This is a genomic window from Streptomyces sp. NA02950 (assembly GCF_013364155.1).
Taxonomy (GTDB): Bacteria; Actinomycetota; Actinomycetes; order Streptomycetales; family Streptomycetaceae; genus Streptomyces.
This window is the reverse complement of record NZ_CP054916.1, coordinates 1,766,951-1,824,621: the sequence shown is the minus strand read 5'-3', so window position 1 is coordinate 1,824,621 and position 57,671 is coordinate 1,766,951. Positions and strand designations below refer to the sequence as shown.

Here is a 57,671-nt window from a genome sequence, read left to right as displayed (position 1 = left end):
CGACCCCGAGAAGGCCCTCGGCCGTTCCATCGGACTGCCGCTGCTGGGCGAACTGACCGTGGGCGAACCGGACGACGTCAAGGAGCTGGCCGACGGCGCCGAGCTGAAGCTGGCCGGTCTGGAGCTGACCGTCGCGCACGCACCGGGCCATACCAAGGGGTCGGTGACCTTCAGGCTGCCCGAGCAGGCGGACATCCCGTCCGTCTTCTTCTCGGGCGACCTGCTGTTCGCCGGCTCCATCGGACGCACCGATCTGCCCGGTGGCGACCACGCCGAGATCCTCGAGTCCCTGGCCCGTGTGTGCCTGCCGCTCGACGACTCGACCGTGGTGCTGTCCGGCCACGGCCCCCAGACCAGCATCGGCCGCGAGCGCGCCACCAACCCCTATCTGCGGGAGGTGGCCTCCGGCCTCGGAGGCGGCACCCAGGAGCCGGCTCCGCGACGAGGAATGTGACGAGAGAACTGTCGTGAGCACCTTCAAGGCCCCCCGGGGCACGTACGACCTGATCCCGCCGGTCTCCGCGACCTATCTCGCGGTGCGCGAGGCCATCGCGGCACCGTTGCGGCGGTCCGGCTACGGCTATGTCGAGACCCCCGGTTTCGAGAACGTGGAGCTTTTCGCGCGCGGCGTCGGCGAGTCCACCGACATCGTGACCAAGGAGATGTACACCCTCACCACCAAGGGCGGCGACCAGCTCGCGCTGCGCCCCGAGGGCACCGCCTCGGTGCTGCGCGCCGCGCTGGAGGCCAATCTGCACAAGGCCGGATCCCTGCCGGTCAAGCTCTGGTACTCCGGCTCGTACTACCGCTACGAGCGCCCGCAGAAGGGCCGTTACCGCCACTTCTCCCAGGTCGGCGCGGAGGCGATCGGCGCCGAGGACCCGGCCCTGGACGCCGAGCTGATCCTGCTGGCCCACAACGCCTACCGCTCGCTGGGCCTGCGCGACTTCCGCATCCTGCTGAACTCGCTGGGCGACGCCGAGTGCCGCCCCGTCTACCGGGCCGCCCTCCAGGAGTTCCTGCGCGGCCTGGATCTGGACGAGGACACCCGCCGCCGGATCGAGATCAACCCGCTGCGGGTGCTGGACGACAAGCGCGACGCCGTTCAGAAGCAGCTGACCGGCGCACCGCTGCTGCGCGACTACCTGTGCGACGCGTGCCGCGCCTACCACGCCGAGGTGCGCGAGCTGATCAGCGCGCAGGGCGTGCCCTTCGAGGACGACCCCAAGCTGGTCCGCGGGCTGGACTACTACACCCGCACCACCTTCGAGTTCGTCCACGACGGCCTCGGCTCGCAGTCCGCGGTCGGCGGCGGCGGCCGCTACGACGGCCTCTCCGAGATGATCGGCGGCCCCGCCCTGCCCTCGGTCGGCTGGGCGCTCGGCGTGGACCGCACGGTGCTGGCCCTGGAGGCCGAGGGCATCGTCCTGGACCTGCCCGACGTCACCAGCGTCTTCGCGGTGCCGCTCGGGGAAGAGGCCCGGAAGATCCTCTTCGGTGTGGTGGCCGAGCTCCGCGCGGCGGGCGTCGCCACGGACTTCGCCTACGGCGGCAAGGGCCTCAAGGCCGCGATGAAGGCCGCCAACCGCAGCGGCGCCCGCTATGCGATCGTCGCCGGTGAGCGCGACTTCGCCGAGGGTGTGGTCCAGCTCAAGGACATGGCGTCCGGCGAGCAGACCCCGGTCCCGCTCGACAAGGTCGTGCCCACCCTCCGCACCAAGATCAACTGACCCCTGAACGTGCCCCGTTGTACCGCCGTGGGCGGTGCGACGGGGCACGGTGGTCACAGCAGCCCCAGCCGCATCGCGCTGGTGACCGCGGCCGTACGGTCGTCCACGCCCAGCTTGGTGAAGGCCCGCAGCAGATGCGTCTTCACCGTGGACTCACCGATGTACAGCCGACGGCCGATCTCCGCGTTGGTACAGCCCTCCGCGACCAGTCGCAGCACGGCCGTCTCGCGCTCCGACAGCCGGGGCCGCTCGGGCCGGTCCCGGAGCCGGTCCACCAGCCGGGCCGCGACGGACGGAGTCAGCACCGTCTCCCCGCGGGCGGCCGACCGGACCGCCTCGGCCAGGTCGGCGCGGGCCGTGTCCTTGAGGAGATAGCCCGCCGCCCCGGCCTCCACCGCGCGCAGGATGTCGCCGTCCGTCTCGTACGTGGTCAGGACGATCACCCGGCAGGGCAGTCCGGCTGCGGTCATCCGGGCGATCGAGTCCACCCCGTCGCCGTCCGGCATCCGCAGGTCCATCAGCACCACATCGGGCAGCAGCGAGGCGCTCAGCGCCTCCGCACGCGGTCCGTTGGCCGCCTCGCCGACGACCTCAAGACCGGGCTCGGCGCCGAGCATGCCGCGCAGCCCCTCGCGCACCACCGGGTGGTCGTCCGCGATCAGTATCCGGATCACCGTGTGCTTTCCTTCCCTACCGGCGCCGGTACGGGCGCCCGCACCGGCAGTTCCACCGCCACCGTCGTGCCCTCGCCCGGCACTCCCCGCACCTCGGCCGTGCCGCCCGCCTCCCGGGCGCGGGCGCGCAGCCCGGCGAGGCCGTATCCGCCGTGCGGGACCGCCGGGTCGAAGCCGCGCCCGGTGTCCCGGATCCGCACCCGCAGCGCGTTCTCGCCGTAGTCCAGCTCCAGCGCGACCGCGGCGCGGGGACCGGCGTGCCGACGGACGTTGGCCAGCGCCTCCTGGCATGTGCGCAAGCCCACCACCTCCACCGCGGCGGGCAGTGGACGGACCGCCCCGGACACCTCGACGCGGGCCGGGGCTCCCGACTGGTCCTCATGGCGTACCGCCAGCCGCCGCACCGCGTCGGGCAGCGAACCTCCGTCCAGATCGGCCGGGCCCGCCCCGGCGACCAGGGCCCGCGCCTCGGCCAGGTTCTCACGCGCCGTACGGGCCATCAGATCCAGATGGCGGCGGGCCAGCGGCATGTCGTGCTCGACCTCCGACTCGACCGCCTGAACGAGCATCAGCAGACTGGTGAAGCCCTGGGCGAGGGTGTCATGGATCTCCCGGGACAGCCGCTCCCGTTCGGCGAGGGCGCCGTGCGCGGCGGACAGCCGTGCCACCTCCTCGCGGCTCGCCTCCAGTTCGGCGATGAGCGCCGCTCGTTCCCTGCTCTGGTCGATGACCATGATGATCCAGCTTCCGAGGACCGCCGAGAACGCCAGGGTGACCACGGCGAACAGCGAGTTGAGGAACAGATCGTGCGGATCCGGCCGCCTCACCAGCGCCCAGGCCACCACCGGCAGGAGGTTGAGGGAGGCCATGGCGGTCAGCGCCCAGCGCAGCCGCAGCAGGATGAAGCACTGCGGCGCCAGCGCGAACAGGGCGATCCGGGTCTCCCCGACGAACGCCGAGGGCAGCAGGAAGAACACGGTGAGCCCCGCGAGATAGAGCAGCCCGCGGCGCCGGTCCTCCTCCCCGGCCAGCAGGACCCGCCGGCCGACCAGCACATACCAGGGCGCGGCCGCGGCGAAGAGCGCCGCCGCGACCGCGCGGGGGCCGGGACCCGGATCGGACCCGGACACGATGAACAGCAGGGTCGCCACGAACACGATCGCGTAGTAGGCGTCCCAGCGACGGTAGACATGGAAGTACACGTCGGGGGCGAGCGGGCCGGTCAGCCGTCGCGACGGCTCTTCCAACGGAACGTCAGCAGGCACAGCACCAATCCTCCGACGCACCAGCCGCCCAGCACCAGCGCGATCCGCCCGTACTCCCAGGCGCCCGTCTGCTCCAGCACCGCCGCCGACTCGGGCAGGAAGACCCCGCGGAACCCCTGGCACATCCACTTCAGGGGGAAGAGGGCGCCCACATCGAGCATCCAGTCCGGCAGGGTGTCGATGGAGATGTAGACGCCGGAGATGAACTGGAGCACCAGGAACGGCAGGACGACCACCGAGGTGGCGCTCTTGCCCGAGCGCGGCACACTGCTGATGGCGATGCCCAGCAGCGCGCAGCCGGTGAGTCCGAGGGCGAAGACCCAGCCGAACGTCAGCCATGTGTCCGCGCCCGTGGGCAGGTCCAGGTCGAACAGGGTCGCCCCGATGAGCAGCAGCAGGACGGTCTCGACGATCCCGGTGACCAGTACCAGCCACAGTTTGCCGAGGAAGTACGCGGCCGGGGGCATCGGGGTGCCGCGCAGCCGCCGCAGCACCTTCTCGTCGCGCTCGACCGCGATGGAGACGCCCAGCGACTGGAAGCTCGTCGACATCACCCCCGCGGCGATCATGGCCGCCACATAGAGCTGTGAGGCGGTGACGCCCGCGCCCTTCACATCGTCGCTGAAGATCGAGGCGAACAGGGCCAGGAAGACGATGGGGAAGGCGAAGGTGAAGACCACCTGTTCGCGCTGGCGGAAGAACTGCCGCAGCTCGATGGCACCGCGGTGCAGTCCGACGCGCCAGGCGCCGGGCAGCGGGCGGGAGGCGGCGGTACCGCGGGCACGGGTCGTTGTCATCGCGCGCTCTCCTCGTCCGCCGCCGGGCCGCCGAACTGGCCGCTGAGCCGCAGATAGACGTCCTCCAGGGTGGGCCGGGCGATCCGCAGCCCCGGTATCTCGCCGTCGAACCGGCGCATCAGCGCCGCGACGGTACGGGTCGGGGTGGCGGTCTCCTCACTGCGTGGCCCGGTCCCGGGATCGGTCCAGTGGACCGTCGCCAAGGAGCCGTACCGATCGCGCAGTTCGGCAGGGGTGCCCTCGGCGGCGACCCGTCCGGCGGCGAACACCGCGAGCCGGTCGGCCAGTGCCTCGACCTCGTCCAGATAGTGCGTGGTGAGCACGATCGTGGTGCCCTCGCTGGCCAACCTCCGGATCAGCTCCCAGAACTGACGCCGCGCCGCCGGGTCGAAGCCGGTCGTCGGCTCGTCCAGGAGCAGCAGCTCCGGATCGCCGATCACACCGAGGGCCACATCCAGCCGCCGTCGCTGACCGCCCGACAGCGCCTTGACCCGGCTGGCCGCCCTGGCCGCCAGCCCGACCAGCCCGATGACCTCCTCGGGGTCGCGCGGCCGAGGGTAGTAGCGGGCGAAATGGCGCACGGTCTCCTTCACCGTCAACTCGGCGGGGGCCGATTCATCCTGCCAAACGATGCCGATCCGGGAACGCCAGTCCCGCCCGGCCGACGCGGGGTCCCGGCCCAGCACGGTGACCTCTCCCGCGTCGCGGCTCCGATGGCCCTGGAGGATCTCCACCGCCGTGCTCTTGCCCGCCCCGTTGGGCCCCAGGATCCCGAATACCTCGCCCTGCCGGATGCCCAGGTCAACGCCGTCCAGCGCGGTGTTCGCGCCGTATCTCTTGCGGAGTCCGCGTACCCGTACCGCTTGATGTGTCATGGTCACGAGGCTGGCGCGGTGGCCGGATTCCGGGGACCACCGGGCGGTCGGCCTTATGTCCGCCGAACGGGGGACACGGAATGATGGCCGTGCCGTGGTAACGGGGCCGTACGGCGATGCCCGGTGCGGCACAATGGCCGTGCCCGACGGGGCTGGACACGTGGGAGAGCGACGGACGGCGATATGGCGACGACAGTGGTGGACGACGTGGAGTCCGGCGAGGTGCGGGAGAGCGCGCGGGCCGGGACGGGAGGCGGTCGCGCCTTCGCCCTGCTGCTCGTGATCACCGGAGCGCTGGGGCTGCTCGCCGCCTGGGTCATCACGATCGACAAGAACAAGATCCTCGAGGCCAAGGCGGAGGGCAAGACCTTCACCCCCGGGTGCAGCCTCAATCCGATCGTCTCCTGCGGCAACATCATGGAGAGCGACCAGGCCCAGGCGTTCGGCTTCCCGAACCCGATGCTGGGGCTCGTCGCCTACGGGATCGTCATCTGCGTGGGTGTGTCCCTGCTGACCGGGGCCCGCTTCCCGCGCTGGTACTGGCTCACCTTCAACGCGGGCACGCTCTTCGGCGTCGCGTTCGTCACCTGGCTCCAGTACCAGTCGCTGTACGTCATCGGCTCGCTGTGCCTGTGGTGCTGCCTGGCCTGGGTCGCCACCATCGTGATGTTCTGCTACGTCACCGGCTACAACATCAAGCACGGCTACCTCCCGGCGCCCGACGGGCTCCGGCGCGGACTGCTGGAGTTCCACTGGGTGGTGCCGGTGCTGTGGGTCGGCATCATCGGCATGATGATCCTGACTCGCTGGTGGGACTTCTGGACCGGAGCCCAGGGCTGACGTTCCCGCCGCCGGGCGTCACCGGAAACCCTCCTGTCGGTGAGGTGTCATAGGCTTCGCGGGTGGAGCCAGACCTGTTCACCGCCGCCGCCGAGGAACGCCAGGAGAAGGACCCCGCCAGCAGTCCGCTGGCGGTGCGCATGCGCCCGCGCACGCTGGACGAGGTGGTGGGCCAGCAGCATCTGCTGCGGCCCGGATCCCCGTTGCGCCGACTGGTCGGTGAGGGCAATGGGGGACCGGCCGGGCCGTCGTCGGTGATCCTGTGGGGGCCGCCGGGGATCGGCAAGACCACCCTGGCGTATGTGGTCAGCCAGGCCACCCAGAAGCGCTTTGTGGAGCTGTCGGCGATCACCGCGGGCGTCAAGGAGGTGCGGGCCGTCATCGACGGGGCGCGCCGGTCCTCCGGGGCGTACGGCCGGGAGACGGTGCTCTTCCTCGACGAGATCCACCGCTTCAGCAAGGCCCAGCAGGACTCCCTGCTGCCCGCCGTCGAGAACCGCTGGGTGACGCTGATCGCCGCCACCACCGAGAATCCGTACTTTTCGGTGATCTCCCCGCTGCTGTCCCGTTCGCTGCTGCTCACCCTCGAGCCGCTGACCGACGAGGATCTGCGCGGGCTGCTGAGCCGGGCGCTGGCCGACGAGCGCGGGCTCGGGGGCGCGGTCGCCCTGCCCCGGGAGGCCGAGGCGCATCTGCTGCGGATCGCGGGCGGTGACGCCCGGCGCGCGCTGACCGCGCTGGAGGCGGGGGCGGGTTCGGCGATAGCCAAGGGCGAGGCCGAGATCACGCTGACCACGCTGGAGGAGGCGGTCGACCGCGCCGCGGTGAAGTACGACCGCGCGGGCGATCAGCACTACGACGTGGCGAGCGCCCTCATCAAGTCCATCCGCGGTTCGGACGTGGACGCGGCGCTGCACTACCTGGCGCGGATGATCGAGGCGGGGGAGGACCCGCGGTTCATCGCCCGGCGGCTGATGATCTCGGCGAGCGAGGACATCGGCCTTGCCGATCCCACCGCGCTGCCCACCGCCGTGGCGGCGGCGCAGGCGGTCGCGCTGATCGGCTTCCCCGAGGCCGCGCTCACCCTCAGCCACGCCACCATCGCGCTGGCCCTCGCGCCCAAGTCCAACGCCGCCACCACGGCGATCGGCGCGGCGCTGGCGGACGTACGGGCGGGGCTCGCCGGGCCGGTGCCGCCGCATCTGCGCGACGGCCACTACAAGGGCGCGGAGAAGCTGGGCCACGCCCAGGGCTATCTGTATCCGCACGACCTCCCGGGCGGGATCGCCGCGCAGCAGTACGCCCCGGACAAGATCCACGGCAAGCGCTACTACGAGCCGACGCGCTACGGGGCGGAGGCGCGTTACGCCGATGTGGTCGAGCGGGTGCGCGCCCGGCTGCGCGGCGACGCGCCCCCCGCACCGGATGCGTCGTAGCGCCCTCCCCTCATGCGGTCGGTCGGCTCATCCGGCCGCCGCGTCGAACAGCAGGTGCATCGCCCGCCGCAGTTCGGACACATTGCGCACCGGCTCGGGGAAGTCGAAGCGCGCGTCGAAGGGCCGGCCGGAGTCGTCGGTGAAGCGGACCCGCAGCCCGAAGCGGTCCAGGGCCACCGGGATCGCCTCGCCCCGGGCGCAGGCCGGCGACGAGCGCTCGCCGAGCAGCTTGCACAGGCCGCGCACCTGGTCGCTGTGGGCGGCGTGCAGATGCTGGAGCAGATCGGCCTCGTGCTGCGCCAGCGGATCGGGCGCGGCCACGGCGAGCTCCTCCGGCTCGACGTCGTCGGCGCCCCACAGGTCGTCCACACACGCCTCGGCGACCTCCAGCCGCAGCAGCGTCCACGAGGTCCGGGGAGAGGAGCCGTTGCCGGAGCCGGGCAGCAGCGCCTCCCGCAGCCCGAGCAGCTCCCCGACCGGGTGCCGCTCGGCCATCAGGGCCGCCCCGGCCGCCCGCTCGCCGTTGCGCACCGGGGTGAGCCAGCCGGAGATCCAGGCCCGGCCGCGGATCCGGTGGGGCATGGCGACGGGGGCGACGTCCGTGATCTCCATCACGCAGGCCAGGTCGTCGTGCTGGGCGTACGCGGCGGCGCGGGCCGCCGGGGAGCCGCCGGGGACCAGCAGCAGGACGTCCCCCTCGGGGGTCATGGTGCGGGCCGCCGGCTCATGGGCTCCGAGGTCGTCCGGGGCCTCGATTCCGGGAATCGTCAAAGACGCCGTAGCCTTGGCATCCACGAGAGTACGTATGCGCTCCGCCGCCGTCGGGCGCAGAGTGTCTGCCATGGGACGCGGCTGACCCTTCTCGGCGCTCTGACCAGTGCTGGGCAGGGGGATCCCAGGTCGAAACATGCGTTCTCCTCGGCTAAGGTAAGGCTAACCTAACGTACATGGAGGTTCGTTCCACGTGAACCAGTCGCGTCCCAAGGTCAAGAAGTCGCGAGCGCTCGGCATCGCGCTGACCCCGAAGGCCGTCAAGTACTTCGAAGCCCGCCCGTACCCGCCGGGTGAGCACGGCCGTGGCCGCAAGCAGACCAGTGACTACAAGGTCCGTCTGCTGGAGAAGCAGCGTCTGCGCGCTCAGTACGACATCAGTGAGCGCCAGATGGCCCGTGCCTACGACCGCGCTCGGAAGGTCGAAGGCAAGACGGGCGAAGCCCTGATCGTCGAGCTTGAGCGCCGTCTGGACGCGCTCGTCCTGCGGAGCGGTATCGCCCGCACGATCTACCAGGCCCGCCAGATGGTGGTCCACGGTCACATCGACGTCAACGGCCGCAAGGTCGACAAGCCCTCCTTCCGCGTCCGCCCGGACGACGTGGTGATGGTCCGCGAGCGCAGCCGCGACAAGCACCCCTTCCAGGTGGCCCGTGAGGGCGGCTACGCCCCCGACGGCGAGACCCCGCGCTACCTTCAGGTCAACCTGAAGGCGCTCGCCTTCCGTCTGGACCGGGACCCCAACCGCAAGGAGATCCCGGTGATCTGCGACGAGCAGCTCGTCGTCGAGTACTACGCCCGCTGATCCGGCGGACACCGCGTACTCACCCGGCCCGCGGGTTCCCTCGACACCGGTCGGCGGGGGCCCGCGGGCCGTTTCGTCCCGCCTGCCCGGTCCGGTCCCCGGCGGCCGCGAGCACGGGACACCAATGCGTTTCAGGTGGGCCCGCGCGGCGCGATAAGGTCGATACCTGCCGCCCGCGCCCGGATGACCGCCCGAGAGCGGCGGGCGACGGACGACTCATACGACAACGAGCGGCAGCAGGGGAGCGGTGCAACGTGTCCGGTGGAGAGGTGGCCGGGATCCTCGTGGCCGTCTTCTGGGCGATCCTCGTGTCCTTCCTCGCCTTCGCGCTGGTGAGGCTCGCGCAGACGCTCAAGGCGACCACCAAGCTGGTGGCCGAGGTCACCGAGCAGGCCGTGCCGCTGCTCGGTGAGGCGTCCGCGACCGTCCGCTCGGCCAACACCCAGCTCGCCCGGGTGGACTCGATCGCCGCCGACGTCCAGGAGGTCACCTCCAACGCCTCCGCGCTCTCCTCGACCGTCTCCACCGCCTTCGGCGGACCGCTGGTCAAGGTGGCCGCGTTCGGCTACGGCGTACGCCGCGCGATCGGCCGCAAGGGGCGCCCGGACGAGCGGCCCGCGCGCACCGTCGTCGTCGGCAAGACCCTGCCGTCCGCCCGCTGGGGCGGCCGCCGCAACCGTGGATCGAAGGGCTGACAGACCGGATGTTCCGCCGCACGTTCTGGTTCACCACCGGCGTCGCCGCCGGCGTGTGGGCCACCACCAAGGTCAACCGCAAGCTCAACCAGCTCACCCCGGAGAGCCTGGCGGCGCAGGCCGCCGACCGGGCGGTGCTCGCGGGCCGGCGGATCAAGGTCTTCGCACTCGATGTGCGGGACGGCATGGCCGACCGCGAGGCGGCGCTCAAGGACGCCCTGGGGCTCACCGCGGCGCCCGCCAACGACGTCCGGCAGCTGCCCGCCCAGCGCGGCCGCGCCCAGCTCATCCACCCCCACCACACCGCCGGAAATGAGGACCACTGATGGAGTCGGCTGAAATCCGCCGCCGCTGGCTGCGCTTCTTCGAAGAGCGCGGGCACACCGTCGTGCCGTCGGCGTCGCTCATCGCGGACGACCCGACGCTGCTCCTGGTCCCCGCGGGCATGGTGCCCTTCAAGCCGTACTTCCTCGGCGAGGTCAAGCCGCCCTACGACCGGGCCGTCAGCGTGCAGAAGTGCGTCCGCACCCCGGACATCGAAGAGGTCGGCAAGACCACCCGGCACGGCACCTTCTTCCAGATGTGCGGCAACTTCTCCTTCGGCGACTACTTCAAAGAAGGCGCCATCCGCTACGCCTGGGAGCTGCTGACCGGCTCCGTCGAGGACGGCGGCTACGGTCTGGACCCCGAGCGGCTGTGGATCACCGTCTACGAGCAGGACGACGAGGCCGAGCGCATCTGGCGCGATGTCATCGGCGTCCCCGCGACACGCATCCAGCGCCTGGGCATGGGCCCCAACTACTGGTCCATGGGCGTCCCCGGCCCCTGCGGCCCCTGCTCCGAGATCAACTACGACCGGGGTCCGGAGTTCGGCGAGGAGGGCGGCCCGGCCGTCAACGACGAGCGCTACGTGGAGATCTGGAACCTGGTCTTCATGCAGTACGAGCGCGGTCCGGGCGAGGGCAAGGAAAACTTCCCGATCCTCGGCGAGCTCCCCTCCAAGAACATCGACACCGGTCTCGGCCTCGAGCGCCTCGCCATGATCCTCCAGGGCGTGCGCAACATGTACGAGACCGACACCCTGCGCGTGGTCATGGACAAGGCCACCGAGCTGACCGGGGTCGCCTACGGCGCCGCCCATGACAGCGACGTCTCGCTGCGCGTGGTCGCCGACCACATGCGCACCTCCGTCATGCTCATCGGCGACGGCGTCACCCCCGGCAACGAGGGCCGCGGCTATGTGCTGCGCCGCATCATGCGCCGCGCCATCCGCAACATGCGCATCCTCGGCGCCACCGGCCCGGTCGTCGGCGAACTGGTCGACGTCGTCCTGAAGACGATGGGCCAGCAGTACCCGGAGCTGCTCACCGACCGCAAGCGCATCGAGACCGTCGCCCTCGCCGAGGAGTCGGCCTTCCTCAAGACGCTGAAGGCCGGTACCAACATCCTCGACACCGCCGTCACCGACACCAAGGCCTCCGGTGGCAGCGTCCTCCCCGGCGACAAGGCGTTCCTGCTCCACGACACCTGGGGCTTCCCGATCGACCTCACCCTCGAGATGGCCGCCGAACAGGGCCTGAGCGTGGACGAGGAGGGCTTCCGCCGCCTGATGAAGGAGCAGCGGGAGCGCGCCAAGGCCGACGCCAAAGCCAAGAAGACCGGCCACGCCGACCTGTCCGCCTACCGTGAGGTGGCCGACAGCTCCGGCGCCACCGTCTTCACCGGCTACACCGACACCCAGGGCGAGTCCACCGTCGTCGGGCTGCTGGTCGACGGGGTGTCCTCACCCGCCGCTGTCGAGGGCGACGATGTCGAGGTCGTCCTGGACCGCACCCCCTTCTACGCCGAGGGCGGCGGGCAGCTCGCCGACACCGGCAAGATCAAGCTGGACTCCGGCGCCGTTGTCGAGGTGCGGGACGTCCAGCAGCCGGTGCCCGGCGTCAGCGTGCACAAGGGCGTCGTCCAGGTCGGCGAGGTGACGGTCGGCTCCGGCGCCCACGCCCAGATCGACGTCACGCGCCGCCGTGCCATCGCCCGCGCCCACAGCGCCACCCACCTCACCCACCAGGCGCTGCGCGACGCCCTCGGTCCGACCGCCGCCCAGGCCGGTTCGGAGAACTCGCCGGGCCGCTTCCGCTTCGACTTCGGCTCGCCGACCGCCGTGCCCGGCGCGGTGCTCACCGACGTCGAGCAGAAGATCAACGAGGTCCTCTCCCGTGAACTCGACGTCACCGCCGAGGTGATGAGCATGGACGAGGCCAAGAAGCAGGGGGCCATCGCCGAGTTCGGCGAGAAGTACGGCGACCGGGTGCGCGTGGTGACCATCGGCGACTTCTCCAAGGAGCTGTGCGGTGGTACGCATGTGCACAACACCGCCCAGCTGGGTCTGGTGAAGCTGCTCGGCGAGTCCTCCATCGGCTCCGGCGTACGCCGGGTCGAGGCCCTGGTGGGCGTGGACGCCTACAACTTCCTCGCCCGTGAGCACACCGTCGTCTCCCGGCTGACCGAGCTGGTCAAGGGGCGTCCGGAGGAGCTTCCGGAGAAGATCTCCGGCATGCTCACCAAGCTCAAGGAGGCCGAGAAGGAGATCGAGCGGTTCCGCGCCGAGAAGGTGCTCCAGGCCGCCGCCGGTCTCGCCGCGGGCGCCACGGACGTCCGGGGCGTGGCCCTGGTCGCCGCCCGGGTGCCGGACGGCACCTCCGCCGACGATCTCCGCAAGCTGGTGCTGGACGTGCGCGGGCGCGTCCCGGGCGACCGCCCCACCGTCACCGCCCTGTTCACGGTCGCCAACGGCCGTCCGCTGACCGTCATCGCCACCAATGAGGCCGCCCGTGAGCGCGGTCTGAAGGCCGGTGACCTGGTCCGCACCGCCGCCAAGACGCTCGGCGGCGGAGGCGGCGGCAAGCCGGACGTCGCCCAGGGCGGCGGCCAGAACCCGGACGCCGTCGCCGAGGCCATCGAGGCCGTCGAGCGGCTCGTCGCGGAATCGGCCTGACCGTCGTGCGGCGCGGCAGAAGGATCGCCATCGACGTCGGGGACGCCCGGATCGGGGTCGCCTCGTGCGACCCCGACGGGATCCTCGCCACCCCCGTGGAGACCGTGCCCGGGCGTGACGTCCCGGCGGCACACAAGCGGCTGGCGGCGATCGTCGAGGAGTACGAACCCATCGAGGTGGTGGTCGGCCTGCCGCGTTCGCTCAGCGGACGTGAGGGGCCGGCCGCGGCCAAGGTCCGTACCTTCGCGCGGGAGTTGGCGCGGCGGGTGCAGCCGGTGCCGGTGCGGCTGGTCGACGAGCGTATGACCACCGTCACAGCGTCCCAGGGGCTGCGCGCTTCCGGCGTGACGTCCAAGAAGGGCCGTTCGGTGGTTGACCAGGCAGCCGCCGTGGTCATCCTGCAGAGCTCGCTGGAGGCGGAGCGTACCTCGGGACGGCCACCGGGAGAGGCCGTCGAAGTGGTCATCTGATCGCGATACGGTAACGTTCCGCGCGACATGGCAGCCGCAACCCGTGCCCCCAGCACCACCCGCGGCCGCCACCACCGTCGCTAGGGGTTCGATGACTGAGTACGGCCGGGGTTCCGGCTCCCAACCGTGGCATCCCGAGGACCCGCTGTACGGGGACCAGGGGTGGGGACACCAGGCGGTCACCGGTCAGGACCCCCACTCCCAGGCCCCCTACGGGCAGGACTCCTACGCCCAGGACCCGTACGGGCAGGGCGGCCACGGTCAGGGCGGCTATGGCCAGGACCCTTACGGCCAGGACTCCTACGGGCAGGATTCCTACGCCCAGGGCCCCTACGGCCAGGACCCGTACGGGCACCAGCGCGATCCCCACGGTTATCCCCAGGACCCCCAGCAGTTCCAGCAGTTCCAGCACCCCCAGCAGTCCCAGTGGGACGGCCAAAACGGCGGCTACCCGCAGCAGCAGCCGCGGAACTACGCGGGCGGCGGCTGGGAGGGCACCTACGGCGACGGCCTCGACCCGCACGACCCGTACGCCCGGCCCGCCGACCCGTACGGCGGCGGCCAGGGCGCCCCGGCTCCCGGCGACTACTACGCCCAGGACGGCTATCAGCAGCAGGTACCGCAGGCGGCGCCACAGACGCAGGCGATGCCGCGGATACGGCCGGAGGCCCCGCGGACGCAGCAGATGCGGCGGGTGCCCCAGGAGCCCGCCGCGGAGGAACCGGCCGCGGACGAGCCCGCCGGGCGCGAGGAGGACCACCCCTTCTTCCAGGACGGCAAGGGCAGTCGTGGCCGGATCCCGTCGGACGACATGGACGCCATGGATGACGGGGACGACGACGCCGACGGCGATGAGCGCCGAGGCAAGAAGGGCGGATCGGGTAAACCCGCCAAGCGCCGCAGTGGTGTTGCCTGTCTGTTCGTCACCGTCGCCCTGGTGGGTGTGGTCGGCGGGGGCGGCTACTTCGCCTACGACTTCTGGCAGAGCCGCTTCGGCCCGGCGCCGGACTACTCAGGCGCGGGCGCCGGTTCGGTCTCCGTCGAGATCCCCGAGGGCTCGGGCGGCGCCACGATCGGCGACATCCTCACCAACAAGGGCGTGGTCAAGAGCAGCCGCGCCTTTGTGAAGGCGGTGGAGGACAGCGGCAAGGTCATCCAGCCCGGCAGCTACACCCTGCACAAGGAGATGTCCGGCGCGGCCGCGGTCAAGATGATGACCGACCCGACGAGCAGCAACGCGCTGATCGTCACCGAGGGCATGCGCAACGCCACGGTCTACGCGGCCATGGACAAGAAGATCGGCCTCAAGTCCGGTACCACCGCGGGTATCGCCAAGAAGGAGGCCAAGAACCTCGGCCTGCCCTCCTGGGCCGATGGCAACGCCAAGATCAAGGATCCGCTGGAAGGATTCCTCTACCCGTCCCGCTACAGCGTGGGCGAGGGCGCCAAGCCCAAGGACATCCTGCGCAAGATGGTCGCTCTGGCCCGGCAGAACTACGCCAAGCAGGACCTGGAGGGCAAGGCGAAGGAGCTGGGCCTGAAGTCGCCGCTCCAACTGATCACCGTCGCCAGCCTGGTGCAGGCGGAGGGCGTCACCCACAGCGACTTCCGCAAGATGTCCGAAGTGGTCTACAACCGGCTCAAGCCGGGCAACACCGAGACCAACGGCAAGCTGGAGTTCGACTCCACCTACAACTACATCAAGAACCAGAGCAAGATCGATATCCCGATCAACGAGATCAAGAAGTACAACAACCCGTACAACACGTACTTCTACGCCGGTCTGCCGCCCGGCCCGATCGGCAACCCGGGCGAGGACGCGCTCAAGGCGGCGATGAACCCGACCGACGACGGCTGGTACTACTTCATCTCGCTCGACGGCAAGACGAGCCAGTTCTCCAAGACCTACGCCGAACACCAGAAGTGGGTCGACAAGTTCAACAGGCAGCGCAAGAACGACGGCTGAGGAAAGATGTCGGAAAACCGCAGGGCCGCGGTGCTCGGTTCGCCCATCGCCCATTCCCTGTCACCGGTGCTGCACCGGGCCGCCTACCGCGAACTGGGCCTGGACGGCTGGATCTACGACCGGTTCGAGGTGGACGAGGCCGCGCTGCCGGGCTTCTTCGAGCGGCTCGGCGAGGGCGAGGGGCCCGCGTGGGCCGGGCTCTCCCTGACCATGCCGCTCAAGCGCGCCGTCATTCCGCTGCTGGACCGGATCAGCGACACCGCGGCGTCGGTGGAGGCCGTCAACACGGTGGTCTTCACCGACGACGGCGAGCGCACCGGTGACAACACGGATATCCCGGGCATGCTGGCCGCCCTCCGGGAGCGCGGGGTGGCGCGGGTGGAGCGCGCCGCGGTGCTCGGCGCCGGGGCCACCGCCTCGTCGGCGCTGGCCGCGCTCGCCCGGATCTGCGACGGCGAGGTCACCGCGTACGTCCGCAGCGCGGCACGGGCGGCCGAGATGCGGCAGTGGGGCGAACGGCTCGGTGTCACGGTGCGTACGGCGGACTGGGCCGACGCGGCCTCGGCGTTCGACGCCCCGCTGGTGATCGCCACCACCCCGGCGGGCACCACCGACACACTCGCCGGATCCGTCCCGGACCGCCCCGGCGCGCTCTTCGACGTCCTGTACGACCCCTGGCCGACCCCGCTGGCCGCGGCCTGGTCGGCACGCGGCGGCGCGGTCGTCGGGGGCCTCGACCTGCTGGTGCACCAGGCGGTTCTCCAGGTCGAGCAGATGACCGGCCGGGCCCCGGCGCCCCTGGCCGCGATGCGCGCGGCGGGCGAGGCCGCACTGGCGGAGCGCTCCCGCTGACCCCGCTGCCATCCGGGACCGTACGGTCCGCCTGCTGGACCGGAGCCCCGGGTGCCCCCGCGAACGTGGGAGGATCGGAGGTGGCGGGCCGGGACCGGGTGCCCCCAGCCACCGCTGGGAGGTGACCCCAGGCCGCGCCGCACGACGTCGAGGCGCGAAGCATGAGGGAGCACCGTTGAGCAGGTTGCGTTGGCTGACCGCGGGGGAGTCGCACGGCCCCGCACTCGTGGCGACGCTGGAGGGGCTGCCCGCCGGTGTGCCGATCACCACCGACATGGTGGCGGACGCCCTGGCCCGGCGGCGGCTCGGCTACGGCCGCGGAGCCCGGATGAAGTTCGAGCGCGACGAGGTCACCTTCCTCGGCGGCGTCCGGCACGGTCTGACCCTCGGCTCCCCGGTCGCGATCATGGTCGGCAACACGGAGTGGCCGAAGTGGGAGCAGGTCATGGCCGCCGACCCGGTGGACGACGAGATCCTGGCGGGGCTGGCCCGTAACGCGCCGCTCACCCGCCCCCGCCCCGGCCACGCCGACCTGGCCGGAATGCAGAAGTACGGCTTCGACGAGGCCCGGCCGATCCTGGAGCGCGCCAGCGCCCGGGAGACCGCCGCCCGGGTCGCGCTCGGCACCGTCGCCCGCTCCTACCTCAAGGAGACGGCCGGGATCGAGATCGTCTCCCATGTGGTGGAGCTGGCCGCGGCCAAGGCCCCCTACGGGGTCCACCCCAAGCCGTCCGACGTCGAGAGGCTGGACGCCGACCCGGTGCGCTGCCTGGACGCCGACGCGAGCAAGGCGATGGTGGCCGAGATCGACCAGGCCCACAAGGACGGCGACACCCTCGGCGGTGTGGTCGAGGTGCTGGCCTACGGCGTACCCGTGGGCCTCGGCTCGCATGTGCACTGGGACCGGCGGCTGGACGCCCGGCTTGCGGCCGCCCTCATGGGCATCCAGGCCATCAAGGGTGTCGAGGTCGGCGACGGTTTCGACCTCGCCCGGGTGCCCGGCTCCAAGGCACACGACGAGATCCTGCCGACCGACGACGGCATCAGGCGCTCCTCCGGCCGCTCCGGCGGTACCGAGGGCGGTCTGACCACCGGCGAGCTGCTGCGCGTCCGGGCCGCCATGAAGCCGATCGCGACCGTGCCGCGCGCTCTGGCCACGATCGATGTGACCACCGGGGAGCCGACCAGGGCCCACCACCAGCGTTCCGACGTCTGTGCCGTCCCGGCGGCCGGGATCGTGGCCGAGGCGATGGTCGCGCTGGTGCTCGCGGACGCGGTCGCGGAGAAGTTCGGCGGTGACTCGGTCACCGAGACCCGCCGCAATGTGCGGAGCTTCCTCGAGAACCTGGCCATCCGGTGAGCGCCGTGAGCGGGCCGGACGGGCCTGCGGTGGTCCTGGTCGGCCCCATGGGCGTCGGGAAGACGACCGTCGGGCGGGTGCTCGCGGAGCGGCTGGGCACCACCTTCCGTGACACCGACGCCGATATCGTCGCGACCTCGGGCAAGGAGATCGCGGAGATCTTCATCGACCAGGGCGAGCCGCACTTCCGTGAGCTGGAGCGACAGGCGGTACGGACCGCGGTCGCCGAGCACAGCGGCGTCCTCGCCCTGGGCGGCGGCGCGGTCATGGACGAGGGCACCCGTGCCCTGCTGGCCGGCCGTCCGGTCGTCTTCCTCGAGATGGGCGTCGCCGAGGCCGTCCGGCGTACCGGCCTGGACGCTCCGCGTCCGCTGCTCGCCGTCAACCCGCGACAGCGCTGGCGCGAGCTGATGGAACAGCGCCGCCCCCTGTACACCGAGGTCGCCCGTGCCGTGGTGGCGACCGAGGACCGTACGCCCGAAGACGTCGCCGATGCCGTCCTGGACGCACTGGAGCTGAAGAAGGCATGACCACCGACACCCCCACGCGCATCCAGATCGCCGGTACGGCCGGGACCGCGCCGTACGAGGTCCTGGTCGGGCGGCAGCTGCTCGGCGAGCTGCCCGGGCTGATCGGTACGGCAGCCCGCCCGTCTCCCACCACCACCCTCAAACGAGGCGCTGCGCGCCACGGCCATGTCCAGCGCATCGCCGTCCTGCACCCCGAGGCGCTGGCCGAGACAGGTGAGGCCATCCGCCAGGACCTGGCCGACCAGGGCTACGAGGCCATCGCGATCCAGCTGCCGAACGCGGAGGAGGCCAAGACCGCCGAGGTCGCCGCGTACTGCTGGAAGGCGCTCGGCCAGACCGGCTTCACCCGCACCGATGTGATCATCGGGGTCGGTGGCGGTGCCACCACCGACATCGCGGGCTTCGTCGCGGCCACCTGGCTGCGTGGAGTGCGCTGGATCGCCGTGCCGACCACCGTGCTGGGCATGGTGGACGCCGCGGTCGGCGGCAAGACCGGTATCAACACCGCCGAGGGCAAGAACCTCGTCGGGGCCTTCCACCCGCCGGCCGGAGTGCTCTGCGACCTGGCCGCGCTGGACTCGCTGCCGGTCAACGACTACGTCAGCGGGCTGGCCGAGATCATCAAGGCCGGTTTCATCGCCGACCCGGAGATCCTGGAGCTCATCGAGCGGGACCCGGCCGCGGCCCGCACCCCCGCCGGTCCGCACACCGCCGAACTGATCGAGCGCTCCATCCGGGTCAAGGCCGAGGTCGTCTCCAGCGACCTCAAGGAATCCGGTCTGCGCGAGATCCTGAACTACGGGCACACGCTCGCGCACGCCATCGAGAAGAACGAGCGTTACAACTGGCGGCACGGCGCCGCGGTCTCCGTCGGCATGGTCTTCGCGGCCGAACTCGGCCGTCTCGCGGGCCGGTTGGACGACGCCACCGCCGACCGGCACCGCACGGTGCTGGAGGCCGTGGGCCTGCCGCTGACCTACCGCGGTGACCAGTGGCCCCGGCTGCTGGAGACCATGAAGGTCGACAAGAAGTCCCGCGGTGACCTGCTGCGCTTCATCGTCCTCGACGGTCTCGGCAAGCCGTCCGTCCTGGAGGGGCCGGACCCGGCGGTGCTGCTCGCGGCGTACGGGGAGATCTCCGCCTGACGGAGGCCGTCGGCCGAGGCCGCTGTTCGGTGACGGCCGACCGGATTCCGTCACAACTCCGTCATCGCGGCCGGAGCCCGTGGCACCGCCGCGGGCTCCGGAAAACCGCCCCGGAAGCTCGCAGCCGCGGCCGTCCGGTGAGGAATTGCCTGGCTGGCGCGGTGTACCGGGCACGCAACAGGTTTGTCCGCCGTTCACACAGCGACCGTCCGGGCAGGTACCGTTCGGTAGAAGCGGCCTCACCGCCGCCTCGCTACGCGACAGTTGCCGGACTTGCCTGTACGAGACGGAGTGCCACCGGATGCAGCACGCAGTGGGAGCTCCGCTGCCACCGCCCCATGGGCCGGGGCAGGGGCCCGGACCGCAGGGCGCAGGCTGGGCCCAGGGCGCAAGCCACCACCCGGGCCCCCACCCGAACCCTCCCGTTCCGCCCGTGCCCCCGGCGCCCGCCCATCCGGCCCCGCCCCCGCACCAGGCCCCGCCCCCGCACCAGGGTCCGCCTCCGCAGGCGCCGCCGCCCGTACCGCAGGCGTCCGTCCCCTCCGTGGCGCCGCCGCCCGCCGAGACGGGGGGCGTCACCGGTCATGTCCAGCTGCCGCCCGGTGGCCCGGTGCCGCTGCCGCACCCGCCGCCGGACCAAGCGGTGCCCGACGCCTCGCAGACCGCGGTGGCGGTGCTGCTGATCGGACCGGCCGGAGCGGGCAAGACGACGGTCGCCCGGCACTGGGCCGACCGCCGACGGGTGCCCACCGCCCACATCAGCCTGGACGACGTCCGGGAATGGGTCAGGTCCGGCTTCGCCAACCCCCAGTCGGGGTGGAACGAGAACTCCGAGGCCCAGTACCGGCTGGCCCGCCGCACCTGTGGCTTCGCCGCCCGCAACTTCCTGGCCAACGGCATCTCCTGCATCCTCGACGACGCGGTCTTCCCGGACCGCCCGGTGGTCGGCCTCGGTGGCTGGAAGCGCCATGTCGGCCCCGGGCTGCTGCCCGTCGTGGTGCTGCCCGGTCTGGAGATCGTGCTCGAGCGGAACGCGGAGCGCAGCGGCAACCGCCGCCTCAGCGACGACGAAGTGGCCCGTATCCACGGCCGGATGGCCGGGTGGTACAGCTCCGGGCTGCCGATCATCGACAACTCCACCCATGACGTGGAGACCACCGCGCGGATGCTGGACGAGGTCGTCGCCCGCTCCATCGCGAGCCCGCCCACCTGGTAGTCCCTCCACTGGCGCGACCGGCGCGACCGGCGTGCGACCGGCCCGGCCGGAGCCCCGGTGGACGCCGCCCATACGGCCCCGCTCGACCGGCCGCGGGGCTCGACCCTGCGTACGCTCGGGGTCATGTCCGAGGTGTACGCCGTTCGCCGTGCCCGCCTGCGCGACCAGTGCGCCACGGCCGGGAGTGGCGCCGCGCTGGTCTCCCGGCCGGCCAATGTGCGCTATCTGTGCGGTGTCGCACCGCCCGGTGCCGTGCTGCTCCTCGGTCCGGCCCAGGACGTCCTGGTGGCGTCCGAGACACCGGCGTCACCGACCTGGGGGCTGGGCTCCCCGTCGCACCCCGAGGATCTGCGGCTGCTGATGCTGCCGGGACCCGACGGCGACCCGGCGGTGGCCGCCGCCGATCTGGCCGCGGCCGACGGCGCCGAGTCACTGGCCGTCGAGGAGCACGATCTGACCGTCGCCCGGCACCGGGCGCTCGGCTGCGCCGCCCCCAAGCTGCTGCTGGCCGATCTGGGCCGGGCGGTGGAACAGCTGCGGCTGATCAAGGACGACGAGGAGATCTCCCGGCTGCGGATCGCCGGGGAGCTGGCCGACCAGGCCCTCGGCGAGCTGCTGGAATCGATCCTGGTGGGCCGGACCGAGCGCCATCTCGCACTGGAGCTGGAGCGCCGTCTGGTGGACCACGGCGCGGACGGACCGGCCTTCCCCACCGTGGTGGGCGCGGGGCCGAACGCCGGGCGGGCGGGACATCTGCCCACCGACCGCCGGGTCGAGGAGGGCGATTTCCTCACCATCTGCCTCGGCGCGGACTACCGCGGCTACCGCTGCCAGGTGGGGCGTACGTTTGTCATCGGCCCCTCGCCGGCGGACTGGCAGGTCGAGCTCTACGACGTGGTCTTCGCCGCTCAGCGAGCCGGACGGGAGGCCCTGACCCCGGGCACCGCGTACCGGGACGTGGACCGGGTGACCCGCCAGGTGCTGGACGCGGCGGGGTTCGCGGACAGGCTGGAGCCCTGTACCGGACACGGTGTGGGCCTGGAAATCGACGAGGACCCTCGGCTCGCACCGTCGGCCATGGGTAAACTGGACGCTTGTGTGCCGGTCACCGTCGAGCCGGGGGTCCACCTCCCGGGACGGGGCGGTGTCCGGATCGACGACACGCTCGTCGTCCGCCCCGAGGCGGACGGCGGACCCGAGCTACTCACCATCACGACCAAAGAGCTGCTCGCGCTCTAGCTTCGGCTTCGGCCGGCACCAGGCGCGCCGCATCTTTCTGGTCTCCACCAGCTGCAGTCCAGGAGATCCCGCAACCGTGGCATCCACGAACGACCTCAAGAACGGCATGGTGCTCAAGCTCGACGGCGGCCAGCTCTGGTCCGTTGTCGAGTTCCAGCACGTCAAGCCCGGCAAGGGCCCTGCTTTCGTGCGCACCAAGCTCAAGAACGTGCTGTCCGGCAAGGTGGTCGACAAGACCTTCAACGCCGGCGTGAAGGTCGAGACGGCCAATGTCGACAAGCGCGGCATGCAGTTCTCGTACAAGGACGGCGAGAGCTTTGTGTTCATGGACATGGACACGTTCGACCAGATCTACATCACCCCCGAGGTCGTCGGCGATAACGCCCGCTACCTGCTCGAGGGGTTCGAGGCGGTCGTCGCGATGTACGAGGGCAACCCGCTCTACGTCGAGCTGCCCGCGGCCGTCGAGCTCGTGATCGAGTACACCGAGCCGGGCGTCCAGGGCGACCGCTCCACCGGTGGCACCAAGCCGGCCAAGCTCGAGACCGGCTATGAGATCGGTGTGCCGCTGTTCATCACCACCGGTGAAAAGATCAAGGTTGACACCCGTTCCGGTGAGTACCTCGGTCGGGTGAACAACTAACCGTGGCTGCCCGCAACAAGGCCCGTAAGCGTGCCTTTCAGATTCTCTTCGAGGCCGATCAGCGTGGCAGCTCCGTGCAGACCGTCCTCGCGGACTGGATACGGCACGCCCGGACCGACGACCGGCAGCCGCCGGTCAGCGAATACACGATGCAGCTGGTCGAGGGATATGCGCAGTACACCGCCCGGATCGACGAGCTGATCGCCACCTATGCGGTGGGCTGGACGCTGGACCGGATGCCGGTCGTCGACCGGAACATCCTGCGGCTCGGCGCGTATGAGCTGGTGTGGGAGGACGCGACCCCGGACGCGGTGGTGATCGACGAGGCGGTGCAGCTCGCCAAGGAATTCTCCACCGATGACTCCCCGGCCTTTGTCAACGGCCTGCTGGGCCGCTTCAAGGAGCTGAAGCCGAGTCTGCGCCGCGACATCGAGCACCCGGCGTGACGCGCCGCCGCTGAGCCGCCGTACCGCGGCGCCCACGGGGCGCCGCACCCGAGACGAAACCGCCGGGGGCGGTGGAGGACCTGAAAGGCTCTCCACCGCCCCCGGCGGTACGTTTCTGCTGGTTGAGGACAGAGGGACGGCCGAAGGCGTCCGGTGGCGTCTGAGGCGGCTCAGACGTCCTCGTGCTGGACGGCGCGGCGGGCGTCGGCGCCCAGCACACCCCAGCTGATCAGCTGCTCGGTCAGCACGGAGGGGGACTGGTCGTAGATGACGGCGAGAGTGCGCAGATCGTCCTGGCGGATCGAGAGCACCTTGCCGTTGTAGTCACCACGCTGGCTCTGGATCGTCGCGGCGTACCGCTGGAGCGGGCCCGCCTTCTCGACCGGCACATGGGCCAGCCGCTCCAGGTCCAGTACCAGCTTCGGCGGCGGCTCGGCGGCGCCGGCCGGGCTCGTGCCCGGAAGCAGCTCCTGAACCGGGACGCCGTAGAAGTCGGCCAGTTCGGCGAGACGCTGTACGGTCACGGCGCGGTCGCCGCGCTCGTACGATCCCACCACCACGGCCTTCCAACGGCCCTGCGACTTCTCCTCGACACCGTGGAGGGAGAGGCCCTGCTGGGTGCGGATGGCGCGGAGCTTGGCCCCGAGCTGTTTGGCGTATTCGCTGGACATAAAGCTCCCCGGACGAAGACTGGTAACTCACTGTGAGGTTACGCAGCGTAATCTCGGTTCGTCAAGCCGAATGGGGCGGAGGGGCTCCCGCCAGGGGTGTTGGCGGGCGGCCCGCCCGGCCCTGCTACTGTGAATGGCGCAATTCCGACGTCCTTTAAGGTCCGTCCCGTGAGGCGGAGAAGGAGGTCCGTTTCGTATGGACGCACACACCTCGAGTGCCGCGCGCTCGGTGCTGGAAGCACCCGACATCGCGCGCGTCCTCACCCGCATCGCCCACGAGATCGTCGAGCGCACCAAGGGCGCCGGCGACGTGGTGCTGCTCGGAATCCCCACCCGCGGTGTCCATCTCGCCCGGCGGCTCGCCGCCCGGCTGGAGGAGATCACCGACCGGGCGCCCGGCGAGGTCCCCGTCGGTTCGCTCGACATCACCATGTACCGCGACGACCTGCGGCTGCGCCCGGCCCGCGCGCTCGCCCGCACCGAGATCCCCGGCCACGGCATCGACGGCCGTCTGGTGGTCCTCGTCGACGACGTGCTCTTCTCGGGCCGCACCATCCGCGCCGCGCTCGACGCCCTGGGTGACATCGGGCGCCCGCGCGCGGTCCAGCTGGCGGTCCTCGTCGACCGCGGCCACCGGGAACTGCCGATCCGCGCCGACTACGTCGGCAAGAACCTCCCCACATCGCTGCGGGAGACGGTCAAGGTCCAGCTCACCGAGGAGGACGGTCGCGACAGCGTCCTCCTCGGCCTGCGCGAGACCACCCCCGCGGACGGGCAGTAGCGCCTGCCCCGGCGGCACGGCACCCGGCGATCCCGGGGACCGGCCGCCGGACGCCCCGGTGCCGCCCTGCCGCCACCGGGCCGCGCCTGCCCGCCCGTACGCCCGCACACCTCCTTCACCCACGGAGCATCCGGATGAAGCGCCACCTCATCTCGGCCACCGACCTCTCGCGCGATGACGCCGTCCTGATCCTCGACACCGCCGAGGAGCTGGCCCGGCTCGCCGACCGGCCGATCAAGAAGCTGCCGACCCTGCGCGGCCGTACCGTCGTCAACCTCTTCTTCGAGGACTCCACCCGCACCCGCATCTCCTTCGAGGCGGCCGCCAAGCGGCTGTCCGCCGACGTCATCAACTTCTCCGCCAAGGGCTCCTCGGTCTCCAAGGGCGAGTCCCTGAAGGACACCGCGCTCACCCTGGAGGCGATGGGCGCCGACGCCGTGGTCATCCGCCACCACGCCTCCGGCGCCCCGCACCGGCTCGCCACCTCCGGCTGGATCGGCGGCTCCGTCGTCAACGCCGGTGACGGCACCCACGAACACCCCACCCAGGCGCTGCTCGACGCCTTCACCATGCGCCGCCATCTGACCTCCGGCACCGGCCAGGACCTCAGCGGCCGCCGGATCACCATCGTCGGCGACATCCTGCACAGCCGGGTGGCCCGCTCCAACGTCCACCTGCTGTCCACCCTCGGCGCCGAGGTCACCCTCGTCGCCCCGCCGACCCTGGTGCCCTTCGGCGTCGAGAGCTGGCCCTGCGAGGTCTCCTACGACCTGGACGCGGTGGTGGGCAAGTCCGACGCCGTGATGATGCTCCGCGTCCAGCGCGAGCGGATGAACGCCGCCTTCTTCCCCACCGAGCGGGAGTACGCGCGCCGCTACGGCCTGGACGGCGACCGGATGGCCCGGATGCCCGAGCACGCCATCGTCATGCACCCCGGCCCCATGAACCGCGGGATGGAGATCACCGCCGAGGTCGCCGACTCCGACCGCTGCACCGCCGTGGAGCAGGTCACCAACGGCGTCTCCATCCGCATGGCCGTCCTGTATCTGCTGCTCGGCGGGAACGAGCCCGCCGTCGCCGCCGCCCGCACCGAGGAGAGCAAGTAACCATGAGCAACACGACCACGACGCTGCTGCGCGGCGCGAAGGTGCTCGGCGGCGAGCCGCGGGATGTGCTGATCGAGGGCGAGCGCATCGCCGCCGTCGGCACCGGCCTGGACGCCCCCGCGGACGCCACCGTGATCGACGCCGCCGGACAGATCCTGCTGCCCGGCCTCGTCGATCTGCACACCCATCTGCGCGAGCCCGGCCGTGAGGACTCCGAGACCGTCCTGACCGGCACCAAGGCCGCCGCCGTCGGCGGTTTCACCGCCGTCCACGCCATGGCCAACACCTTCCCGGTCGCCGACACCGCGGGCGTCGTGGAGCAGGTCTGGCGGCTCGGCAGGGAGTCCGGCTACTGCGACGTGCAGCCCGTCGGCGCCGTCACCGTGGGCCTGGAGGGCAAGAAGCTCGCCGAGCTGGGCGCCATGCACGATTCCGCCGCCGGGGTGCGCGTCTTCTCCGACGACGGCAAATGCGTCGACGACGCCGTGATCATGCGCCGGGCTCTGGAGTACGTGAAGGCGTTCGACGGGGTCATCGCCCAGCACGCCCAGGAGCCCCGGCTCACCGAGGGCGCCCAGATGAACGAGGGCATCGTCTCCGCCGAGCTGGGCCTCGGCGGCTGGCCCGCCGTCGCCGAGGAGTCGATCATCGCCCGCGATGTGCTGCTCGCCGCCCACGTCGGCTCGCGCGTGCACATCTGCCATCTGTCCACCGCCGGCTCGGTCGAGATCGTCCGCTGGGCCAAGTCCAAGGGCTGGCACGTCACCGCCGAGGTCACCCCGCACCACCTGCTCCTCACCGACGAGCTCGTACGGTCCTACAACCCCGTCTACAAGGTGAACCCGCCGCTGCGCACCGAGGCCGACGTCATGGCGCTGCGCGAGGCGCTGGCCGACGGCACCATCGACTGTGTCGCCACCGACCACGCCCCGCATCCGCACGAGGACAAGGACTGCGAGTGGGGCGCGGCGGCCATGGGCATGGTGGGCCTGGAGACCGCGCTGTCGGTGGTCCAGCACACGATGGTCGACACCGGTCTGCTGGACTGGGCGGGCGTGGCCGACCGGATGTCCCACCGCCCCTCGGCCATCGGCCGCCTCACCGGCCACGGCCGTCCCGTCGCCGCCGGGGAGCCCGCCAACCTCACCCTGCTCGACTCCGCTTACCGTGGTGTGGTGAACCCCGCGGGCTTCGCTTCCCGCAGCCGCAACACCCCCTACGAGGGCCGTGAACTGCCGGGCCGCGTGACGCACACCTTCCTGCGGGGCCGGGCGACGGTCGTGGACGGGAAGCTGGCGTGACACCTCTGAGCAATCCGGCGGCGGGCCTCGCGGTCCTGGCCGCCGACCAGAAGTCGCAGGACGTGACGGACTGGGCCGCGCGGATCGGCTGGGTCGTCGGACTGCTGCTGGTCATCGGACTCGTCTACTGGCTGATGCGCGAGGGCTGGAAGTGGCGCGGCACGCTCCAGGGCGATCTGCCCGAGCTGCCCCAGGCCCCCGCCGAGCCCGGCGACCCGCGGCTCACGATGACCGGCCGCTACCACGGCTCCACCACCGCGGGGCAGTGGCTCGACCGGATCGTGGCCCATGGCCTCGGCACCCGCAGCCGGGCCGAGCTGACCCTCACCGACGCGGGCGTGACGGTGGTCCGCCCCGGGGCAAAGGACTTCTTCATCCCGGCGGACAGCCTGCGCGACGCCCGGCTCGACAAGGGCATCGCGGGCAAGGTCCTCGCCGAGGGCGGGCTGCTGATCCTCACCTGGCAGCTCGGCGACCGGCAGATCGACTCCGGTTTCCGCTCCGACCACGCCGCCGAGCACCGGGCCTGGGTCGAGGCCCTGGCCGTCAAGAACACCGAGCACAACCAGGAAGGCGCACGATGACGACCTCCACCCGGGGGGCCAGGACCCCCGCCGTACTCGTTCTGGAGGACGGCCGCAGCTTCCGTGGCCGTGCCTACGGGGCCGTGGGGGAGACCTTCGGCGAGGCCGTGTTCTCCACCGGCATGACCGGCTACCAGGAGACCCTGACCGACCCGTCCTACCACCGCCAGGTCGTCGTCATGACCGCCCCCCACATCGGGAACACCGGCGTCAACGACGAGGACCCCGAGTCCCGGCGCATCTGGGTCTCCGGCTATGTGGTGCGCGACCCCGCCCGTACGCCCTCCAACTGGCGCTCCCGCCGCTCCCTCGACGAGGAGCTGACCGCCCAGGGCGTCGTCGGCATCAGCGGTATCGACACCCGCGCCCTCACCCGCCATCTGCGTGAGCGCGGCGCCATGCGGGTGGGCATCTTCTCCGGCGAAGCCATCGCGGACGAGGCCACGCTGCTGGCCAAGGTGCAGGCCGCCCCGCAGATGAAGGGCGCCGACCTCAGCGGCGAGGTCGCCACCGCCGAGACCTACGTCGTCCCGGCGATCGGCACCAAGCGGTTCACCGTGGCCGCCGTCGACCTCGGCATCAAGGGCATGACCCCGCACCGGATGGCCGAGCGCGGCATCGAGGTGCACGTCCTGCCCGCCACCGCCGCCCTGGAGGACATCTACGCCGTCAACCCGGACGGGGTGTTCTTCTCCAACGGACCGGGGGACCCGGCCACCGCCGACCACCCGGTCGCGCTGATGCGCGGCGTGCTGGAGCGCGGCACCCCGCTGTTCGGCATCTGCTTCGGCAACCAGATCCTCGGCCGGGCCCTGGGCTTCGGCACCTACAAGCTGAAGTACGGCCACCGCGGCATCAACCAGCCGGTGCAGGACCGGACCACCGACAAGGTCGAGGTCACCGCGCACAACCACGGCTTCGCCGTCGACGCCCCGCTCGACGCGCCCTCCGACACCCCCTACGGGCGGGCCGAGGTCTCCCACGTCTGCCTGAACGACAACGTGGTCGAGGGGCTGCGGCTGCTCGACCGCCCCGCCTTCAGCGTCCAGTACCACCCCGAAGCCGCCGCAGGTCCGCACGACGCCGCGTACCTGTTCGACCGCTTCGTCACCCTGATGGAGGGCCAGCGTGCCTAAGCGCACCGACATCCAGTCCGTTCTGGTCATCGGCTCCGGCCCGATCGTCATCGGCCAGGCCGCCGAGTTCGACTACTCCGGCACCCAGGCGTGCCGTGTCCTCAAGGCCGAGGGGCTGCGGGTCATCCTGGTCAACTCCAACCCGGCCACGATCATGACCGACCCGGAGATCGCCGACGCCACGTACGTCGAGCCGATCACCCCGGAGTACGTCGAGAAGATCATCGCCAAGGAGCGCCCCGACGCGCTGCTGCCCACCCTCGGCGGGCAGACCGCGCTCAACACGGCGATCTCCCTCCATGAGGCGGGCACCCTCGCCGAGTACGGCGTCGAGCTGATCGGCGCCAATGTCGAGGCCATCCACAAGGGCGAGGACCGCGACCAGTTCAAGGAGGTCGTCGAGGCGGTCAACGCCAAGATCGGCCACGGCGAGTCCGCCCGCTCGGTCATCTGCCACTCCATGGACGACGTCCTCGCCGGGGTCGAGCGGCTCGGCGGCTACCCCGTCGTCGTCCGCCCCTCCTTCACCATGGGCGGCGCCGGTTCCGGCTTCGCCCACGACGAGGAGGAGCTGCGCCGGATCGCCGGTCAGGGCCTGACCCTCTCGCCGACCACCGAGGTGCTCCTGGAGGAGTCCATCCTCGGCTGGAAGGAGTACGAGCTGGAGCTGATGCGCGACAAGCACGACAACGTCGTGGTCGTCTGCTCCATCGAGAACTTCGACCCCATGGGCGTGCACACCGGTGACTCCATCACCGTCGCCCCGGCGATGACCCTCACCGACCGCGAGTACCAGGTCCTGCGGGACATCGGCATCGCCGTGATCCGCGAGGTCGGGGTGGACACCGGCGGCTGCAACATCCAGTTCGCGGTCAACCCCGAGGACGGCCGGGTCATCGTCATCGAGATGAACCCGCGCGTCTCCCGCTCGTCGGCGCTGGCCTCCAAGGCGACCGGCTTCCCCATCGCCAAGATCGCCGCCCGGCTGGCCGTCGGCTACACGCTCGACGAGATCCCCAACGACATCACCGAGCAGACCCCGGCCTCCTTCGAGCCCACCCTCGACTACGTCGTGGTCAAGGTGCCGCGGTTCGCCTTCGAGAAGTTCCCGGCCGCCGACGCCCGGCTGACCACCACCATGAAGTCGGTCGGCGAGGCCATGGCCATCGGCCGCAACTTCACCGAGGCCCTCCAGAAGGCGCTGCGCTCGCTGGAGAAGAAGGGCAGCCAGTTCGACTTCACCGGCGAGCCCGGCGACAAGCACGAGCTCCTCCAGCGCGCCGACGTCCCCACCGACGGCCGGATCAACACGGTTATGGAGGCCATCCGCGCCGGGGCCACCCCGCAGGAGGTCTTCGACGCCACGAAGATCGACCCGTGGTTCGTGGACCAGCTGTTCCTGATCAAGGAGATCGCGGACGAGCTGGCGGCCGCCGCCAAGCTGGGCCCGGAGCTGCTCACCGAGGCCAAGCGGCACGGCTTCTCCGACGCCCAGATCGCCGGGATCCGCTCGCTGCGCGAGGACGTGGTCCGCGAGGTGCGGCACGCACTCGGCGTCCGGCCCGTCTACAAGACGGTCGACACCTGCGCCGCCGAATTCGCCGCGAGGACCCCGTACTTCTACTCCTCCTACGACGAGGAGTCCGAGGTCGCCCCGCGCGAGACCCCCGCGGTGATCATCCTGGGCTCGGGCCCCAACCGCATCGGCCAGGGCATCGAGTTCGACTACTCCTGCGTCCACGCCTCCTTCGCGCTGCACGACGCGGGCTACGAGACCGTCATGGTCAACTGCAACCCGGAGACCGTCTCCACCGACTACGACACCTCCGACCGGCTCTACTTCGAGCCGCTCACCCTGGAGGACGTGCTGGAGATCGTCCACGCGGAGCAGCAGGCGGGCCCGGTCGCCGGTGTGGTCGTCCAGCTCGGCGGCCAGACCCCGCTGGGCCTGGCCCAGGCGCTGAAGGACAACGGCGTGCCGATCGTCGGCACCTCGCCCGAGGCGATCAACCTCGCCGAGGAGCGCGGCGCCTTCGGCCGGGTGCTCACCGAGGCCGGGCTGCCCGCGCCCAAGTACGGCACCGCCTTCTCCTTCGAGCAGGCCAAGGGCATCGCCGCCGAGATCGGCTACCCGGTCATGGTCCGCCCCTCCTACGTCCTCGGCGGCCGTGGTATGGAGATCGTCTACGACGAGCCGTCGCTCGCCGCGTACCTGGAGCGGCACGCGGGCCTGATCTCCGAACACCCGGTGCTCATCGACCGCTTCCTCGACGACGCCATAGAGATCGACGTGGACGCGCTCTACGACGGCCACGAGCTCTACCTCGGGGGCGTCATGGAGCACATCGAGGAGGCCGGTATCCACTCCGGCGACTCGGCGTGCGCCCTGCCCCCGATCACCCTCGGCGGCTTCGACATCAAGCGGCTGCGGGCCTCCACCGAGGCCATCGCCCGCGGTGTCGGGGTGCGCGGCCTGATCAACATCCAGTTCGCGATGGCCGGGGACATTCTCTACGTCCTGGAGGCGAACCCGCGCGCCTCCCGTACGGTCCCCTTCACCTCCAAGGCCACCGCGGTACCGCTGGCCAAGGCCGCCGCCCGGATCTCGCTGGGCGCCACCATCGCCGAGCTGCGCGCCGAGGGGCTGCTCCCGGCGGCCGGTGACGGCGGCACCCTGCCACTGGACGCGCCGATCTCCGTCAAGGAGGCCGTGATGCCGTGGAGCCGGTTCCGGGACTCCTCCGGGCGCGGTGTGGACACCATCCTCGGCCCGGAGATGCGTTCCACCGGCGAGGTCATGGGCATCGACTCGGTCTTCGGCTCGGCGTACGCCAAGTCGCAGGCCGGGGCGTACGGCGCACTGCCCACCAAGGGGCGCGCGTTTGTCTCGGTGGCCAACCGCGACAAGCGTTCGATGATCTTCCCGGCCCGTGAGCTGGTCGGTCTCGGCTTCGAACTGCTGGCCACCTCGGGCACCGCGGAGGTGCTCAAGCGCAACGGCATCAACGCCACCGTGGTGCGCAAGCAGAGCGAGGGCGAGGGCCCGGACGGCGCGAAGACCATCGTCCAGCTGATCCACGACGGCCAGGTCGACTTGATCGTCAACACCCCGTACGGCACCGGCGGCCGTCTCGACGGCTACGACATCCGTACGGCGGCCGTCGCCCGCGGCGTCCCCTGCCTGACCACGGTCCAGGCGCTGGCCGCCGCCGTACAGGGCATCGAGGCGCTGGGCCGGGGGACGGTCGGCGTCCGGTCGCTCCAGGAACACGCGGAACATCTGACCGCCGCCCGCGAGGAGTGAGGCGAGGGAGGGGGACACCGGCCGGTGTCCCCCTCTTCGCGAGAGAGCCCCTTCGCGAGACAGCCCCATCCCATCCGCGCGCAGAAAGCCGCCATGTACGCACTCCTCTTCAACCTGATCTTCCGGCGTATGGACCCCGAGAAGGCCCACCACCTGGCCTTCGGCTGGATCCGGCGCGCCGCCCGCATCCCCGGCTTCCGCACCTTCGCCGCCGCCGTGCTCGCCCCCCGGCACACGGCGCTGCGCACCGAGGCGCTGGGGCTGCGGATGCACGGCCCGTTCGGGCTCGCCGCCGGGTTCGACAAGAACGCCACCGCCATCGACGGCATGGCCATGCTCGGCTTCGACCATGTCGAGATCGGCACCGTCACCGCCCAGCCGCAGCCCGGCAACCCCAGGAAGCGGCTCTTCCGGCTGGTCGCCGACCGCGCCCTGATCAACCGCATGGGCTTCAACAACGACGGCTCGGCCGCGGTCGCCGCCCGGCTCGCCGCCCGCCGCCCCGTCTTCCGTACGACGCTCGGCGTCAACATCGGCAAGACCAAGGTCGTCCCGGAGGCGGAAGCCGTCGCCGACTATGTGACGTCCACCGAGCGGCTGGCCGGCCACGCCGACTACCTCGTCGTCAACGTCTCCTCGCCCAATACCCCCGGACTGCGGAACCTCCAGGCCGTGGACCATCTGCGGCCGCTGCTGAGCGCCGTCCGCGAGGCCGCCGACCGCACCGTCACCGGCCGCCGGGTGCCGCTGCTGGTCAAGATCGCGCCGGATCTGGCCGACGAGGACGTGGACGCCGTCGCCGACCTCGCCCTCGACCTCGGCCTGGACGGCATCATCGCCACCAACACCACCATCGCCCGCGACGGACTTGGCCTGCGCTCCGGCGCGGAGCTCACCGGCGAGACCGGCGGACTGTCCGGCGCACCGCTGAAGTCCCGCTCCCTTCAGGTGCTGCGGCGGCTGTACGCCCGCGTGGGCGACCGGATCACCCTCGTCGGCGTCGGCGGGATCGAGACCGCGGACGACGCATGGGAGCGCATCCTCGCCGGGGCCACCCTGGTCCAGGGCTACAGCGCGTTCATCTACCGGGGCCCGTTCTGGTGCCGGGAGATCCACCGCGGTCTCGCCGCCCGGCTGGCCGCCTCCCCCTACGCCACCCTCGCCGACGCCGTCGGCGCCGAGGCCCGCAAGGAGACCGCATGACCACCGCCCCCTTCGGCACCCGGCTGCGGGCCGCCATGGACACCCGTGGCCCGCTGTGCGTCGGGATCGACCCGCATGCCTCGCTGCTCGCCGAATGGGGGCTGGGGGACGATGTGGCGGGCCTGGAGCGGTTCACCCGCACCGTCGTGGACGCCCTCGCCGAGCGGGTCGCCGTCCTCAAGCCGCAGTCGGCCTTCTTCGAGCGCTTCGGGTCGCGCGGCATCGCCGTCCTGGAGCGGGCCGTGGCCGACGCCCGCGCAGCCGGGGCGCTGGTCCTCATGGACGCCAAGCGCGGTGACATCGGCTCCACCATGGGCGCGTACGCCGCGGCCTATCTGGACCCCGGCAGCCCGCTGTTCTCCGACGCGGTCACCGTCAGCCCCTACCTCGGCTTCGGCTCGCTGCGCCCGGCGCTGGACGCGGCGCGCGCGAGCGGGGCGGGGGTGTTCGTGCTGGCGCTGACCTCCAACCCGGAGGGCGCCGAGGTGCAGCACGCGGTAGGGGCGGACGGCACCTCCGTCGCCGCCTCGGTGCTGGCGTCCCTGAAGGCCGAGAACGCCGGGGAGGCGGCCCAGGGGCGGCTCGGCTCCTTCGGCGCGGTCGTCGGCGCCACCCTCGGCACCGCGGCATCCCGGGCGGGCGCCGAGCTGTCGATCGGCGGACCGCTGCTCGCCCCCGGTATCGGTGCCCAGGGGGCGACCCCGGCCGACCTCCCCGGGGTCTTCGGCGCGGCGGTCCGCGACGTCCTCCCCAGCGTCAGCCGGGGGGTGCTGCGGTACGGTCCGGACACGGCTTCGCTGGTCGAGGCGGCGGCCCGAATGGCCGATGAGGTGCGTGCTGTGGCCGAATAACCGGGCTATTTTGTCCAGAAATGTACCGGTCGAGCGAGTCTGACCAGGACTTTTCGTCTGTTCTCGCTGACTGGAGCGGGATGGGCCGCTAGTCTCCGACGAGAGCGAACGTGCAAGCGCGTTGCGCGTTGCTCCCCAGGTGAGGGCCGACTAGGTTCCTCACCGGTCCATATCCGACAGTTCGACATCCGAGGTGACGAAGGCGTGGCTCTTCCGCCCCTTACCCCTGAACAGCGCGCAGCCGCGCTCGAAAAGGCCGCCGCGGCTCGCCGGGAGCGCGCCGAGGTCAAGAATCGGCTCAAGCATTCCGGTGCCTCCCTGCACGAGGTCATCAAGCAGGGCCAGGAGAACGATGTCATCGGCAAGATGAAGGTCTCGGCTCTCCTGGAGTCCCTGCCCGGCGTCGGCAAGGTCCGCGCCAAGCAGATCATGGAGCGCCTCGGCATCTCCGAGAGCCGCCGTGTGCGTGGTCTCGGCTCCAACCAGATCGCATCGCTCGAGCGTGAGTTCGGCGGCGCCGCCGGCTGACGTTTCCAGGCACCCCCGGGAACCTGGATAATCGCTGCATGGCAGCACACTCCGCACGTCCGCGACTGACCGTGCTCTCCGGCCCCTCCGGGGTCGGCAAGAGCACGGTCGTCGCCCATATGCGCAAGGAACACCCCGAGGTCTGGCTCTCGGTCTCCGCCACGACCCGCAAGCCCCGCCCCGGCGAGCAGCACGGCGTCCAGTACCTCTTCGTGGACGACGGGGAGTTCGACAAGCTCATCGCCAACGGTGAGCTGCTGGAGTGGGCCGAGTTCGCGGGCAACCGCTACGGCACCCCACGGCAGGCCGTTCTCGACCGCCTCGAAGCGGGCGAGCCGGTGCTGCTGGAGATCGACCTCCAGGGCGCCCGGCAGGTCCGTGAGTCCATGTCCGAGGCGCAGCTCGTCTTCCTCGCCCCGCCCAGCTGGGAGGAGCTGGTGCGCCGGCTCACCGGCCGGGGCACCGAGGCGCCGGAAGTCATCGAGCGGCGGCTGGCGGCCGCCAGGACCGAGCTGGCCGCGGAGTCCGAGTTCGACCGCACCCTGGTCAACACCTCCGTCGAGGACGTGTCGCGCGAGCTGCTAGCCTTGATGAAGGTTCTATAGATCCTTTTCCCCTTTTCGGAAGGTAGAGCGTGTCCTCTTCCATCACCACGCCCGAGGGCATCATCAACCCGCCGATCGACGAGCTGCTCGAGGCCACTGACTCGAAGTACAGCCTCGTGATCTACGCGGCCAAGCGTGCGCGTCAGATCAACGCGTACTACTCCCAGCTCGGCGAGGGCCTGCTCGAGTACGTCGGCCCCCTGGTGGACACCCACGTCCACGAGAAGCCGCTCTCGATCGCGCTCCGCGAGATCAACGCGGGACTGCTGACCTCCGAGGCCATCGAGGGCCCGGCGCAGTAGTTTCAGATCGCTCATCACCGGCCCGGCACGGGGCGCCTCCAGCGGCGGCTGAAGGGCCTCCAGCGCCGGGCTCGTGGTGTGTCATGGGTGGGTACGACGGCGTACACGGCGGGGAGAGGCGAGCGATGACCACGGCGGACGGGCCCAGGGTCGTGCTGGGCGTCAGCGGCGGGATCGCCGCGTACAAGGCCTGTGAGCTGCTGCGGCGCCTCACCGAGTCCGGGCACGAGGTACGCGTCGTGCCGACCGCCTCGGCGCTGCACTTCGTCGGCGAGGCCACCTGGTCGGCACTGTCCGGCCGGCCCGCGAAGACCGAGGTGTGGGAGTCCGTCCACGACGTCCCGCACGTACGCATCGGCCAGTCCGCCGACCTCGTCGTGGTCGCCCCCGCCACCGCCGACCTGCTCGCCAAGGCCGCCCACGGCCTCGCCGACGACCTGCTGACCAACACGCTGCTCACCGCGCGATGTCCGGTCGTCTTCGCCCCCGCCATGCACACCGAGATGTGGGAGCACCCCGCCACCCGGGAGAACGTGGCCACCCTGCGCCGCCGGGGCGCCCTGGTCATCGAACCCGCCGTCGGCCGGCTGACCGGTGTGGACACCGGCAAGGGGCGGCTGCCCGACCCCGAGCAGATCTTCGAGGTCTGCCGCCGGGTGCTGGCCCGCGGTGAGCGCGCGGGTGAGCAGGATCTCGCGGGACACCATGTGGTGATCACCGCGGGCGGCACCCGCGAGCCGCTGGACCCGGTGCGGTTCCTCGGCAATCGCTCCACCGGGCGCCAGGGCTACGCCCTCGCCCGTGCGGCCGTCGCCCGGGGCGCCCGGGTGACCCTGGTGTCGGCCAACAGCGCATTGCCGGACCCCGCCGGTGCCGATGTGGTGCGCGCGGGCACCGCCGCCCAGCTGCGGGAGGCGGTTCTGAAGGCCGCCGCGGACGCCGACGCCGTGGTGATGGCCGCCGCCGTCGCCGACTTCCGGCCCGCCCACTACGCCCAGGGCAAGATCAAGAAGCGGGAGGGCGCCGAGCCCGAGCCGCTCGCCCTGGTGCGAAATCCGGACATTCTCGCGGAGATCTCCGCGGACCGCCCCCGCCCCGGCCAGATCGTCGTGGGCTTCGCCGCCGAGACCGACGACGTGCTGGCCAACGGCCGCGCCAAGCTGGCCCGCAAGGGCTGCGATCTGCTCGTGGTGAACGAGGTGGGGGAGCACAAGACGTTCGGCTCCGAGGCCAATGAGGCCGTTGTGCTCGCGGCCGACGGCACCGAGACCCCCGTTCCGTACGGCCCCAAGGACGCACTGGCCGACACCGTCTGGGACCTTGTGGCCGCCAGGCTGGGCTGACCGGCCCGGCCCGGGGGTGGCAGGCGCCCGATCGGGCCATGACACCTTCCTGTAAAGCTGCCCTGGCTGTTTTTCCGCCCTCGGCGAGGTATGTTCCAGGTCACGGCCTGCCCGTTCTGTGGGACGGGGATGCTCGACCGGCCCGCGTGCCGGATAAACTGGCCGAGGAACCGCACCGGGCGCAGCCCCCGAGCGGTCCCGCCCATGATCAGCCAGCAGCCGCTGCAACCCCAGGGAGCGATGTGTCCCGCCGCCTGTTCACCTCGGAATCCGTGACCGAGGGTCACCCTGACAAGATCGCAGACCAGATCAGCGACACCATCCTCGACGCCCTCCTCAAGGAGGACCCGACCTCCCGGGTCGCCGTCGAGACTCTGATCACCACCGGCCTGGTGCATGTGGCCGGCGAAGTGACGACCAAGGCGTACGCCCCGATCGCGACGCTCGTCCGCAACAAGATCCTCGAGATCGGTTACGACTCGTCGAAGAAGGGCTTCGACGGCGCCTCCTGCGGTGTCTCGGTGTCGATCGGCTCGCAGTCCCCGGACATCGCCCAGGGCGTCGACTCGGCCTATGAGCTCCGGGTCGAGGGTGCCGCCGCAGGTGAAGAAGAGGACGAGCTGGACCAGCAGGGCGCCGGTGACCAGGGCCTGATGTTCGGCTACGCATGCGACGAGACCCCCGAGCTGATGCCGCTGCCGATCAACCTGGCGCACCGGCTCTCCCGCCGGCTGTCCGACGTCCGCAAGAACGGGACCATCCCCTACCTGCGCCCGGACGGCAAGACCCAGGTCACCGTCGAGTACGACGGCAACAAGGCGGTCCGGCTGGACACCGTCGTCGTCTCCTCGCAGCACGCCTCCGACATCGACCTGGACTCGCTGCTCGCCCCCGACATCCGTGAATTCGTCGTCGAGCACGTGCTGAACGAGCTCGTCGAGGACGGCATCAAGCTGGACACCGAGGGCTACCGCCTGCTGGTCAACCCGACCGGCCGCTTCGAGATCGGCGGTCCGATGGGTGACGCCGGTCTCACCGGTCGCAAGATCATCATCGACACCTACGGCGGGATGTCCCGCCACGGTGGCGGCGCCTTCTCCGGCAAGGACCCGTCCAAGGTCGACCGCTCCGCCGCCTACGCGATGCGCTGGGTCGCCAAGAACGTGGTCGCCGCCGGGCTCGCCCAGCGCTGCGAGGTCCAGGTCGCGTACGCCATCGGCAAGGCCGAGCCGGTCGGTCTCTTCGTCGAGACCTTCGGCACCGCCACCATCGACCACGAGAAGATCGAGAAGGCCATCTCCGAGGTCTTCGACCTGCGCCCGGCCGCGATCATCCGCGATCTCGACCTGCTGCGCCCGATCTACGCCCAGACCGCTGCCTACGGCCACTTCGGCCGTGAGCTGTCGGACTTCACCTGGGAGCGCACCGACCGCGTGGACGCGCTCCGCGCCGCCGCGGGGGTGTGAGCCCGCTCGATCCGTCCGAAGGCCCGGCACCCCGGCAGGGGTGACCGGGCCTTCGGACGTCCGGCCCCGATCCGCGGCGGGACCGCGGCCCGGGAAAAACTCCGTGTCCGCGCCGTCTGCTAAGACTTGAGCTGTGAGCAGCGAGAACGAGCGGTCGAAGCGGGACGCCGAGGCGCAGCCGCCCGGCGGGGAGCAGCTCGCGCTCATCCGGGAGACCGTGCGCAAGGCCAAGGTGCCGCGCGCCAAGCCGCGCACCTGGCGGGGGGCGGCGCTGGCCGGGGAGCTGCCGGTGGCCAAGGTCCTCGTCGACAAGGGGCCGGTGCACCTCGACAAGCTGTGGGACTACGCGATTCCGGCCGAGATGGACGCCGAGGCCCGGCCCGGGGTGCGGGTGCGGGTGCGGTTCGGAGCCGGTACGGGCAAGGTGCGCGAAGGCCGCCGGGAGGGCGGCGGACTGCTCGACGGCTACATCATCGAGCGGGTCGCCGAGTCCGACTACCGCGGCCCGCTGGCCGCCGTGGCCCAGGTGGTCTCCCCTGAGCCGGTGCTGAGCCCCGGACTGCTGGCGCTGTGCCGGTCGGTCGCCGACCGCTACGCCGGATCGCTCGCCGATGTGCTCCAGCTCGCCCTGCCCCGGCGCAGCGCGCGCGCCGAGAGCGAGCCGTCCCCGCCGCCGCTGCCGCCGCCTCCGCCGCCCGCGCCCGGCAGCTGGGCGCGCTACCCGGCCGGGCCCGGGTTCCTGGAGGCGCTCGCGCGCGGCGACCGGCCGCGCGCCGTATGGACCGCGCTGCCCGGACCGCACTGGCCCGGCGAATGGGCCTCCGCCGTGGCCGCCACCCTCGCCTCCGGCCGCGGCGCCCTGATCGTGGTGCCGGACGGGAAGACGGCCGCCCGGGTGGACGGGGCGCTCAGCCACGTGCTCGATGGCCCGGGGCGGCATGTGCTGCTCACCGCCGAGCTCGGGCCCGAGGAGCGCTACCGCCGGTGGCTGGCGGTCAGCAGGGGCGCCGTCCGGGCCGTGGTGGGCACCCGGGCGGCGATGTTCGCACCCGTCCGCGACCTCGGCCTGGTGGGGATCTGGGACGACGGGAACCAGAGCCACAGCGATGACCATCTGCCGCGCCCGCACGCCCGCGATGTGCTGCTGCTGCGCGCGGTCCAGGAGAAGACCGGCTTTCTGCTGGGGGACCTCGGCCGCACCGTGGAGGCCGCCCAGCTGGTGGAGAACGGCTGGGCGCGGCCCCTGGAGGCCGACCGCGACCAGGTCCGCGCCGCGGCGCCGCTGATCCGTACGGTCGACGAGGGCGAGGTGGCCCGGGACGCCGAGGCCCGCGCCGCCCGGCTGCCCACGCTCGCCTGGCAGACCGTGCGCGAGGCGCTGACCCGTGGTCCGGTGCTGGTGCAGGTGCCGCGCCGGGGCTACGTACCCCGGCTGGCCTGCGAGCGCTGCCGGGAGCCCGCGCGCTGCGCCCACTGCTCGGGCCCGCTGGAGGCGCGGGACGCGGACCGTTTGGTGTGCGGCTGGTGCGGACGGCCCGAGACCGGCTGGCACTGCGCGGCCTGCGGAGGAGCGCGGCTGCGGGCGAGTGTGGTCGGTGCCCGGCGCACCGCCGAGGAGCTGGGCCGGGCCTTCCCGGCCGTCCCGGTCCGTACCTCCGGCCGGGACCATGTGCTGACCACGGTGCCCGACCGCCCGGCGCTGGTGGTCAGCACCCCGGGTGCCGAGCCGGTGGCCGAGGGGGGCTATGCGGCGGCGCTGCTGCTGGACGGCTGGGCCCTGCTGGGCCGCCCCGATCTACGGGCGGGTGAGGACGCGCTGCGCCACTGGCTGGAGGCGGCGGCCCTGGTCCGCGGCCATGGCGAGGGCGGCGGTGCGGACGGCGGAGGCACGGTGGTGGTGATCGCCGAGCCCACTCTGCGCCCGGTCCAGGCGCTGGTGCGCTGGGATCCCGCCGGTTACGCGGCCCGGGAGCTGGCCGAGCGGGCCCAGCTGGGCTTTCCGCCGGTCTCCCGGATGGCGGCGGTGTCCGGTCCCGCGGAGGCGGTGGCCGAGCTGATCGCGTCGGCGTCGCTGCCGGAGGGTGCGGAAACCCTCGGTCCGGTACCGCTGCCGGTCACCGAGCCCGGCCGTCCCCGCCGCCCCGGCGATCCACCGCCGGGCGAGCGGTGGGAGCGTGCGCTGGTCCGCGTCCGCCCCGGCCAGGGCAGCGCGCTGGCCGCGGCCCTCAAGGAGGCGAAGGCGCGCCGCCTGGCCCGGGGTGAGAAGGATCCGGCGGTCCGGGTGGATCCGCTCGAGATCGGCTGAGGGTCCGTTCCGTGGTCCGCGGTCGTCGGCGATCCGCGGGGAGAGCGGACCTTGGGGGCGGCGAGCCGATGGAGCAGGCCGATGCGGCCGGTCGGTCCGGTCGGTCCGGGTCAGCCGTTGCGCGGGCTGGGGAAGGCGCTCGGGCGGGTCTCTTCGCGCAGCGGGGCGGGCTGCGGGGGGCCGGAACGGGCGGCGGGGACGGACGGCAGCGTGGGGGAGGGCAGTCCGGTGGGTCCCTCAGGGCGGGGGGAAGGGGGCTCGCCGCCCTCACCCGAGGTCTGCGCGGCGGCCCGCCGGGCGCCGTAACGGCGGTGCACCGCCTGCTTGGTGACGCCCAGTGCGGAACCCACCGCGTCCCAGGAGAAGCCGAGCGAACGGTCGAAGTCGACCGCTGCCGTGACCAGCGTCTCGACACTGTCCCGCAGCTCCTGGGCCAGCCGCACGGTGGGTGCCGGGGCGCGTCCGTAGACCACAAAACCGGCGGACGGGCCGGTGCGCCGGGGGCGGTAGACATTGCCGAGCTGGGCGGTGAGCGTACGCAGCGCGTCCACCTGTCGGCGGACCCGCTCGATATCCCGGACCAGGAGGTGCAGGCTGGCCCGTGCCTGGGCGTCGTGGGTTGCGTGGTCGGCCATGAACAAGCCTCTCGAACCGGGGTGGAAGGGAAACAGGAATAGGGGGGAACAGGGGCTGAGGGGGGAGCTGCGGGGGCGGGGGAGTCCGGAGGTGACGACGGTCTGGGGGGAGACACATCGGGCCGCCGCCGCGGCCCGGTGGGGTCAATCTCTCTTGACCAACGCGGCACCCGCCCGTCGGTCACGGTCCGGGGCGTGCGGGAGTCGGACCGTACGCCCCCTGGGACGGCGGACCATAGACTGAGACGCCGTTTCCGCTGTGTGTGAGAGGTAGTTCGCCACCCATGAGGCTCGTCTTCGCCGGTACCCCCGAGGTCGCACTGCCCGCCCTGGACGCGCTGATCGCGTCGGACCGGCACGAGGTGGTGGCCGTGGTGACCCGTCCCGACGCACCCGCCGGGCGTGGCCGCCGACTGGTGGCCAGCCCGGTCGCCGAGCGGGCGGAGGAGGCGGGTATCGAGGTGCTCAAGCCGGCCAAGCCGCGGGACCCGGACTTCCTGGCGCGGCTGAGCGAGATCGCGCCGGACTGCTGCCCGGTGGTGGCGTACGGGGCGCTGCTGCCCAAGGCCGCGCTGGAGATCCCGGCGCACGGCTGGGTCAATCTGCACTTCTCGCTGCTGCCCGCGTGGCGCGGTGCGGCGCCGGTGCAGCACGCGGTGCTCGCGGGCGACGAGGTGACCGGGGCCTCGACCTTCCAGATCGAGGAGGGGCTGGACTCCGGGCCGGTGTACGGGGTGGTCACCGAGGACATCCGGGCCGCCGACACCAGCGGCGATCTGCTGACCCGGCTGGCGTTCGCCGGGGCCGGGCTGCTCGCCGCGACGATGGACGGCATCGAGGACGGCACCCTGCGCGCCGTACCGCAGCCCGCCGAGGGCATCTCGATCGCCCCGAAGATCAATGTCGAGGACGCGGAGGTCGACTGGACGGCGCCCGCGCTGCGGGTGGACCGGGTGGTGCGGGCGTGCGCCCCGGCGCCCGGCGCGTGGACGACCTTCCGCGGTGAGCGGCTGAAGGTGGTGTCCGCGGCGATGGTGCCGGACCGTACGGACCTGGAGCCGGGCGCGATGGCGGTGACCAAGAGGGCGGTCTACGTGGGCACCGGGAGCCATGCGGTGGAGCTGACCTGGGTCCGTCCGCAGGGCAAGAAGCCGATGCCCGCGGCCGACTGGGCGCGCGGGGTGCGGATCGCCGAGGGGGAGCGGCTGGGAGCGTCGTAAGGCGCGGCGTCCATGCCGGGCGCGCCGGGCGCCGCCGGGGCGTGCCGAGCTGAACGGGGAGCCCGGTCGCGCGACGACGCGCCTTCGCCACGTGGGACGATTGACTTCAACCTTACTTGAGGTTCTAGCGTCCCTGGTGTGCCGCCGGTCCGGATCAGCCGGCCTCATGGGAGCGGCACCCCAGACCTCGGAGGTGCGCGATGGACATGGAAGTCACCGCCTGGCATTCCCTGCACCACGCCTCGAACGCCAGCGATGACCGACGTCCCTTCTCCCGTGCGACGCTGCGCCGCATCGGCACGTTCGCCCGGCCCCATCGCCGTCCGCTGCTGCTGTTCCTGCTGCTGAGCACCGTCACGGCGGCGCTCGCGGTGGCGACGCCGCTGCTGGCGGGCCGGGTGGTGGACGCGATCATCCACCGTTCGGGACAGGGCACCGTCCTCGGACTGGCCGCCCTCATCGCCGTGATCGCGGTGGCCGAGGCGGCTCTCGGACTGCTGACCCGCCGGCTGTCCTCGACGATCGGCGAGGGGCTGATCCTCGATCTGCGCACCCGCGGTCTTCGACCACGTCCAGCGGATGCCGGTGGCCTTCTTCACCCGCACCCGGACCGGTGCGCTGGTCAGCCGGCTCAACAACGATGTCATCGGCGCCCAGCGGGCGTTCAGCGACACCCTCTCGGGTGTGGTGAGCAACCTGGTGACGCTGCTGCTCACCCTGGTGGTCATGATCGGCATCTCCTGGCAGGTCACCCTGCTGGCGCTGCTGCTCCTGCCGCTGTTCCTGCTGCCCGCCCGGCGGGTCGGCGGCAGGCTCGCCGGGCTGCGGCGCGAGGCGGCGGCCCACAACGCGGCGATGAGCACCCAGATGACCGAGCGGTTCTCCGCGCCCGGCGCGACGCTCATCAAGCTCTTCGGGCGGCCCGCCGACGAGTCCGAGGAGTTCGCCGCGCGGGCCCGGCGGGTGCGGGACATCGGGGTGCGCACCGCGATGGTCCAGGTCTCCTTCGTCACCGCCCTGACCCTGGTCTCCGCCCTGGCCCTCGCCCTGGTCTACGGCCTCGGCGGCTACTACGCGCTGAACGGCCGGCTGGACCCCGGCGCGGTCGTCTCGCTCGCGCTGCTGCTCACCCGGCTCTACGCCCCGCTGACCTCACTGGCCGGGGCGCGGGTGGAGGTCATGAGCGCGCTCGTCAGCTTCGAGCGGGTCTTCGAGGTGCTCGACCTCCAGCCGCTCATCAGCGAGAAGCCCGACGCCCGGGAGGTCCCGGACGGTCCGGTCTCCGTCGAGTTCGACCAGGTGGGCTTCGGCTACCCGGCCGCCGACAAGGTGTCCCTCGCCTCCCTGGAGGAGGTGGCCGCCCTCGACACCCGCGGCGGCGTCCAGGTGCTGCACGACGTGTCCTTCCGCGCCGAACCGGGGCAGATGGTCGCGCTCGTCGGCTCCTCGGGCGCGGGCAAGTCGACCATCGCCCAGCTGCTGCCCCGGCTCTACGACACCGACAGCGGCGCGGTGCGGCTGTCCGGCGTGGACGTCCGCGACCTCACCGCCGCGTCCCTGCGCGGCACACTCGGCATGGTCACCCAGGACGGCCATCTCTTCCACGACACCATCCGCGCCAATCTGCTGCTGGCCCGCCCCGAGGCCACCGACGAGGAGCTGTGGGAGATGCTGCGCCGGGCCCGGCTCGAGGGGCTGATCGCGGCCCTGCCGGACGGTCTGGACACCGTCGTCGGGGAGCGCGGCTACCGGCTCTCCGGCGGTGAGCGCCAGCGGCTGACCATCGCCCGGCTGCTGCTGGCCCGCCCCCGGGTGGTGATCCTCGACGAAGCCACCGCACATCTGGACTCCACCTCCGAGGCGGCCGTGCAGGAGGCGCTCGCCGAGGCCCTGGACGGGCGCACCGCGGTGGTCATCGCCCACCGGCTGTCCACCGTGCGGGCCGCGGACCTCATCCTCGTCGTCGAGGACGGACGGGTCGTGGAGCGCGGTACGCACCCCGAGCTGCTCGCCGCCGAAGGACGCTACGCGCAGCTGTACCGGACCCAGTTCGAGCGGCCGGGCACCGGGACCTCACCGGCCCCGGACGGTGCGGGGACCGTGCCCACCCCGGCCGCGTAGGCTGGCCCTTTCAGCCCCATCCCGCACCGGAGCACATTTCCCGTGACCGACCAGCCCCGTCGTCGCCCCCGCCGTTCCGCCGCACCCGGCAACCCCGGGAAGGGCGGCAAGTCCGGTCGGCCCTACCGCCGGCCGCGGAAGGATCCCGTGCGGATCCTGGCCTTCGAGGCGCTGCGGGCCGTCGACGAACGGGACGCGTACGCCAACCTCGTCCTCCCCCCGCTGCTCCGCAAGGCCCGGGAGGACGAGGGCTTCGACGCCCGGGACGCGGCGCTCACCACCGAGCTGGTCTACGGCACCCTGCGCCACCAGGGCACCTACGACGCGATCATCGCCGCCTGTGTGGACCGCCCGCTGCGCGAGGTCGACCCGCCGGTGCTGGACGTCCTCGGCCTCGGCGCCCACCAGTTGCTGGGCACCCGCATCCCCACCCACGCCGCGGTCTCCGCCAGCGTCGAACTGGCCCGGGTGGTACTCGGCGACGGGCGCGCCAAGTTCGTCAACGCGGTACTCCGCCGGATCGCCTCCGACGACCTCGACGGCTGGCTGGAGCGGGTCGCCCCGCCGTACGAGGAGGACCCCGAGGACCACCTCGCCGTGGTCCACTCCCATCCGCGCTGGATCGTCTCCGCGCTGTGGGACGCGCTCGGCGGCGGCAGCGCCGGGATCGAGGACCTGCTCGCGGCCGACAACGAACGCCCCGAGGTCACCCTCGTCGCCCGCCCCGGCCGCGCCACCCAGGACGAACTGCTGGCCGCGGTCGGTGACCAGGCCGCGACGCCGGGCCGCTGGTCCCCGTACGCGGTGCGGCTCACCGAGGGCGGGGAGCCCGCGGCGCTTGACGCCGTGCGCGAGGGGCGCGCCGGGGTCCAGGACGAGGGCAGCCAGCTGGTGGCCCTCGCGCTCGCGAACGCCCCGCTGGACGGGCCGGACCGGCGCTGGCTGGACGGCTGCGCCGGACCCGGCGGCAAGGCCGCGCTGCTCGGCGCGCTCGCCGCCCGGCGCGACGCCTCGCTGCTCGCCGCCGAGAAGCAGCCGCACCGTGCCCGGCTGGTCGGCCGGGCCCTCGCGGGCAACCCCGGCCCGTACCAGGTGATCGCCGCGGACGGCACCCGGCCGCCGTGGCGGCCGGGCACCTTCGACCGGGCGCTGGTCGACGTCCCGTGCACCGGGCTCGGCGCGCTGCGCCGCCGCCCCGAGGCGCGCTGGCGGCGCCGCCCCGAGGACCTGGCCGGATTCGCCCCGCTCCAGCGCGGGCTGCTGCGCGAGGCGCTCTCCGCGGTACGGATCGGCGGCGTGGTCGGCTACGCGACCTGCTCACCGCACCCGGCCGAGACCCGGGCCGTGGTCGAGGACGTCCTCAAGGGCCGGGGCGGCCCCGCGGCCGCGGCCGAGTGGATCGACGCCCGCCCGCTGATGCCCGGTGTGCCCGCGCTCGGCGACGGCCCCGACGTCCAGCTGTGGCCGCATCTGCACGGTACGGACGCGATGTATCTGGCCCTGCTGCGCCGTACCGGCTGACGTCACGTGCCCGGCACCGCCGGAAGCGTCTCCTGCGGGTTGTCGGTCGGCAGGTGGAGCTCCGTGCCGCGGGCGCCGGGGTTGAGGTCCCGGTGCACCGCGCGGGAGACCGCCTCGATGGTGGTGACCCCGGTGGCCATCTCGGCGTTGTCCTGGGTCAGCACCGTGATGGTGTGTAGAGGTGGCCGCCGCCGGTGAAGGCCCCGATGCTGTGCACCCGCCAGCCGTGGGTGGTCCGTTCCAGCCAGCCGTTCTTCACGTGGATCTTCGCCCCCTGCGGGGCCCCGGCCGGGGTGCCCCAGCGCTGCGAGGGGATGACCCCGCCCATCAGCTTGAGGATGTAGGCACGGGAGTTGTCGCTGAGCACCCGGTTGCGACGGGTCACCAGCTCCAGCAGCTTCTCCTGGTCATTGGCGGTGATCTGGGTGAGCCCCCAGTAGCCGTCGCGGCCGGGGACGGTGCGGTTCATCCCGGCGGCCCGGACGAACGCGCTGACCTTTCCCCGGCCCAGCTGCCGCCAGAGCTTCGTGGTGGCGTCGTTGTCCGACTTGGTGATCATCTCGGTGGCGAGTCCGGACTCGCGGGCGGTCAGCCGCCGGTGGTGCTTGCCCGCGTCCCACAGCAGCGTGGCCAGCACGGTCACCTTGACCACGCTCGCGGAGTCGAACGTCTGGTCCGCACGCAGGGTGCAGACGGTGCCCGTGGTGCGGTCGCGGAGGCTGACCGCGGTGGTGGCGGCCTTCCCGTGCAGCGCCGCGGTGATGTCCCCGGAGAGCTTGTCGGCCAGTCCCGCCCGGTCGGAGGTGCAGACCGCCCGCGGCGCCGCGGCCGCCGCTGACCCCGCCCCGGCCACCGGAGGCGCGAGCACGGCCGCGGCCAGTGCCACGGACAGTGCGGCGCGGGGGCGCCGGGGTGTTCGGTGTCGCGTCATCGTCGTATGCCCATTTCCCTTGTCATGTCGCGCATGCGTCATGGGGTGCGTCATCTCTGGTCTCGAGCGCACATCGGATGCGCTCGACCCACATGACCCCCATGCGACAGCCAAGGGTTGTGTCGTCTGTGTTCATGTTTTCGTATGGACGGGATTTCGCATGTTGTGAGTAGTCGCGATCGTCCCGGCTCCAAGGACCGGCACCGGTCGTGGGAGGCTGGGGGCATGGCCGCGCAGATCAATCCCAGCATCCTGTCCGCCGACTTCTCCCGCCTGGCGGACGAGGCGAAGGCCGTCGAAGGCGCCGACTGGCTCCATGTCGACGTGATGGACAACCACTTCGTCCCCAATCTGACCCTCGGCGTGCCGGTGGTCGAATCCCTGGGGAAGGCCACGGACACCCCGCTGGACTGCCATCTGATGATCGAGGACCCGGATCGCTGGGCCCCGCAGTACGTGGAGGCCGGAGCCGGTTCGGTGACCTTCCACGTGGAGGCAGCGGCCGCGCCGGTACGGCTGGCGCGCGAGATCCGGGCCCAGGGCGCGCGGGCGTCGATGGCGCTCAAGCCCGCGACCCCCATCGAGCCCTACGAGGACCTGCTGCCCGAGCTGGACATGCTGCTGGTGATGACCGTGGAGCCCGGTTTCGGCGGCCAGGCGTTCCTCGACATCATGCTTCCCAAGATCCGCCGCACCCGCGAGCTGATCGCCAAGCACGGTCTGGAGCTCTGGCTCCAGGTGGACGGCGGGGTCTCCGCCGCGACCATCGAACGCTGCGCCGAGGCGGGCGCCGATGTGTTCGTGGCCGGTTCCGCGGTCTACGGTGCCCAGGACCCGGCCAAGGCCGTCACGGAGCTGCGCGCGCTCGCCGAGAAGGCGACGGGCGCCACCGGACTGTGCGGCCACTCCGCTACGGGGCGGTGAACTGAAGGGTAAAGGCCGGACCAACTCCACCGTTTCTGACAGGATGAACGGTGAGTCCAGAACATTGACAAGTGAGGAGACCGCGGTGTCGACGGGCCGTTCAGCCACGCGGATGGGACCCGCCGAACTGGTGCAGGCGGCGGCCATGGCGCGCCGCTTCTACCTCGAGGGCAAGTCCAAGATCCAGATCGCCGAGGAATTCGGGGTCAGCCGCTTCAAGGTCGCGCGCGTCCTGGAGACCGCGCTCGAGCGCGACCTGGTGCGTATCGAGATCCGGGTTCCCGCCGAGCTCGACGCGGAGCGCTCCGACGCGCTGCGCGCCCGCTACGGGCTGCGGCACGCGGTGGTCGTCGAGTCCCCGGCCGACGCCGAGGCCGACACCCCCGACCCGGAGAACCTGGGCGAGGTCGCCGCCGACCTGCTGGGCGAGCTGGTCACCGAGGGGGATGTGCTGGGGCTGGCCTGGGGGCGGTCCACGATCCACATGGCGGCCGCGCTGCACCAGCTCCCGCCGTGCACCGTCGTCCAGCTCACCGGTGTCTACGACGCGGGCACGGCCGAGCGCGGTTCGGTGGAGGCGGTCCGCCGGGCCGCCGCCGTCTCCGGCGGCGAGGCGCACCCCATCTACGCGCCGATGCTGCTGCCCGACACGGCCACCGCGGACGCGCTGCGCGGCCAGACCGGGATCGCCCGGGCCTTCGAGTACTTCGACAAGGTCACCGTCGCGGCCGTCTCCATCGGCTCGTGGGAGGCCGGTATCTCGACCGTCTACGACATGCTCAGCGAGGAGGAGCGGGCCCACTACGCCGGGCTCGGCGCCGCCGCCGAGATGTCCGCCCATCTCTTCGACAGCGAGGGCCGCCGGATCGGCCGCGACCTCGGCGAGCGCTGCATCACCGTCGAGGCCGACCGGCTGCGGCGGATCCCCGAGGTGGTGGCCATCGCGGGCGGTGGCCGCAAGGCCGCGGCGATCGGCGCGGTGCTGCGGTCCGGGCTGGTCACCAGCCTGGTGACGGACACGGCCGCGGCCGACCATCTGCTGCTGGAGACCGGCCCCGGGCCGCGTCCGGCGCTGGACCGCGCCGATCCGGACGGTCCGTAGCCGCTTCCCGCCCCGGCGCGGATTGGACGATCCGACCACCGGGCCCGGTACGGACTGGATGATCGTCCGGGCCCCCGCGCCGGGGGCGGCATGGGAGAATGAAGTACGTGCGTTTTCCTCGGCTTCCTGCGTCGAGGGCTGATTCCGAACGACTGGGAAGTTGAGCACGTGCGTTTCCTGAATGATCAGAAGCCCCCGTACGACCTGACCTACGACGATGTGTTCATGGTGCCGAGCCGCTCCGCGGTCGGCTCCCGTCAGGGGGTGGATCTGAGTTCGCCGGACGGCACCGGCACCACCATCCCCCTCGTCGTCGCCAATATGACCGCGATCGCGGGCCGCCGGATGGCGGAGACGGTCGCGCGCCGCGGCGGGCTCGTTGTCATCCCGCAGGACATCCCGATCGACGTGGTCACCGATGTGGTCCGCTGGGTGAAGTCCCGCCATCTGGTGCTGGACACCCCGATCGTGCTCGCGCCCACCGGGACCGTCGCCGACGCGCTGTCCCTGCTGCCCAAGCGGGCTCACGGGGCGGGTGTGGTGGTCGAGGACGGGCGTCCGGTGGGCGTGGTCACCGAATCCGACCTCACCGGTGTCGACCGCTTCACCCAGCTCTCCGAGGTCATGTCCCGGGAGCTGCTGGTCCTGGACGCGGACATCGACCCGCGCGAGGCGTTCACCCGCCTCGACGCCGCCCACCGCAAGCTGGCCCCCGCCGTCGATGCCGACGGCCGTCTGGTCGGCATCCTGACCCGCAAGGGCGCGCTGCGCGCGACCCTCTACCAGCCCGCCGTCGACGCGGAGGGCAGGCTGCGGATCGCCGCCGCCGTCGGGGTCAACGGCGATGTGGAGGGCCGCGCCGAGGCCCTGCTGGAGGCCGGGGTGGACGCCCTCGTGGTGGACACCGCCCACGGCCACCAGGAGTCGATGGTCAGCGCGCTCAAGGCCGTTCGCGGCCTCGGCCCGCGGGTGCCGGTGGTGGCGGGCAACGTGGTCGCCGCCGAGGGTGTGCGCGACCTCATCGAGGCCGGTGCCGACATCGTCAAGGTCGGTGTCGGACCGGGCGCGATGTGCACCACCCGGATGATGACCGGCGTGGGCCGCCCGCAGTTCTCCGCGGTGCTCGAATGCGCCGCCGAGGCGCGGAAGTTCGGCAAGCACGTCTGGGCCGACGGCGGTATCCGGCACCCGCGCGACGTCGCCATGGCGCTGGCCGCCGGAGCCTCCAACGTGATGGTCGGCTCCTGGTTCGCGGGCACGTACGAGTCGCCGGGGGATCTCCAGCACGCCGCCGACGGACGGCCGTACAAGGAGAGCTTCGGCATGGCCTCCGCGCGCGCCGTGCGCAACCGCACCAGCGAGGAGTCGGCCTACGACCGCGCCCGCAAGGGGCTGTTCGAGGAGGGCATCTCCACCTCGCGCATGTTCCTGGACCCGGCCCGGCCGGGCGTCGAGGACCTGATCGACTCGATCATCGCGGGCGTCCGCAGCTCCTGCACCTACGCGGGCGCGGGCTCCCTGGAGGAGTTCCACGAGCGCGCCGTGGTCGGCGTGCAGAGCGCCGCGGGCTACGCCGAAGGCAAGCCGCTGCACGCCAGTTGGGATTGAGCGTTGCCCACTGGCGAGTGAGCCGAAGGGGCGCGTCGCTGTCGAAAGGGAGAGCGCGCGGAGGCCCTGAGGGACGAAGGGCCGAGCACGGTCGACCGTCGACAGGGACTTGAGCGCCCCGGAGGAGAACCGAGCCCCCAAAAGGGGGAGGTGGCCCCCACTCGGCTCGGGTGAGTGGGGGCCACCTGCCGTTCAACCGGCCGGTGTCACCGCGGCATTCCGCGCTGCTCACCGCGGGTGCGGGGCAGGGCGTGACGCGGCGGGCTGTTGAGCGTGATCTGCCGAACCAGCTGGTGGAACGAGACCAGCGCGGCAACCGGCGGCAGACCGGCGACCGCCATGCTGGGCGCGTTCTTGGGGGCGTGGGCGACACACAGGAAGACCGCGATGGTGGAGAAGAGCACCACCACGGCCCAGGAGTGCGCGGCGCCCCTCCGGTGCAGCGCGGCCCGCAGCACCGACAGCGAGGCGACCAGCCACGGTCCGTAGACCAGCAGCGGCCACCACGCGGCCATGGACTCCGAGGTGCTGGGGGAGGCCAGATAGCGCAGCGGGGGATAGGAGATCATCCCGCCCAGGACACTCAGCATGGCGACGATGACCGTGGTGACCGCCGCGAACAGCAGGCTGGTCAGCTGGATCCAGGGCATCGTCGGCAGCCGGAAGCGCACCCGGCGCCGCTTGCCGCGGCCCGCGCGGACCTGGGCGTGGGAGGACGGAGGAAGGGGGCCGGCGGGGTGCGGCGGCTCCTCGGGGGAGGACGTCTGGAGCAGCCGTGCCAGATCCCCTTCCAGGTCCCAGCGGCCCTCGATGGTCTCCGGGTCCGGGAGGGGAAAGGGGTTCATCTCGTAGTCGACGTCCGCGTCGAACCGCTCTCCGGGAGCGGGGGCGGGTCGGTGGCCGGTGGGTGGGGGCCCGTAACCGCCCGGCCTCGGCTCGGTGTACGTCATGCCTTGACGCCCGGTTCCGTGGTGCCGGAGCGCTGGAGGAAGTCGGCTTCGATCCGGTTGAGCGCCCGGAGGAACTCCTCCCACACCCTCGAACAGTATTCGAGCGGGTAGCGTTCGTCCTCACCCCCGTGGTCCCGGGCCCGGAACACGGGTTCGGGACGGAGCGCTGAGTGTTCGGGCGGTTGCAGACTGTCAGTGGTCACGTCCCCACCAACGACCGCTAAAATGGTGCCGTATCGCGGCATTCGGGTGAATCGCGCGCTCACGCGCGCAGTATCCCGCAACAATTCCCCGCCGCACGCCCCCGCGCGCAACGTTCATCCACTCATGCGCAAGAGTGGTGCATTACGGCCGTGGGCGGACGGCTCATAGGGTCTTGCGCTGACGTGGAGTGTCGGGGACCGACTGCTCGGCGATCCCCACCTGCGGGTTTGTCGTCGGGCAGCCGCATGTCCGCCGTCGGTCGTCCCGTCACCCGACCCGCAGTGACATAAGGAGCCACCCAAGTGTTGGAGCACGGCGCAGCCCCGCCCACGATCCCGCGCCCGGAGCCAGAACCTCCGGCGTCCGGGTTCGGCGCCCGGCTGATGCGGCGCAAGCCCGTGGAGCGGCTGGTCGCCGAAGGCGGTCAGGGTGCGGGGGGATCCCTGCGGCGTTCGCTCGGAATGTGGCAGCTCACCATGATCAGCATCGGTGCCACCCTGGGCACCGGCATCTTCGTGGTGCTCGGCGAGGCCGTCCCGGACGCGGGTCCCGCGGTCGTCGTGTCGTTTGTCATAGCGGGGCTGACCGCCCTGTTCTCGGCGCTGTCCTACGCGGAGCTGGCGGGCACCATCCCGGTCTCCGGGTCCTCGTACTCGTACGCCTACGCCACCATGGGCGAGCTGATCGCCTGGGTGTGCGGCTGGTGTCTGATCCTGGAGTACGGCGTCTCGGTGGCGGCCGTCGCCGTCGGCTGGGGCGAGTACCTCAACGAACTGCTCGACGGCACCCTCGGCATCACCATCCCCGACGCGCTGTCCGCCCCGCCCGGCGACGGCGGGATCTTCAACCTGCCCGCGCTGCTGGTGGTGCTGCTGGCCATGGCGTTCCTGCTGGGCGGCGCCAAGGAGAGCGCCCGGGCCAACACCGTCATGGTCGGGGTGAAGATCGCGGCGCTGATCCTCTTCTGCGCCGTCGCCTTCACCGGTATCCGGGCGGGCAACTACACCCCCTTCATGCCGCTGGGCATGGCGGGCGTCAGCGCCGCCGGCGCCACCCTGTTCTTCTCCTACATCGGCTTCGACGCCGCCTCCACCGCCGGTGAGGAGGCCAAGAACCCGCAGCGTGACCTGCCGCGCGCGATCATGCTCTCGCTGGTCATCGTCACCGCCCTGTACTGCGTGGTCGCGGCGGTGGCCGTGGGCGCGCTGCCGTGGAAGCAGTTCGACGGCTCCGAGGCCGCGCTGTCCGGGATCATGGAGAAGGTCACCGGCCAGAGCTTCTGGGGCGTACTGCTGGCCGCCGGTGCGGTCGTCGCCATCGCCTCCGTGGTGCTGACCGTGCTCTACGGCCAGACCCGCATCCTCTTCGCGATGTCCCGCGACGGCCTGGTGCCCAAGGTGTTCTCCACCGTCCACGCCCGGACCGGGGTGCCGCGTGCCAACACCGTGATCGTCTCGCTCTTCTGCGGCGTCCTCGCCGCCGCCATCCCGCTCGGCCAGCTCGCCGACGCCACCAGCATCGGCACGCTGTTCGCCTTCGGGCTGGTCAACATCGCGGTGATCGTGCTGCGCCGGACCCGGCCCACCATGGAGCGCACCTTCCGGGTGCCGCTCTCGCCGCTGTTCCCGCTGATCGGCCTGGGGCTCTGCCTGTGGATGATGGGCAGTCTGGAAGTCGTGACCTGGGTGGTCTTCGGTGTGTGGATGGCCGTCGGCCTTGTGTTGTACTTCGGATACGGCATGCGCCGCTCCCGACTGGCCACAGCAGAAAAGTGACTCCCCCGCAGTGCGACTGAACGACCTCGACGAACGCATCGTCCACGCCCTCGCCGAAGACGCCCGCCGCAGTTACGCCGACATCGGCGATCTGGTCGGCCTGTCCGCCCCCGCCGTCAAACGGCGGGTGGACCGGCTCCGGTCCGAGGGGGCCATCACCGGCTTCACGGTGCGGGTCGATCCAGCGGCGCTGGGGTGGGAGACGGAGGGCATCATCGAGCTCTTCTGCCGCCACAACACCTCGCCCGAGGACATCCGACGGGGTCTGTCGCGCTATCCCGAGGTGGTGTCCGCGTCGACCGTCACCGGCGACGCGGACGCCGTCGTCCAGGTCTTCGCCGCCGACATGCGCCACTTCGAACGGGTCCTGGAGCGCATCGCGGGGGAGCCGTTCGTGGAGCGCACCAAGTCGGTGCTGGTGCTCTCGCCGCTGCTGCGGCGCTTCGGCTCCGGCGCTCCGGCCTGACCCGGCCGGGGCTCTCCGGCCCGTGTGCAACAAATCCACGGGACGGGCCGGAAACACGTAATGAATCGACGGCGGATGCGCAACGGTCGCGCCTTGTCGGTCGTTCTCGGCCGGACGTACCGTTTTTGGTGTCGCTTCCTCCCCCTGGATCCCCCAAGGTCTGCCCATGCCGCCGCTGCGCACCGCCCTGCTCCAGAGCTCCGGTCACCCCGGCGACCCCGCCCGTAACCTCAAGGTCCTCGACGCGGCCGCCGAGCGCGCCGCGGCCGACGGCGCCGGACTGCTGATCGCCCCGGAGATGTTCCTCACGGGCTACGCCATCGGCGACGGCGTCCAGGAGCTGGCCGAGCCGGCCGACGGGCCCGGCGGGCAGGTCGCGGCCGCCATCGCCGCCGCGCACGGCCTCGCCGTCCTCTACGGCTACCCCGAGCGTGACCAGGCGCGGCCGGAGGTCGTCTACAACTCCGCGCGGCTGGTCGGCCCGGACGGCACCGAGCTCGCCAACTACCGCAAGACCCATCTCTTCGGCTGCTTCGAGCGCGACGCGTTCACCCCCGGTGACACCCCCGTCGTCCAGGCCGACCTGGGCGGGCTCACCGTCGGCATCCTGATCTGCTACGACGTGGAGTTCCCGGAGAACGTCCGGGCCCACGCCCTGGCCGGAACCGATCTGCTGGTGGTGCCCACCGCGCAGATGCACCCCTTCCAGTTCGTGGCCGAATCCCTCGTCCCGGTGCGGGCCTTCGAGAGCCAGATGTACATCGCGTACGTCAACCGCACCGGACCCGAGGGCGAGTTCGACTTCGTGGGGCTGAGCTGTCTGGCGAGCCCCGACGGCACCACCCGCACCCGGGCCGGCCGGGCTGAGGAACTGGTGATCGGCGACGCCGACCCCGAGCTGCTCGCCGCCTCGCGCACCACCAATCCCTATCTGCGCGACCGCCGCCCCGGGCTGTACGGGGCGCTGACCTGAGCACCGGCGCCCCCCGCGCCCGCCCCCTCCCCACCCCGCGTACACCCCCGCACGACCGCAAGGAGTCCGTACCGATGACGTCCATGCCCAACGCCGTGCCCGGCGAGCACGAGCCGCAGCACGCCGACGCCCTCCCGCCCATCACCATGTTCGGGCCGGACTTCCCCTACGCCTACGACGACTTCCTGGCCCACCCGGCGGGCCTGGGCCAGATCCCGGCCACCGAGCACGGCGCCGAGGTCGCGGTCGTCGGCGGCGGTCTGTCCGGCATCATCACCGCGTACGAGCTGATGAAGATGGGCCTGAAGCCCGTCGTCTACGAGGCCGACCGGATCGGCGGACGGCTGCGCACCGTCGGCTTCGAGGGCTGCGACGAGTCGCTGACCGCCGAGATGGGCGCGATGCGCTTCCCGCCGTCCTCCACCGCGCTCCAGCACTACATCGACCTGGTGGGTCTGGAGACCCGGCCGTTCCCCAACCCGCTGGCGCCCGAGACCCCCTCCACCGTCGTCGACCTCAAGGGCGAGTCCCACTACGCCCGCACCATCGACGACCTCCCGCAGGTCTACCGCGAGGTGATGGACGCCTGGAACGCCTGTCTGGAGGAGGGCGCGGACTTCTCCGATATGAACCGCGCCATCCGCGAGCGGGATGTGCCGCGCATCCGTGAGATCTGGTCGCGCCTGGTGGAGAAGCTGGACAACCAGACGTTCTACGGCTTCCTCTGCGACTCCTCGGCCTTCACCTCCTTCCGGCACCGGGAGATCTTCGGCCAGGTCGGCTTCGGCACCGGCGGCTGGGACACCGACTTCCCCAACTCCATCCTGGAGATCCTGCGCGTCGTCTACACCGAGGCGGACGATCACCACCGCGGTATCGTCGGCGGCAGCCAGCAGCTTCCGCTGCGGCTGTGGGAGCGCGAGCCCGGGAAGATCGTCCACTGGCCGCAGGGCACCTCGCTGTCGTCCCTGCACGGCGGCGATCCGCGCCCGGCCGTGACCCGGCTGCACCGCGCCGCGGGCGACCGCATCGTGGTGACGGACGCGGACGGGGACATCCGCTCGTACCGGGCGGTGGTCTTCACCGCGCAGTCCTGGATGCTGCTCTCCAAGATCGACTGCGATGACTCGCTCTTCCCGATCGACCACTGGACGGCGATCGAGCGCACCCACTACATGGAGTCCAGCAAGCTCTTCGTCCCCGTCGACCGCCCGTTCTGGCTGGACGAGGCCGTCGACGACAAGGGGGAGCCCACCGGACGCGACACGATGAGCATGACGCTCACCGACCGGATGACCCGCGGCACCTATCTGCTGGACGACGGCCCGGACCGCCCGGCCGTCATCTGCCTCTCGTACACCTGGTGCGACGACAGTCTCAAGTGGCTGCCGCTGTCGGCGAACGAGCGGATGGAGGTCATGCTCAAGTCGCTGTCGGAGATCTATCCGAACGTGGACATCCGCAAGCACATCATCGGCAGCCCGGTCACCGTCTCCTGGGAGAACGAGCCCTACTTCATGGGCGCGTTCAAGGCCAACCTGCCCGGTCACTACCGCTACCAGCGGCGGCTGTTCACCCACTTCATGCAGGACCGGCTGCCCGCGGACCAGCGCGGCGTCTTCCTCGCGGGCGACGACATCTCCTGGACGGCGGGGTGGGCCGAGGGCGCCGTACAGACCGCGCTCAACGCGGTGTGGGGCGTGATGCACCAGTTCGGCGGCGCCACCGACCCCAAGAACCCGGGGCCGGGCGACCGTTACGACGAGATCGCGCCGGTGGAGCTGCCGGAGGACTGAGCCGGACCGTCCGCACCGCGAGTCGCTCCGGCCGGCAGCGGGGTGAGCAGAAAGCGCCCGACCAGACCCACGCTCGCGCCGATGCGCTCGGTGAACTCCTCCGCCAGCTCCGGGAGTCCGCGCAGCCCCCACAGGGCGCGGAACGCCGCCCACGCGGCGTCCCGCGCCCGGTCCAGGCTCCAGGAACCCACCAGATGGGTCAGCGGATCGGCCACGTCCAGCAGATCGGGGCCGGGCATCAGCTCCTCCCGGATCCGCTCCTCCAGCCCGGTGAGCAGGGCCCCGACCCGGTCGAAGTCCCCTTCCAGCGCGGCCGGTTCCGCATGCCGGGCCCGGCAGGTGTCCACCAGTGCGAGCGCCAGGTCATGGCCGATATGGGCGTTGATCCCGGCGAGCGCGAACTGCACCGGGCGCACCTCCGGATGGCACCGCAGCTCGAACAGCGGCCGCCAGCAGGCGGGCGGCCGACGGCCCGCCGCCGCCGCGTCCACCGCGGCCAGATAGCGCCCGGCGAAGCGCACGTCCAGCTCCTCGGTGGCGGCCGGATCCTGGAAGTACCCGGCCGCGAGCCCCCGGCCCACCTCCTCGGTGACCGACAGATACACCCGGTTGAAGACCGCCACCCCGTCCCCGGGCGGCAGCGCCGTGCCGAGCGCGCGCATCCGCGCCACGACGCTCCTCACACTCCGCGGCGGTGCGGGCCGCGCGCCGGTCGGCATCGTCATGGACGCAAGCGTGGCAGCCCGGACCCCTCTACGTCCGGCCGAGTGCCACCGCTTCCCCGGATCGGCCTAACGCCGTCAACCGCGGTACAGGGCCGCCCCGTGCCGGTGGACCGCCGCCCATCCTGGGACCGGCAGACCCTGGATAGCGGCCGGGGGCGCGGTGACGATGGAGGAGTGCCCCGATCGGAACTCGCCGACTTCCTGCGACGCTGCCGAGCCCGGCTCACCCCCGCCGACGTGGGGCTGACGCCCGGCCCGCGGCGCCGTACCCCCGGACTGCGCCGGGAGGAGGTGGCCCGGCTGGCCGGGATGTCAGCTGACTACTGCACCCGGCTCGAACAGGGCCGCGGCCCGCGCCCGTCCCGCCGGATGCTCACCGCGCTGGCCCGTGCGCTGCGGCTCACCGACCCCGAGCGCGACCACCTCTTCCGGCTGGCGGGGGAGGAGCCCCCGCACGATCCGGCCACGTCCGGACATATCCGCC

The 57,671-nt window shown here is 71.9% G+C and carries 52 protein-coding genes and 2 pseudogenes (2 of these 54 running past the window's edge); 43 read left to right on the top strand and 11 right to left on the bottom strand.

The genetic code is table 11. From position 1 onward, the window contains the following. On the top strand, positions 1-454 hold the 3' portion of the coding sequence (locus tag HUT19_RS07455; protein WP_176179699.1) for an MBL fold metallo-hydrolase. Its footprint begins 263 nt before the window's first position; only the last 454 of its 717 coding nucleotides appear in the window; its start codon lies off the left edge, out of view; it ends in the stop codon at positions 452-454. Positions 455-467: 13 nt separating this feature from the next. Further along, positions 468-1,730: a histidine--tRNA ligase gene (hisS, locus tag HUT19_RS07450; RefSeq protein ID WP_176179698.1), complete on the top strand. Its 1,263-nt coding sequence runs from the start codon at positions 468-470 to the stop codon at positions 1,728-1,730. A gap of 53 nt (positions 1,731-1,783) precedes the next feature. On the opposite strand, the gene HUT19_RS07445 is transcribed toward hisS, so the two are convergent. From HUT19_RS07445 to HUT19_RS07430, 4 genes are read right to left on the bottom strand one after another with little or no spacing between them, the layout of a single operon-like run. Further along, on the bottom strand, positions 1,784-2,404 hold the full coding sequence (locus tag HUT19_RS07445; protein ID WP_176179697.1) for a response regulator transcription factor: 621 nt from the start codon (positions 2,402-2,404) through the stop codon (positions 1,784-1,786). Then, complete coding sequence (locus HUT19_RS07440) at positions 2,401-3,669, bottom strand: sensor histidine kinase (protein WP_176179696.1); 1,269 nt, start codon at positions 3,667-3,669, stop codon at positions 2,401-2,403. The genes HUT19_RS07445 and HUT19_RS07440 overlap by 4 nt, the downstream gene beginning before the upstream one ends. Continuing rightward, the gene (locus HUT19_RS07435; RefSeq protein ID WP_176179695.1) at positions 3,627-4,466 is read right to left on the bottom strand and encodes an ABC transporter permease; all 840 of its coding nucleotides are present in this window, start codon (positions 4,464-4,466) and stop codon (positions 3,627-3,629) included. The genes HUT19_RS07440 and HUT19_RS07435 overlap by 43 nt, the downstream gene beginning before the upstream one ends. Then, positions 4,463-5,341 carry an ABC transporter ATP-binding protein gene (locus HUT19_RS07430; protein WP_176179694.1) on the bottom strand — a complete coding sequence of 293 codons (879 nt, stop codon included), beginning with the start codon at positions 5,339-5,341 and terminating at the stop codon, positions 4,463-4,465. The genes HUT19_RS07435 and HUT19_RS07430 overlap by 4 nt, the downstream gene beginning before the upstream one ends. A 183-nt stretch (positions 5,342-5,524) precedes the next feature. Here HUT19_RS07430 and HUT19_RS07425 point away from each other — a divergent pair, with 183 nt between their 5' ends. Together HUT19_RS07425 and HUT19_RS07420 are read left to right on the top strand one after the other, a co-directional pair. After that, positions 5,525-6,181 carry a vitamin K epoxide reductase family protein gene (locus tag HUT19_RS07425; RefSeq protein ID WP_176179693.1) on the top strand — a complete coding sequence of 219 codons (657 nt, stop codon included), beginning with the start codon at positions 5,525-5,527 and terminating at the stop codon, positions 6,179-6,181. A gap of 62 nt (positions 6,182-6,243) precedes the next feature. Next, complete coding sequence (locus HUT19_RS07420; protein ID WP_176179692.1) at positions 6,244-7,617, top strand: replication-associated recombination protein A; 1,374 nt, start codon at positions 6,244-6,246, stop codon at positions 7,615-7,617. A 27-nt stretch (positions 7,618-7,644) separates the two neighbouring features. Here the strand turns inward: HUT19_RS07420 and HUT19_RS07415 are convergent, their stop codons facing one another. Continuing rightward, entirely contained in the window at positions 7,645-8,388 is a 744-nt protein-coding gene (locus HUT19_RS07415; RefSeq protein WP_254885474.1) for a DUF2470 domain-containing protein, read from the bottom strand. Positions 8,389-8,581: 193 nt separating this feature from the next. Here HUT19_RS07415 and rpsD point away from each other — a divergent pair, with 193 nt between their 5' ends. The 14 genes from rpsD to nusB all read left to right on the top strand — a co-directional run bounded on the left by rpsD (position 8,582) and on the right by nusB (position 22,750). After that, positions 8,582-9,193 carry a 30S ribosomal protein S4 gene (gene rpsD, locus HUT19_RS07410; RefSeq protein WP_176179690.1) on the top strand — a complete coding sequence of 204 codons (612 nt, stop codon included), beginning with the start codon at positions 8,582-8,584 and terminating at the stop codon, positions 9,191-9,193. Positions 9,194-9,447: 254 nt separating this feature from the next. Further along, entirely contained in the window at positions 9,448-9,888 is a 441-nt protein-coding gene (locus HUT19_RS07405; RefSeq protein ID WP_176179689.1) for a DUF948 domain-containing protein, read from the top strand. An 8-nt stretch (positions 9,889-9,896) separates the two neighbouring features. Further along, positions 9,897-10,214: a DUF6167 family protein gene (locus HUT19_RS07400; RefSeq protein WP_176179688.1), complete on the top strand. Its 318-nt coding sequence runs from the start codon at positions 9,897-9,899 to the stop codon at positions 10,212-10,214. Then, positions 10,214-12,883 (top strand): alanine--tRNA ligase, encoded by a 2,670-nt coding sequence (gene alaS / locus HUT19_RS07395; protein WP_176179687.1) that lies wholly within the window; start codon positions 10,214-10,216, stop codon positions 12,881-12,883. Before HUT19_RS07400 ends, alaS begins: the two co-directional genes overlap by 1 nt. After that, positions 12,880-13,353, top strand: coding sequence for a Holliday junction resolvase RuvX (ruvX, locus tag HUT19_RS07390; protein WP_176186586.1), 474 nt, complete (start codon positions 12,880-12,882; stop codon positions 13,351-13,353). The genes alaS and ruvX overlap by 4 nt, the downstream gene beginning before the upstream one ends. Before the next feature lie 91 nt (positions 13,354-13,444). Next, positions 13,445-15,319, top strand: a complete 1,875-nt coding sequence (gene mltG / locus HUT19_RS07385) for an endolytic transglycosylase MltG (RefSeq protein WP_176179686.1) — start codon at positions 13,445-13,447, stop codon at positions 15,317-15,319. A 6-nt stretch (positions 15,320-15,325) separates the two neighbouring features. Next, positions 15,326-16,171 (top strand): shikimate dehydrogenase, encoded by an 846-nt coding sequence (locus HUT19_RS07380; protein ID WP_176179685.1) that lies wholly within the window; start codon positions 15,326-15,328, stop codon positions 16,169-16,171. A gap of 175 nt (positions 16,172-16,346) precedes the next feature. Next, a complete protein-coding gene (aroC, locus tag HUT19_RS07375) occupies positions 16,347-17,531 on the top strand; it encodes a chorismate synthase (RefSeq protein ID WP_176179684.1) in 1,185 nt (394 codons plus the stop codon). Between the two features lie 47 nt (positions 17,532-17,578). Further along, entirely contained in the window at positions 17,579-18,061 is a 483-nt protein-coding gene (locus HUT19_RS07370; RefSeq protein WP_254886130.1) for a shikimate kinase, read from the top strand. Further along, on the top strand, positions 18,058-19,206 hold the full coding sequence (gene aroB, locus HUT19_RS07365; RefSeq protein ID WP_176179682.1) for a 3-dehydroquinate synthase: 1,149 nt from the start codon (positions 18,058-18,060) through the stop codon (positions 19,204-19,206). The genes HUT19_RS07370 and aroB overlap by 4 nt, the downstream gene beginning before the upstream one ends. A gap of 301 nt (positions 19,207-19,507) precedes the next feature. After that, on the top strand, positions 19,508-20,422 hold the full coding sequence (locus tag HUT19_RS07360; protein ID WP_176179681.1) for a Pro-rich N-terminal domain-containing protein: 915 nt from the start codon (positions 19,508-19,510) through the stop codon (positions 20,420-20,422). 123 nt (positions 20,423-20,545) lie between these two features. Then, complete coding sequence (locus tag HUT19_RS07355; RefSeq protein ID WP_176179680.1) at positions 20,546-21,661, top strand: M24 family metallopeptidase; 1,116 nt, start codon at positions 20,546-20,548, stop codon at positions 21,659-21,661. A 76-nt stretch (positions 21,662-21,737) separates the two neighbouring features. Then, the gene (gene efp, locus HUT19_RS07350) at positions 21,738-22,304 is read left to right on the top strand and encodes an elongation factor P (RefSeq protein ID WP_037951647.1); all 567 of its coding nucleotides are present in this window, start codon (positions 21,738-21,740) and stop codon (positions 22,302-22,304) included. 2 nt (positions 22,305-22,306) lie between these two features. Next, positions 22,307-22,750: a transcription antitermination factor NusB gene (nusB, locus tag HUT19_RS07345; protein WP_176179679.1), complete on the top strand. Its 444-nt coding sequence runs from the start codon at positions 22,307-22,309 to the stop codon at positions 22,748-22,750. A 170-nt stretch (positions 22,751-22,920) separates the two neighbouring features. Here the strand turns inward: nusB and bldD are convergent, their stop codons facing one another. Beyond that, entirely contained in the window at positions 22,921-23,421 is a 501-nt protein-coding gene (gene bldD, locus HUT19_RS07340) for a transcriptional regulator BldD (protein WP_014056259.1), read from the bottom strand. Between the two features lie 196 nt (positions 23,422-23,617). On the opposite strand from bldD, the gene pyrR reads away from it, so the two are divergent. From pyrR to HUT19_RS07270, 14 genes are all read left to right on the top strand, one after another. Next, entirely contained in the window at positions 23,618-24,202 is a 585-nt protein-coding gene (gene pyrR, locus HUT19_RS07335) for a bifunctional pyr operon transcriptional regulator/uracil phosphoribosyltransferase PyrR (RefSeq protein WP_176179678.1), read from the top strand. Positions 24,203-24,336: 134 nt separating this feature from the next. Further along, positions 24,337-25,308, top strand: coding sequence for an aspartate carbamoyltransferase catalytic subunit (locus HUT19_RS07330; RefSeq protein WP_176179677.1), 972 nt, complete (start codon positions 24,337-24,339; stop codon positions 25,306-25,308). 2 nt (positions 25,309-25,310) lie between these two features. Further along, positions 25,311-26,609 (top strand): dihydroorotase, encoded by a 1,299-nt coding sequence (locus HUT19_RS07325; RefSeq protein ID WP_176179676.1) that lies wholly within the window; start codon positions 25,311-25,313, stop codon positions 26,607-26,609. Then, the gene (locus HUT19_RS07320) at positions 26,606-27,193 is read left to right on the top strand and encodes a hypothetical protein (RefSeq protein ID WP_176179675.1); all 588 of its coding nucleotides are present in this window, start codon (positions 26,606-26,608) and stop codon (positions 27,191-27,193) included. Before HUT19_RS07325 ends, HUT19_RS07320 begins: the two co-directional genes overlap by 4 nt. Beyond that, positions 27,190-28,329 carry a glutamine-hydrolyzing carbamoyl-phosphate synthase small subunit gene (gene carA, locus HUT19_RS07315; RefSeq protein ID WP_176179674.1) on the top strand — a complete coding sequence of 380 codons (1,140 nt, stop codon included), beginning with the start codon at positions 27,190-27,192 and terminating at the stop codon, positions 28,327-28,329. The genes HUT19_RS07320 and carA overlap by 4 nt, the downstream gene beginning before the upstream one ends. Beyond that, positions 28,322-31,633, top strand: a complete 3,312-nt coding sequence (carB, locus tag HUT19_RS07310) for a carbamoyl-phosphate synthase large subunit (RefSeq protein ID WP_176179673.1) — start codon at positions 28,322-28,324, stop codon at positions 31,631-31,633. The genes carA and carB overlap by 8 nt, the downstream gene beginning before the upstream one ends. 93 nt (positions 31,634-31,726) lie before the next feature. Further along, positions 31,727-32,836, top strand: coding sequence for a quinone-dependent dihydroorotate dehydrogenase (locus HUT19_RS07305; protein ID WP_176179672.1), 1,110 nt, complete (start codon positions 31,727-31,729; stop codon positions 32,834-32,836). Then, positions 32,833-33,687 carry an orotidine-5'-phosphate decarboxylase gene (gene pyrF / locus HUT19_RS07300; protein WP_176179671.1) on the top strand — a complete coding sequence of 285 codons (855 nt, stop codon included), beginning with the start codon at positions 32,833-32,835 and terminating at the stop codon, positions 33,685-33,687. Before HUT19_RS07305 ends, pyrF begins: the two co-directional genes overlap by 4 nt. 204 nt (positions 33,688-33,891) lie before the next feature. Further along, complete coding sequence (locus HUT19_RS07295) at positions 33,892-34,215, top strand: integration host factor (protein WP_009713618.1); 324 nt, start codon at positions 33,892-33,894, stop codon at positions 34,213-34,215. Positions 34,216-34,253: 38 nt separating this feature from the next. Continuing rightward, entirely contained in the window at positions 34,254-34,820 is a 567-nt protein-coding gene (gmk, locus tag HUT19_RS07290; protein ID WP_176179670.1) for a guanylate kinase, read from the top strand. 29 nt (positions 34,821-34,849) lie between these two features. Beyond that, positions 34,850-35,122 carry a DNA-directed RNA polymerase subunit omega gene (gene rpoZ, locus HUT19_RS07285; RefSeq protein WP_003970369.1) on the top strand — a complete coding sequence of 91 codons (273 nt, stop codon included), beginning with the start codon at positions 34,850-34,852 and terminating at the stop codon, positions 35,120-35,122. Positions 35,123-35,247: 125 nt separating this feature from the next. Beyond that, positions 35,248-36,465, top strand: coding sequence for a bifunctional phosphopantothenoylcysteine decarboxylase/phosphopantothenate--cysteine ligase CoaBC (gene coaBC, locus HUT19_RS07280; protein WP_176179669.1), 1,218 nt, complete (start codon positions 35,248-35,250; stop codon positions 36,463-36,465). A 242-nt stretch (positions 36,466-36,707) separates the two neighbouring features. Continuing rightward, positions 36,708-37,931 carry a methionine adenosyltransferase gene (gene metK, locus HUT19_RS07275; RefSeq protein ID WP_176179668.1) on the top strand — a complete coding sequence of 408 codons (1,224 nt, stop codon included), beginning with the start codon at positions 36,708-36,710 and terminating at the stop codon, positions 37,929-37,931. A 133-nt stretch (positions 37,932-38,064) separates the two neighbouring features. After that, the gene (locus HUT19_RS07270) at positions 38,065-40,236 is read left to right on the top strand and encodes a primosomal protein N' (RefSeq protein ID WP_176179667.1); all 2,172 of its coding nucleotides are present in this window, start codon (positions 38,065-38,067) and stop codon (positions 40,234-40,236) included. Positions 40,237-40,346: 110 nt separating this feature from the next. On the opposite strand, the gene HUT19_RS07265 is transcribed toward HUT19_RS07270, so the two are convergent. Then, complete coding sequence (locus tag HUT19_RS07265) at positions 40,347-40,871, bottom strand: hypothetical protein (RefSeq protein ID WP_176179666.1); 525 nt, start codon at positions 40,869-40,871, stop codon at positions 40,347-40,349. A 284-nt stretch (positions 40,872-41,155) separates the two neighbouring features. Between HUT19_RS07265 and fmt the strand changes: the two genes are divergently transcribed. The 3 genes and pseudogenes from fmt to HUT19_RS07250 all read left to right on the top strand — a co-directional run bounded on the left by fmt (position 41,156) and on the right by HUT19_RS07250 (position 45,733). Continuing rightward, positions 41,156-42,091, top strand: coding sequence for a methionyl-tRNA formyltransferase (gene fmt / locus HUT19_RS07260; protein WP_176179665.1), 936 nt, complete (start codon positions 41,156-41,158; stop codon positions 42,089-42,091). A 200-nt stretch (positions 42,092-42,291) separates the two neighbouring features. Then, positions 42,292-44,212, top strand: a pseudogene (locus tag HUT19_RS07255) (ABC transporter ATP-binding protein). A 147-nt stretch (positions 44,213-44,359) separates the two neighbouring features. Beyond that, positions 44,360-45,733: an RsmB/NOP family class I SAM-dependent RNA methyltransferase gene (locus HUT19_RS07250; RefSeq protein WP_176186584.1), complete on the top strand. Its 1,374-nt coding sequence runs from the start codon at positions 44,360-44,362 to the stop codon at positions 45,731-45,733. Between the two features lie 2 nt (positions 45,734-45,735). Here HUT19_RS07250 and HUT19_RS07245 read toward each other — a convergent pair. Then, a pseudogene (locus HUT19_RS07245) lies at positions 45,736-46,664 on the bottom strand (serine hydrolase). 225 nt (positions 46,665-46,889) lie between these two features. Between HUT19_RS07245 and rpe the strand changes: the two are divergent. The 3 genes from rpe to HUT19_RS07230 all read left to right on the top strand — a co-directional run bounded on the left by rpe (position 46,890) and on the right by HUT19_RS07230 (position 50,298). Next, on the top strand, positions 46,890-47,588 hold the full coding sequence (rpe, locus tag HUT19_RS07240; protein ID WP_176179664.1) for a ribulose-phosphate 3-epimerase: 699 nt from the start codon (positions 46,890-46,892) through the stop codon (positions 47,586-47,588). Positions 47,589-47,700: 112 nt separating this feature from the next. Continuing rightward, entirely contained in the window at positions 47,701-48,690 is a 990-nt protein-coding gene (locus HUT19_RS07235) for a sugar-binding transcriptional regulator (RefSeq protein ID WP_176179663.1), read from the top strand. 168 nt (positions 48,691-48,858) lie between these two features. Then, complete coding sequence (locus HUT19_RS07230) at positions 48,859-50,298, top strand: GuaB1 family IMP dehydrogenase-related protein (RefSeq protein WP_176179662.1); 1,440 nt, start codon at positions 48,859-48,861, stop codon at positions 50,296-50,298. Between the two features lie 206 nt (positions 50,299-50,504). Here HUT19_RS07230 and HUT19_RS07225 read toward each other — a convergent pair whose 3' ends face one another. Together HUT19_RS07225 and HUT19_RS07220 are read right to left on the bottom strand one after the other, a co-directional pair. After that, positions 50,505-51,248: a DUF2637 domain-containing protein gene (locus tag HUT19_RS07225; RefSeq protein ID WP_176179661.1), complete on the bottom strand. Its 744-nt coding sequence runs from the start codon at positions 51,246-51,248 to the stop codon at positions 50,505-50,507. After that, positions 51,245-51,451, bottom strand: coding sequence for a hypothetical protein (locus HUT19_RS07220; RefSeq protein ID WP_176179660.1), 207 nt, complete (start codon positions 51,449-51,451; stop codon positions 51,245-51,247). The genes HUT19_RS07225 and HUT19_RS07220 overlap by 4 nt, the downstream gene beginning before the upstream one ends. 303 nt (positions 51,452-51,754) lie before the next feature. On the opposite strand from HUT19_RS07220, the gene HUT19_RS07215 reads away from it, so the two are divergent. The 4 genes from HUT19_RS07215 (at position 51,755) to HUT19_RS07200 (ending at position 56,462) form a co-directional block, all read left to right on the top strand. Next, the gene (locus HUT19_RS07215; protein ID WP_176179659.1) at positions 51,755-53,227 is read left to right on the top strand and encodes an amino acid permease; all 1,473 of its coding nucleotides are present in this window, start codon (positions 51,755-51,757) and stop codon (positions 53,225-53,227) included. 10 nt (positions 53,228-53,237) lie between these two features. Next, positions 53,238-53,693, top strand: coding sequence for an Lrp/AsnC family transcriptional regulator (locus HUT19_RS07210; RefSeq protein ID WP_176179658.1), 456 nt, complete (start codon positions 53,238-53,240; stop codon positions 53,691-53,693). Positions 53,694-53,859: 166 nt separating this feature from the next. Continuing rightward, positions 53,860-54,666: a carbon-nitrogen hydrolase family protein gene (locus HUT19_RS07205; protein WP_176179657.1), complete on the top strand. Its 807-nt coding sequence runs from the start codon at positions 53,860-53,862 to the stop codon at positions 54,664-54,666. A 74-nt stretch (positions 54,667-54,740) separates the two neighbouring features. Continuing rightward, a complete protein-coding gene (locus HUT19_RS07200) occupies positions 54,741-56,462 on the top strand; it encodes an NAD(P)/FAD-dependent oxidoreductase (RefSeq protein WP_176179656.1) in 1,722 nt (573 codons plus the stop codon). Here HUT19_RS07200 and HUT19_RS07195 read toward each other — a convergent pair. After that, entirely contained in the window at positions 56,423-57,187 is a 765-nt protein-coding gene (locus HUT19_RS07195) for a DUF5995 family protein (RefSeq protein WP_176179655.1), read from the bottom strand. The two genes, HUT19_RS07200 and HUT19_RS07195, sit on opposite strands and share 40 nt — an antisense overlap. A 174-nt stretch (positions 57,188-57,361) precedes the next feature. On the opposite strand from HUT19_RS07195, the gene HUT19_RS07190 reads away from it, so the two are divergent. Further along, positions 57,362-57,671, top strand: the start of a protein-coding gene (locus tag HUT19_RS07190) for a helix-turn-helix transcriptional regulator (RefSeq protein ID WP_176179654.1). 557 nt of this gene lie beyond the right edge of the window; the window shows 310 of its 867 coding nt (coding positions 1-310); it begins with the start codon at positions 57,362-57,364; its stop codon lies beyond the right edge, outside the window.

Bases quoted from the DNA above. Each gene is read 5' to 3' on its own strand.
- HUT19_RS07435 (WP_176179695.1), bottom strand. From the start codon at position 4,466: ATGACAACGACCCGTGCCCGCGGTACCGCCGCCTCCCGCCCGCTGCCC.
- HUT19_RS07430 (WP_176179694.1), bottom strand. From the start codon at position 5,341: ATGACACATCAAGCGGTACGGGTACGCGGACTCCGCAAGAGATACGGC.
- HUT19_RS07425 (WP_176179693.1), top strand. From the start codon at position 5,525: ATGGCGACGACAGTGGTGGACGACGTGGAGTCCGGCGAGGTGCGGGAG.
- HUT19_RS07400 (WP_176179688.1), top strand. From the start codon at position 9,897: ATGTTCCGCCGCACGTTCTGGTTCACCACCGGCGTCGCCGCCGGCGTG.
- alaS (WP_176179687.1), top strand. From the start codon at position 10,214: ATGGAGTCGGCTGAAATCCGCCGCCGCTGGCTGCGCTTCTTCGAAGAG.
- mltG (WP_176179686.1), top strand. From the start codon at position 13,445: ATGACTGAGTACGGCCGGGGTTCCGGCTCCCAACCGTGGCATCCCGAG.
- HUT19_RS07380 (WP_176179685.1), top strand. From the start codon at position 15,326: ATGTCGGAAAACCGCAGGGCCGCGGTGCTCGGTTCGCCCATCGCCCAT.
- HUT19_RS07370 (WP_254886130.1), top strand. From the start codon at position 17,579: ATGGGCGTCGGGAAGACGACCGTCGGGCGGGTGCTCGCGGAGCGGCTG.
- aroB (WP_176179682.1), top strand. From the start codon at position 18,058: ATGACCACCGACACCCCCACGCGCATCCAGATCGCCGGTACGGCCGGG.
- HUT19_RS07360 (WP_176179681.1), top strand. From the start codon at position 19,508: ATGCAGCACGCAGTGGGAGCTCCGCTGCCACCGCCCCATGGGCCGGGG.
- HUT19_RS07355 (WP_176179680.1), top strand. From the start codon at position 20,546: ATGTCCGAGGTGTACGCCGTTCGCCGTGCCCGCCTGCGCGACCAGTGC.
- bldD (WP_014056259.1), bottom strand. From the start codon at position 23,421: ATGTCCAGCGAATACGCCAAACAGCTCGGGGCCAAGCTCCGCGCCATC.
- pyrR (WP_176179678.1), top strand. From the start codon at position 23,618: ATGGACGCACACACCTCGAGTGCCGCGCGCTCGGTGCTGGAAGCACCC.
- HUT19_RS07330 (WP_176179677.1), top strand. From the start codon at position 24,337: ATGAAGCGCCACCTCATCTCGGCCACCGACCTCTCGCGCGATGACGCC.
- HUT19_RS07325 (WP_176179676.1), top strand. From the start codon at position 25,311: ATGAGCAACACGACCACGACGCTGCTGCGCGGCGCGAAGGTGCTCGGC.
- carA (WP_176179674.1), top strand. From the start codon at position 27,190: ATGACGACCTCCACCCGGGGGGCCAGGACCCCCGCCGTACTCGTTCTG.
- HUT19_RS07305 (WP_176179672.1), top strand. From the start codon at position 31,727: ATGTACGCACTCCTCTTCAACCTGATCTTCCGGCGTATGGACCCCGAG.
- pyrF (WP_176179671.1), top strand. From the start codon at position 32,833: ATGACCACCGCCCCCTTCGGCACCCGGCTGCGGGCCGCCATGGACACC.
- gmk (WP_176179670.1), top strand. From the start codon at position 34,254: ATGGCAGCACACTCCGCACGTCCGCGACTGACCGTGCTCTCCGGCCCC.
- coaBC (WP_176179669.1), top strand. From the start codon at position 35,248: ATGACCACGGCGGACGGGCCCAGGGTCGTGCTGGGCGTCAGCGGCGGG.
- HUT19_RS07265 (WP_176179666.1), bottom strand. From the start codon at position 40,871: ATGGCCGACCACGCAACCCACGACGCCCAGGCACGGGCCAGCCTGCAC.
- fmt (WP_176179665.1), top strand. From the start codon at position 41,156: ATGAGGCTCGTCTTCGCCGGTACCCCCGAGGTCGCACTGCCCGCCCTG.
- rpe (WP_176179664.1), top strand. From the start codon at position 46,890: ATGGCCGCGCAGATCAATCCCAGCATCCTGTCCGCCGACTTCTCCCGC.
- HUT19_RS07235 (WP_176179663.1), top strand. From the start codon at position 47,701: ATGGGACCCGCCGAACTGGTGCAGGCGGCGGCCATGGCGCGCCGCTTC.
- HUT19_RS07225 (WP_176179661.1), bottom strand. From the start codon at position 51,248: ATGACGTACACCGAGCCGAGGCCGGGCGGTTACGGGCCCCCACCCACC.
- HUT19_RS07205 (WP_176179657.1), top strand. From the start codon at position 53,860: ATGCCGCCGCTGCGCACCGCCCTGCTCCAGAGCTCCGGTCACCCCGGC.
- HUT19_RS07200 (WP_176179656.1), top strand. From the start codon at position 54,741: ATGACGTCCATGCCCAACGCCGTGCCCGGCGAGCACGAGCCGCAGCAC.
- HUT19_RS07195 (WP_176179655.1), bottom strand. From the start codon at position 57,187: ATGACGATGCCGACCGGCGCGCGGCCCGCACCGCCGCGGAGTGTGAGG.